Genomic DNA, 40,547 nt, shown 5'->3' on the forward strand with positions numbered 1-40,547 from the left:
AAGGACAAACTCTTACATTTAATTTATCCAGCAGTGCCTTTGACCATATTCTTCCAGTAAAGTTTAAATATAATCTTTCAAAAGGATCATCCTTTTTTTTAGGAATTTTACCCACGGCATCTATAATTTTAATTATTTCCTCTTTATTACCAATTAACAATGTTTGAAGTTTATTTTCTATAAGATTTCCTGATTGATCATATAAATAGTTCATTAACTTTTTATATTCTTTCTCACCTTTTACCTTTTCAATTTCCGCCCTTACTTGCTTATTAGTGTCTTTATAGTGTGCAGTTTCAATTATTTTCTTTATATTGTCATTAATATTAATTTTTATCATTATGTTTTACCTCCAATTCACTAATATTTTTCTGGAGGTTTTCTATCTGTTTTTTTAACATATCAATGGTTACTGTTATCTTTGTAGAGTCTTCATACCTTTTTAACTTATCTTTTAGTTTTAAGTTTTCATTAAATATACCAGTAAAATCTAACCTAAATTTGTCATTAAACATTTTTATAATTCTATTTTTTATTAGTGGCTCGCCGATAGAATTAATAATAAACAGCCACTCGTTTTTTTCTTCCTCAGTCACGTCTTCAATCTTTCTATCATTTATTAAGTTAATTACATCTTTTATTTTACTGGTTGCAAATTCTCCCATTGTAGAAGACATAAAAAATCCATCTTTTAAAAGAGAGTGAATATTGGCACCAAAAGTATTGATGGTTCTTTTGGTCGGTATACAATTACCGTTATTATCTTTTTCTAAAAATATAATATTATTTGATTGAATGTCAGATAAGATAAATGGAGAGTGTGTCGAAACAATAACCTGAAAATTCTTTTTACCCCCACTTAAATCTTCTAAGAAAAGAATCAAATCATTAATAAAATTTCTTGTCAGTTCTGGATGCATTCTTACCTCTGGTTCGTCTAACAAAATAATGTACTTTTCTTTATTAGAAGCAAATGAAGAAATCTGTTCATATAATGAGGCAAAAAAGCCTAAATATGCACTTTCACCGTCACTAAGATTTTCAATTGAATATCCAAAGAAATCATTAAAAGTTGAAATCTTCTCTTCGAAGTCACTATTTAAATATTCATCAACAGACACGCTAATCAATTTCAAGAGTTTTTGAATATCTACTTCTCTTGCAATATCTAAGCCCATGTATTCCTTGTTAAATTTTATATTTTTGTTGGTTAATAATTCATCAACCAAAGCTTTATAGTTTTTTAGAATATGCTGCTTTGTTTTTTGTTCATGGAAATGTTCATGTTGAAAGCGAATATCTGAAATTTTTTCTACAATATCATAATAGTAATTTAAGAATCCTTTCAATGACTTTGATTCAACCTTTATTCCGTAAAATAAATCCTTTATGTATTCTCTCACCTCATTACCTGAAAGATAGAAGAGAGCATAGTAGTAGTAATGTACAAAAGATTCAAGAACTTTACAAATCGCTTTATCTTTCCCGTTAAGTTCATTATATGAATGTTGTAATTTTATTTTTGATTCATTATCACCCTTTAGATAAATGCTCTTATAATTTATTTTCAATGTATATAATTCGTCTTGAAACAAATGCCTTTGTGTTTTTTGTAATAATTCATAGAGCATTTTAACTTTTATACCCAAAAATTTGGATTCAAATTGGGAAACCCTCCTGGGTACTGAAATTTTGTTATCATCTTTTGGTGCTACGGAATTGACATCATAATATTTGTGGCTTAGATTTTCACGAAGTGATATTATTGCAAGTTTTCCTTTTGCATTCTTAAAATCTAAGTCATATTTATAATTCAATATTCCAGAACTATAATTACATATCACCGCAAACCAATATTTCTCTCTCCAATAATTAAAGTCACCTTCCGATAATGGCTTTATAAGGTCTTGAAAACTCTCAATGTCATTCCCTTCAATGCAGAATAAATCTTCACCATTATCATCTTTACCCATATAGTAGATGAAAAAGTAAATCGAGTGTTTAATTACTTCTTTGATATCCTCTGGTAAACGATAAGGACCTTTCTCTTTTTTATAAATTACTTCGATTTCTGAGTGACTTTTATTTCTATCATCTATTCTTAGTCCTAATACATCCAATAAATTTGTTTTACCTACACTATTTTTACCTACTATGGCATTAATATTGGTTATATGTTTAGGATATATTGAAATCAAATTATTATTTGGTGTTATTTTGATGCATTTGTTTGCATTATCAAAGTTTATTATAAATTTCTCACTAAAATTTAGTTCAACTTCTTTAAAGTTCCTAAACTTATCTATCCAAGCATATATTAGCTCCATCAATTTCTCCCCCTAAACTCTGTCTTCGACATCATTCATGTCTTTTCTATCCCCAAAATGAAGGATTTGAGCACTCTTGTTGGATAGGAATTATTTTCTTGAAAATACCCATCATGTTTATACCTTATTGTTTTTCTCAAATATAGGCTCTTTTGAGACGGTAATAATAATAGGTAGGTTCTTTACTCCAAATCCCATTTTTTCTTTTAACCACTTGATAAATCTATTCATTATTTTGCCTAGAAACTTAATTGTTTCACCAATACCAAAAACAGAAACATAAAAAGTGTCGCTATCTCTCTTTCTATTTTTAAGTATCCTTTCGGTGACTTTATCAACAAACCACTCATTTTTTTTCATAAATGGATGAGAAGTAAGTTCGTCTGTTACTATCTGATCTAAAACATAAGCAGGTAGTTGGTTGTGCCGGTAATCAATATCTTTAAATCCAGGATTCCTATCTAAAAACTCATTTATAATTCTTTTTGGTTCTTTCTCAGCTATACTTGCCAAATCATGCATTGGATCTGCAAACTCATCCAAGGTTTTATAGTCGTCATTTATTTTCCTGTTAACATCGCGTGTGGAGTCAATATCTTCTGCATGAGCATATTTCCACGCCTTATCTTCAATATCTTTTTGGGTTTTACCCTCAAAATATCTATTATAAAAGCAGTATAGCGGAATAGCTTTTTCATCTTTTGCTGCACTAATTAGAAGGTCAATTTGGAACCCATCCTCATTATAATGATTAATATCAGTATATTTTGCAGGTGTTCTCTTTCCTGGTGGATCTTGTTTTTTTGCTTGAATCCGCAAATGTATTGCCTGCATTTCTTCCCCTTTTTCACCTTGATAGAGTATCCACCATTCTAAGTCAGCACCTTTTTTTGGTTCATTATGCCCTGGGATAACAAATAGGTTTTCGTTGCGATTATCCCTTAGTTCCAGAATAATGTAATCCGTAATCGATGGTTCGCTTGTACTAGGGGATCTGTACAAAGCTCTATAGATTGTATTGACCGTAATATTTTTGAACAATGCAGTTATTTCAGTAGTTGGAATGTGCATAGATATACCTCCTGGAACTTTACACTTCATCTATGTAAATACTAGTATTGCAATTTATAGATGTAAAGGTAAATTTTGTATTATTCAACTTATTAGGATTACAACTATTTTATTTAACTAATTTCTACCAATTTTCCAGTAATGCATGAAATATCTTAATATAAATTAATCGGGGAGGTATTAAATATGAACAATAACCTTTAACAGACCTTTAAATTATAAAGGCCGGAACATACAAAGCTGAAATAGTCGGTGAATAAATTTGTAAATTTGAACCCCAATCAATCAACAACAGACAAATCTATAACATCCCCAAAATCAACCCTTCGAAAATCCCCTCTTTGAAGTTCAATCCTTAGTTGGTGTGTTATTGGATCTAAGTAATGGATTTGACCAGTTATTTCGGATAAAAAACCGTCAGTCCATATTGTTACTTTTACTGGTAGGTTATACTCCATCGCATAACAGATACGTAGGTCAAACTCCTCCTTCACATATTCATCAATGATCGGCCTTTTCATACGTTTCTGGTCGATCCAAAGATTTCGTTGTGACTTAATCAATTCCGGCATTCCAAACGCAAACTGCCATTTCTTTTTACCGCGATCTTGTATCGCCATATTACTCACCTCCACACCATTATACACGAACAGATGTTCTGTTTTAAACAAAAATAAAAAGGACCATTTTAGGTCCATCAATTAACCCTCTTTAAGATAGTAGTTTTTCTGAGTAATAATTCAAAATGATTAATTTTTGCAATACCCCTTATATAGATTATAAATACTCTGCAATGCAATATATGGATTAACTTATGTATTATATAAATATCTTTGCATGCTTTAAATTGCCTAGATTGTAGAGTAGAACAGGATATTTATTTTCTCTCCTCAATACATTGTGAAGTAATCTGTTGGAAAAGTTCAATCCTTTTATTTCCTAAGTATTTCACATAAGTCAAATATGCTATAAACATAGTCGTCAAAAATAAGAAATCATAGAAGCCAAATCTACTAACTAAAACGTTTAAACTATTAGGGATGTGATTTGAAAGTAATATCTCTCTTCCTATTAACAATCCCACACTTACCATAATCCCAAAGATGGAAGTATAATAGTAATCTCTCTCCTTATCCTGCTTAATTACTTTAAAATATGCTTCTAAAAGACGTAATTTTTTTAAGTCATGATTGCAGCTAATTAATATTTCACTTTTTATAATTTGTAAATTCACTAAGATGTCCTCATCTACACTTCGCTTTCCAATTAATTTGTTTACAAAATAATGACCACCATCTAATGAATTAGTCCATTCATATAGATTAGAAAACGATTCACGATCAAATTTTAAAATGTCACTATTCTCTCTTGTTGCTAAAAATCTAAGGAATATTATCATTAAGCAATATATTATTACTCTTATAAATATTTCTCTTAGTAATTCAATATGGACCCAAATGGATAAAATAATCGAGATTATAAAAACAACATACAAAATTCTAGTTTGATTTTTTTTCTTCATTTATTTTTACCTTCATAAAAAAATTTGACTTATGTTCTGTACATTATTGGGTTAAATCGGGCTAGTTGATTAAGTAGCTTTTTTTCAGTAACAGCGGTAATTGCTCCAGAAAGTGCTATTTTTCTAATAATATCGTTTCTCCATATAAATGGGATATTTTCAATTTCACATTCTCTTCTTAAGGGATTACAATTGGTAACACAGGTCCAACCATTTTCCTTAGCCAAAATTAAGCATAAATGATCTTGAAATGAAAGAGTTCCCCTTCTTGTCATAGCATCAAATAAATGCTTAACATTTGGCTCAATAATATGGATACCTAATGAATAACAGTCACTCTTATTAATGAATTTTATCTGTTCTAAACCTGACGAAGCTAAATGGATTTGTCCCACACTACTAGAAATTAAAGGAATAAGAGCCTTATCGGATTTATATAAATCATAGAGCATATTTACATCTAAAATAAGATATGTTTCTTCCTTACCCTCCATTAAATTACTCCCATTCAAACTCGAACCATTGATCTATTCTTTTCTGTATCGAGTCTATGTCAATTCTTAATATCTCTGCCGCTCTACTTTTTGAAATTAAATCCTTCTTGTAAGCCTCATGTACAAGTCTAGATAAGCGATCCTCTATAAAAGCAGAAGATGATAATGAATCCGGTTCTTGAGCTCTAAGTACCTCGGAAAAACTACTTGAGTCTAAAGCTTCGGGCTCTTCTTTCATAGAAAGAGTCTTTCCTGACCTTGATCTATATGCACTCTGAAATTGACCCCAGACTCTTTTCCCAAATCTTTCAGATAATCTGTATAGTACAGTTTTGTAGCTAACCTGAAAAATACGTTTAACTTTTAATACCCTATCGACAAAATCTAAGCCTGCTGTCTCCTTCCATTCTCTATTGAATGCTTCTATAGGCATTTGAAAATAAGATGCAAATGTATTTGCTTCATTTTCCTCTACTGGATCTTCATCTATTTTTTCCAAATCAAGGTCATTGAAATGAAGCAATAAATGACCCAACTCATGAATTGCACTGAAAATCCATCTTTCAACGGAAATACGATCCCAAACGTTTACTACTACTGCTGGCCCTCCTTCCTCCTTACCTACCGATAAACCAAAAAAGCCTTCCGTTGCCATACTAATTTGATATACTTTTATTCCATTATCTTCGAGCAAACCTGCAATATCTCTTATTGGCTCAGTTTCCTGCAAATCTAAGAACATCCTAGCCTGATTAGCTGCATAGATGGCCCTTTCTGTTCCAGGTTTCATTTTAGCCAGTTGTTTAACTAGATGCTCAAATTTGAAACTTTCATTTATATCCAAAATTTCTTCTAACTGTTTATAATCCTCTAACCATCGTGCAACCTCAGTTATGATATGATCTCTATTATTCATTTTCTTTAGTGCCCTAAATCTTACCTTTTCAAGCCTTTTTACAGGTGCAAATAATTCCTGCAACTGGATACCAAATCCTGTAGCAATAGATTGAAGAGTAGAAATCTTCGGGGTTGAATCTCCGTTTTCGATATTTCTATATGCAATCCTCGATAGATTTGACAAACTAGCTGCCTGTGTTTGATTTAAACCATTGGATTCTCTTATTCGTCTTAGATTTGCACTAATTGTTTTTTGATCCATATTACCACCCTTAAAAAAAAAGTAACTTATCATTAGTATATACAAAAATACAAAAAAAGGATATAAATCAAATATACTTTACAAAAAATATTTTACTGTTTTTTTGTAAATAATACTTGTCTTTTTTGTCACCATATTCTAATATGTAAATATAGGTACATCCTTCCAACTGAAAGGAGTGTTTAATCTTCAAAAAGTAAAAGATGACAAAAAAAACACAGCATTTGCGAGATGCTGTGCGGCGGCCATTGGATAGCCAGAGTTTGTTATAAAAATATCGTCTTTCATTATAACACATCCTCTGGCAGATTTAAAACATCACAAGGAGGAATTCTTATGAATTCAAATCAAAATCAGAAACATGAAGATAACGGTAAAGGTAAAGATATTGTAAATATCTTTATTAACGAATCAACCTACCAAGTACACCAAGGTCGGCTTAACGTTTCAGAAATTCGTGCTCTAAATGATATCCCGATTACGGATGTTATTTATCAATTACCAGCTTATCTGTTACTCGACAACGAAGGATTTGTAACCGTCCATGGCGGCGAGCAATTTAAGTCCGGTGGATCATCTGGTCATTCGTCTTAAAGGAGGCGTAAACTGATGTATCCTACAAATCAAATTCAATTACTTCGCCACATATATGGTCCAAACGTCGAAGAACGAAGAGATGGCCAAAATCTTTACTTATTTATTCCGGGGCTAACCATGCCCCAGAATTGTACACCAAATAAAACAGATGCTTTATTCTGTACTCAGAGCTTTGCTCCAACAACTGGCGGTTACACATCCCGATTGTTTTTGAAGGATAATGTGGAATCCCCTCACAAACCAAATAATTATCAATCATATTTAATAGCTGGTGAAACCTGGTATGCTTTTTCTCACAATAATGTAGTAGCTGGCCCATTTCCTGAGATGATTTTAAATCATTTAAGGGGGTTCTTGATTCCTTGTTAATCAGCATATCCAAACAAAACTTTAATAAGATTAGGGACGATTTAGCTCGTCCCCACCCTTTTGCTTTTGAACGAGTAGGGTTTGTTTTCATTAAGCCAGACAGCAAGAATACTATTAATATTATTGATTATTTATCTGTTCCTGATGAATTTTACATCAATAATCCAAAAGTGGGTGCGGAAGTAGACCATCGTGCGATTGTTATGGCGATGAAAAGGGCTGATCACAATAACGAAGGTGTTTTACAGGTTCACGAGCATGGCGGCAAAGGAATACCGAAGTTTAGCCGTGTAGATATTGATTCTCATCCTGTATACCTAAGATCCTTCCGTAACGCGAATCCTCGTGCAACACATGGATTCCTACTCTTAAGCGAAGATTCCATGGTAGCAAGAGTCTGGAAACCAGGAAGCAAAGTTTCCCTTGATACAAAAAAATTCGCGATTTCAAAAGGTTCCTTCTTTAGTTGGTTAACTGACTTATTTACAAAACGGGGGAATTTATAATGAAAAATAATAGACAATCTTTTCTTGGTGACAGCCTAGACTATATTCTCGAAAACACTAAGGTTGGGGTAATCGGTTTAGGCGGTGGTGGATCTCAAATAGTTCAGCAGCTTGCCCACATTGGTTTTAAAAACTACATTCTTTGTGACTATGATGTATTTGAGGACACTAATATTAACCGTACCGTCGGCTCAAAATTGGAGGATATAGCAAAAAGCTCCACAAAATTAAGCATCGCAGTTCGCCTTATTCGGGGGATTATTCCTGATGCTAATATCATCGAAATAAACGATAAATTTCAAACAGCTCCGGCCGAAATAGTAAAGGCAGACATTTTATTCGGCTGCTTAGATGGTCTTAGAAATCGAGAACAGTTAGAAAACTTGGCTAGAAGGAACAAAATTCCTTATATTGATATTGGTATGGACGTTACTCACCCATCTAATATACCAGTAATTAGAGGGCAAGTAATTGCCAGTTTACCCGAAATGCCATGTATGTGGTGCATGGGGTTCATAAATAAAGAACACCTAACGAGGGAAGATGCAGCATATGGAGAAGCCGGTATTCGCCCTCAAGTAATATGGCCAAATGGAACTTTAGCTTCAACAGCTATCCATATAGCAATGAATCTTCTTACAAATTGGACAAAAAAATCCGATAAACAAGTTCTTTATTATGAGTACGATGGAAACAAGGGAACTGTGAGACCACATATCCACTTCGAAATGAACAAATTCAAAATATGTGATCATCACAATTATTAATGTTGGAATTAATGTTCATCAAGAAATATAACAATTATTGTTATTAAACTATTAAATTTAATACGATAAAATGAAAAAACTGACTTGGATTAGCAAAGTTAGTTTTTTCTAATTTAATAACCCTAAATAAAGGGATACTTTTCACAAAGTATATATATCAGCTTGCGGTGGCATTATACAAAACATTTGAAGCTTTATTAAAGTAAGACTTATCTAATTCAAAACCTATAAATTTTCTTTTTAGATTTATTGCTGCCTGTCCGGTTGATCCTGAACCCATAAAACAATCCAATACTGTGTCACCTTCATTGGTATGAGTTTTAATGATTTTTTCTAGAACCATTACAGGCTTTTGACAAGGATGAAATCTCACTTTACCACTAACTATTGGAGCTTCGTATGCTGCTTTATCATAATAGGAATTAAAAGTTCTTTTTGTCCCCTTGGTATAAGAGATGAAATATTCCCTTGAATTTGACAAATAATTTACTTTTGCATTTATTGGTACTGGATTAGTTTTTTCCCAAAAACCGATTCTTGGTTGTTTTAAATTTATTTTTTCCGCAGATATTGAAATATCACTCATTTTGAAGATATAGTAAAAAATTACCATTGTTCCACCTGGAACTAGTACTCTTTTAAATTCTTTTAATAGGGAATACCAGTTTATACTCTTCTCTTCATAGTCCCAATCACCAAATTCCATCGAAATAGAACCATATTTCTTTTGATCGCCGCCACCATTTTTAAAATTTGTCTTCCTAGATATAAAGTATGGCGGATCTGTACAAATTAAATGGATTGAATTACTAGGAATTCTTTTAATTTCATTAAAAACATCACCATTTATTAGCTTCAAATCTTTTGTAAATTTACAAACAGTCATTTTTATTATCCCCAATGCTTAAATTCTCTTAGTTAACTAAGGCGTATGCATTAAATTCTTTTTCACTAATCAGAAACAAGGGGATAACTAGATTAATTTATTAATAGATTAAAGTTTTCTCAGAAACCTACGGTTCAAACTAAACGCTGTTTCTTCTCTCCGGATACCGTCTCTATAAAATAATTCTTTTTTTTAACTTCCGCCATTTCCACTTGAAAACATAAAAAAAGACCAAAACTAAGACCGGTAAAGACCCGATTTCGCTTCAGTCTTGGAATAAATCCTCTTCTTAAGGAAAGCGATTTTCCATCTTTTACAAATAAAAATGAGATAAATGCAGAAATTGAAAGGATATCTAATTTCTTCGACAGAGAATCCTGGATATCATTCCTTAACCCCACTTTACCATTTTCTATTTTATTGATTGCGTTAATCCGAAACAAATGGTACTCTTTTTAGGAATTTTATATGTGCTGAACTACTCTTTGTTTTAAGATTTTTTACAAATTTCTACCAGTTCTTGTGTTGATATGTCCTGCTGTCTCAAGCCACATAGGTACTGGAAAATGGCAAGGAGGTTAAAATAAAGACATTGGATATATCCGCTATAATTGATAGAAAACCCCTAGATGAGCTACATAAGCATGTCCGTAAAATTTATAGAATTAATAAAAAAAATGGGAATAAAAAAAAAGCAAAGTTATAATTATTAATAGCTCCAAAGAACAGACGTAAGTACCTCAACATTACATTGAGTTTATACATAAAATCCAAGAAAAGTACGACAATGAATCAAGGTATTTGGATTCGTTCAAAAAAGAATACACAAAAATATGACTTGGAGTTTTGTCTCCAAGCCATAGCATCAATATATCCTTCTCATTTGAGACTTAGAAAACAGGAGGAATATATATCAGCTGTTTATAAAGTGGTAATAAGTTTTTTATTTCATCTTTAATTAAAAACACCATTTGGTCCTCAGTTGAAATTGAAATATCGTCTATAGGTACGACTCTGGTTAAATGTGATTCAAATCCCTCATTATCAAATTTGTAAAATTTGAAGAACTCGTTTAAATCCCTGTTATCTAATGAAAAAGGTTTTACTGGTTCTAATCTTTCGATAGGATCATTTATGTACCATGTGTAACCTTTCCCTTTAATCTTTTGTAATTCCATTAACATTTCATTCTTAAAATCAGGGTTCTGAAAAAGTTTTTCCTGTACGAACCCCCGATCAATAGCTCCATCCCTCACAGCATGGAATAATGAAACGGTAAATCCGCCAGGGTATAAACCGATTTGTATTGATCCATGTTTTGTAAACGAAGCATAACTCTCTCCACCGTATTTTACATGTTTTCGGTGTTTTCCGTACCTAATACCAACCCAAGCAATAGTGTAATTGTTATAGGTAGTAGGATTTATTATTGTTGTTATATGTTCTGGATTCCAATGAACATGCAAATCAGCCTTTTGAGCAAAATTTTTTATTTTTGAATGGATATTTAATAACTTTTTTTGTATGGATTTTCTTTTCTTCGCAATAACTGTATCGTTCCTTTTTTGATTAGCAGGAAAGAGTGTCTCGTAATCCTCGTATGTAAAAACATAATCTTTTATTCTTACGGGATCAATATGCTTAATAATAAACCTCTCGTCATTCAAGTTGATTCCCCTTCTCCCTTTAGAAAGTCAATACGCTAGTTGTTACATTTCTATCGAGTAAGCCTCTCCTACCAACATTGATTACCTCTAGATTGAGTCGCCCTCTATACCATTCAATAGAGGAAGTGTTGTAAGGAGGTCTATGCCAGTGAATCAAAAGCGACTCCATATCGTTTAACTTTTTAACAGAATGAATCCCACCATGTGGGTATTCCAATATCCCAAAACGTATCTTTATTTCTCCTCTAACGTTCCAAAGCCATTCCCTATAATGTTCATTTATTCTTCTATTAAAGCTGCGACTAGTTTTACCAATGTAAAGCAATGATTCTTTTCCCCCGAAAACACTATAAATAGCATAGACACCCATATAGGAAGCAATATCTCTGGTATTAATGTTTTCAAGGCCATATGGACCGTACCATCTAACTTGAACAACAGTCATTTCTCCCCTCCCCGATTTTATGAACGGGATTCAATCAGTAGTCTTTAATATATTTATTAACCAATTAACTATTCCGTCATTTTCCCTTCGGTCATAATTAGACAATAATGACCTACTTTTACTCTTTTTAAAACCTTAACTCTTTCTGGAAGAGTAGATGTTTTATTTCCTCCTAGACTAATAGGAACCATATCGGCAATTGTTGTATTGAAGTCCTTCCATCGATTTAATCCATATTTGTTATCTACCCAATTTTTAATTTCAAAAATTCTTCTTGTTCCTCCAAGAGCCTTAAATGCTTCTATTATAGCTTCGGCCTGAGTCATCCTCTTCATCACTTCCTATTTTTGTAATAAGTATTCTATTCAGCTGTAACTTATTCCTTCTGTTAGCCAAACTTTATAGATGTTAATCTACACTTTCAGTTTAATTATCCACAGTTTATTAACAGTATTATCAACAGGTCTTATTAAAAATTGTTGATAACCTATCAGTTAGATTTAACCTAAAAATAACTCATTTGGATATTCAAATTTAGTATTATATCAGATATATGATGTGTGAAAACTAAAATTCATTCAACCTAATTGAAAAAACAGTAAAAAGTTTACCAATGAAAGATATAATTTATTTGAAGTAATGAATCATTAGTTGCTTTAAGTAAAATAATACCTCTAAAAGATAACCTTTAGAGGTGATTTATTGCGATTTATTATACTTTTATTTTCATTAATGCTGTTTAATAACAATCCCGCAATAGCAGCCCCAAAACAACTCAATCTTTTAGAAAGCCAGTTGCTGTCTTTTATGACTGGGTTGCACGTAGGCGAACCGAAACAAGCTGTTGATTTATGGATATTAGGTGTAAATAATCGAAGCGGTGCTGTTCAATATGCGATGTTGTCCCCTTCGCTTCAAAAACAATCAAGGAGAACATTTGAGCAAACTCATTGGGTAACAGGTCAGTCAAGCCCGTGGGTTAGTAACTTCCGTCTTACCAAAGTAGAAAAGCTTAGCGAATCCCGAATGCGGTATAACGTTAAATACGATTTAGGAACATCATATGCTAATTTTGGTAGTGGGCAGAAGACCATAACCGTGGAAAAGAATCTAGAACCATTTAGAGAGTATTGGTTTATTTCTTCGATAACAACGAAATATAATCAATGGGAAGCATTTACCCCAGCCGAGACAGTTTTAAAATAAAGCATTGCAGTTACCAATCCAACAAAAAACGCTGTTGATAATTTTACAACAGCGTTTTTTCCTGTGATTTTACTGTGATATATAATTTTTCTTATGCTTGCACATCAAAACTGAACCCGTTACTGCTAACTACTGGCTTTTTATATCTACAATTATGTAAAAAGAAAAATGGCTCAGCTATTTGAACTGAGCCATTTTTAGTGAATCTTATTTTAACATGTTACTAAATTCTTCTTCATCAATTATTGTTATTCCTAAATCCTGGGCCTTTGTTAGTTTGCTTCCTGCCTCTTCACCTGCAAGAACGTATGATGTTTTTTTAGATACACTACCAGAAACCTTGCCACCATACATTTGGACTAATTTAGTTGCTTCATCCCTTTTTAGGGTTGGAAGTGTTCCTGTAATGACAAATGTTTTACCCGAAAATCTATCGTCACCACTAACTCCATCTGACGTTTTGGATTTAACATTTACTCCTGCTCTTTTTAATTCAAAGATTAGTTTTTGATTCTTTATTTGATTGAAATAGTTTATAACGCTGTTAACGACAATATCTCCGAAGTCAGGCAATGCCACCAGTTGCTCATAAGTTGCATTTGCTATTGCATCAATTTCAGGAAAGTTCATGGCCAACACTCTAGCAGTTTGTTTCCCTACATTTTTAATTCCTAGCCCTGTTAGTAGCTTTTCTAAATCATTATCTTTAGACTTCTCAATAGCTTTTAAAAGATTATCAACTGATTTCTTTCTTCCCACTATACCTTTCTCGATCAACTCGTCACGATATTGTTCGAGAGAATATATATCAGCAATATTATTTATATACCCTTCTAACATAAGAGTTTCAACAGATTTCTCCCCAAGTCCCTCAATGTCCATTGCATCTTTTGAAGCGAAATATATTACTCCTCTTATTTGTTGTGCACCACATACCTCACTAGTACAACGTATATCCGCACCATTTTCTTCTCGGATTGTCGGTGAATTGCATATAGGACAAGACATTGGAATGGTATATTTAACTGCATTCGCTGGCCTTTTCTCAGGTATACTCCTTATTACCTCTGGAATTATATCGCCAGCTTTTTGAATAACCACTGTATCACCAATTTGAATATCCCTTGAATCAATAAAATCTTGATTGTGTAAAGTTGCTTTTGAAACCTCTGTTCCTGCTAATATAACTGGCTCTAAAAGAGCTAAAGGAGTTAGCCTACCTGTACGCCCAACTTGTATCTTTATATCCTTTATAACGGTTTCTTTTTGTTCTGGTGGGTATTTATAAGCGATTGCCCATCTAGGAACTTTACTTGTACTTCCTAATTCTATTCTGTCATTTAAGTTATCAACTTTAACAACCGCCCCATCTATCCCATAAGGTAAGCTGTTTCTTTCCTCACCTATTTTAGTAATAGCTTCCCATACTTCATCAGCTGTAGTGCAAACTTTATAATTAGGAGTAATGGTAAAACCCTGTTCTTTCAACCATTCTAAAGTTTCACTATGTGAAGAAAAATTTTTACCTTCTGCTATTTCAAGATTAAAAACAAAAATATCTAGATTACGTTCTCTTACGATGCTTGGATCTAACTGTCTTAATGTTCCAACTGCTAAATTCCTTGGATTTTTATACTTCTTACCACCCTTATTTTTTTCCCTTTCCAATACCTTTTCGAAAGATTCGTTGGACATGTAAACTTCCCCACGGACCTCTAAATACGGTAACTCTGTTGGAATACTTTTGGGTATATTTTTGATCTCTAAGACGTTCTCATAAACGGACTCCCCGATTTCACCTTTGCCCCTGGTTATTCCTTCTGTTAATTTTCCATTGTGGTATCGTAGCATTACTGTTAAGCCATCAATTTTCTTTTCCACTACAAATTTATGATTAGTGAATTGAGATCTTATTTTATTTACAAAATCATATATTTCCTCTTTTGAAAATGCATCTTGAAGACTTATTACTGGTACGTCATGTTGCACTTTTCTTAGTTCACGTTTTAATGTTCCACCTACTTTTTGAGTAGGCGACTTTAGACTAAAATACTGTGGGTATTGGTGTTCTAAAGCTTCTAACTCTCGAATTAGTTCATCATATTCATAATCAGATATTTCTGGTTGTCCATTGTAGTACAATATATTATGGTGTTCAATTAGGTTACGTAGCTCTTCTATCCGTTCTCTCACATTCATGCTGCTACACCCCCATCTTGTTTAAGCCCTATGAAATTAACTCCTTTTCTCTTGAAAGCTAATCCATAGTTCCTGCTACCCACCACGGGACTACATCCCCCTGCTTGTCTAATTATTATAGTTTTTCTTCTTATCCTTTTATTCATTTTATTGAATACTGTATTCATATATTTATACACATTAGATTTTACCGATAAGGTTCCATCCCCACGGGTTGCCCCTTGAATGAACAAACCGTCTTCATAGCGTAACGACACAGCAAGGCCGTCAATTTTCAATTCACAGACATAGGAAAAATTGTCTCCTACCGCCTGACGGATCCTGCGGTCAAAATCCTTTAAGTCTTGCTCATTAAAGGCATTACCTAAGCTTAACATCGGTGTACGGTGCTCCACCTTCTCAAATACATCAAGAACCGTACCACCTATACGCACCGAAGGAGAGTCTGGTGTCTTTAACTCTGGGAACTTTTCCTCTAGCTCTAAAAGCTCCTGCATAAGCCTGTCATATTCAGTATCAGGCACAGATGGTTGATCTAGCACATAGTATTCATAGCCATATTGGTTTAATACGCTTCTTAATTCCGTGATTTTCTGTTCAGCCATTAGAAGGTCCATATATCCAGCCCTTTCATAAAGGTATTTCACTCATATCCACTTGGATTATAGCATGAAGGCTTATGCTTTTTTAATTGGTGCAAATTTAGCTAATAGACGTTTGATACCTACTGGGCTTGGAAACGCAATATCAAGCTCTGTTCCTTCTCCCTGTCCTTTCACACTTACAACCGTTCCAATTCCCCATTTACCATGTTCCGCCTTATCGCCAACCTTCCAGCCGACTTCCTCTCCACCAGACGCAGCTGAAACAGGACGCATCACTGGTTTTCTTGGAGTAGTTGGTGTACTAAATGTACTTTTCGCTTGTCCAAAGGAAGACCCTGAACCTCCAAAACTTCTTCCTCCACCAGAATTAAATGGCGTATTCATACGTCTCTCGGGCTCTACTCCTTCAATTAAATCCTCCGGAATTTCAGCGATAAACCTTGATGCGGGGTTCATATTCGTTCTACCAAATAATGTTCTCATTTGGGCATTTGTGATAAATAAGCTTTGCTCTGCTCTTGTAATCCCTACATAGGCAAGTCGGCGTTCTTCTTCCATCTCCGCTTCTTCCATAAGGGAACGGCTATGCGGGAATACTCCTTCTTCCAAGCCGATTAAGAAAACGACAGGGAACTCCAAGCCTTTTGCAGAGTGCAAGGTCATTAATGTGATAGAATCAACCTTTTCACCATCATCATCTAGGGAATCAATATCTGCAACGAGTGCCAAGTCCGTTAAGAAAGCAACTAAGCTCTTATCCTCACTAGAATCCTCAAAGTTTTTCGTTACAGATAATAATTCCTCAAGGTTTTCAAGTCGGCTTTGAGCTTCTAGTGACTTTTCCGCTTTCAGCATTTCGCGGTAACCTGTCTTTTCAAGAACCTCTTCTACTAATTCCGTTACAGAAAGGAATTCCTGCATATTCGTGTAATTTCTAATTAAATCACGGAACTCTCTTGCAGCCTTTGTAGTTTTCGGGCTTAAACCGATTAATTCAATCGAGTCTAAAGCTTGGTACAAAGAAAGGTCATGCATAGCGGCAAAGTCTGCAATTTTATCAAGTGAGGTCGAACCTATTCCGCGTTTTGGCACATTAATCACACGCTGTAAGCTAATGTCATCGTCCGGGTTTGAAATCAAACGTAAATAAGCAAGCATGTCCTTGATTTCTTTTCTGTCATAGAACTTAATGCCGCCGACAATGCTATATTCAATAGTTGATTTAAGCAGCACTTCCTCCATTACACGGGATTGTGCGTTGGTTCGATAGAGAACCGCAATATCTGATAACTTATATTTCTGATCTCGGGTTAATTCTTTAATTTTCCCTGCAACAAACTGCGCTTCTCCCTGCTCACTATCGGCCCGGTAATACACGAGTTTATTTCCTTCGGGGTTTTCTGTCCATAGATTTTTAGCCCTACGGTTCATATTGTTTTCAATCACCTTATTGGCTGCTAATAGAATTCTCTTGGTTGATCGATAGTTTTGCTCTAGTAAAATGACGGTTGCGTTCGGGTAGTCTTTTTCAAAGGAAAGAATATTGGCAATATCCGCTCCCCTCCACTTATAGATCGACTGGTCTGAATCCCCAACGACACACAGGTTTTTAAAACGATTGGCCAATAGTTTTACGAGCATATACTGCGCTCTATTCGTATCTTGGTACTCATCCACGTGAATATATTGGAACTTCCGCTGATAAAACTCAAGCACTTCCGGTACACGTGTGAACAATTGAATGGTCATCATAATTAAGTCATCAAAATCAAGAGCTTGATTTTTTCGTAACCGTTTTTGATATTCTTCATACACATCGCTAACCACTTGTTCAAAATACCCGCCAGCTGTCTTTTTAAACTCTTCTGGGTCAATTAGTTCATTCTTTGCAGAGCTAATTGAACCTAGAATCGCACGTGGGTCAAATTTCTTCGGGTCTATATTTTTTTCTTTTAAGATCCCTTTTACTACGGATTGCTGGTCTGTTGTATCAAGAATAGTAAAATTACGGTTAAAGCCCATGCGGTCAATATCTCTGCGCAGAATTCTTACACACATGGAGTGAAAGGTAGAAATCCATATTTCATCGGCGGCACCGCCCATCATTTTGCCGATACGCTCTTTCATTTCTCTTGCTGCTTTATTCGTGAAGGTAATTGCTAAGATATTATAAGGATTGACGCGCTTTTCTACTATTAAGTAAGCGATTCGATGCGTTAGTACTCTTGTTTTACCACTTCCGGCACCTGCCATTAAAAGAAGTGGTCCGTCTGTTGCTTTCACGGCATTTTGTTGTTCTGGGTTCAGGCCGTTTAATAGCTTATCTGTTAAAAATTGCATTCTATCCACCACCATTTACAAACATTTGTTCTTATTTTTATCATATCGTTAATTTTTCTCTGATGCAAATATCTATTTAACACTTTTTACGGTTTCCAACGCTTGATTAAAATCATCATAAATGACATTTCCCACAACAATGACATCGGCATGCTTAGCCATTTCTACTGCCTGTTCGGCGGTAGTTATTCCCCCACCATAAAATAACGTAGTTTGTTCAAGAACCTTTTTGACCTCTGCCACTAAAGCAGGGTCCCCATATTTGCCGCTATATTCTAAATAGAAGATTGGAAGCTGAAACATTTTTTCTGCCATCATTGCATATGCCTTAACATCCTCTGTTGTTAATTGAGCGTTGGCTGATGTCAGTTTAGCCGCTTTACATTCTTCGTTTAAAATACAGTACCCTTCCATGGCGAATTCTTCCCAATCTATGATTTCACCATATTCCTTAACTGCTTGATGATGCAACCCAGTAATCCAGTTTGGGTCACTACTGTTTAATATGGTTGGTACAAAATAAAGATCAAAACCTGGTGTAACCGTATCGATACTTGAAACTTCAAGGACACATGGAACCGTATAACGGCGAATTCTTGCCATTAGATCAAGAACGTTCTCGAGTGTTACTCCATCCGTTCCTCCTACAATCACTGCATCTGTACCAGACTCACAAATTCTTTCCAATTGCTCGTCTGTTATTTCTTTATTTGGATCGAGTTTAAACACATGCCGCCACTCGCGAAAATCATACATCCCAAAGATCCTCCCATTCAGTAATCCATTACACCATTATAGCATTTGCCCTTTCGATAAAAAAACAAAACAGTGATTCTAATTATAGAAATCATATCCAGTTTGTTATGGGCATTAACATGCCTGTTGATTTCAGCTCCAGGCGCGAGCGGTTCGTGGGTGTTTCGGCGAGCCTCCTCGGCGCTCACGCCTGCGGGGTCTCCCCTGAACCATACTCCCACAGGAGTCTTCGCGCCTTCCGCTCCAATCAACAGTGTGTCTGAAACAGCAGTATGCTTTTTCAACACGTTGAATAAAAGAAAAAAACCGAAGATTAGCCTCTTCGGTTTTTTATTCGTTGCTATTTTTACTATTTTCGTCTTTAATGCGTTCTAGAACCATTTCGTACGTATCGTTTCCAAAGTTTAAGCAGCGCTTCACACGTGAAATCGTTGCTGTGCTTGCACCTGTTTCTGTTTCAATTTTATGATACGTATTACCTTCTCTTAACATTCTTGCCACATCCAGGCGTTGTGCTAATGATTGAATTTCGTTGATCGTGCACAAATCATCGAAAAAGCGATAGCATTCTTCCAAATCCTTTAATGAAAGGACCGATTGGAACAACTGGTCAAGCTCTTTTCCACGTAATTTATTAATTTGCATATTCTTTACCCCTTTAAGATCAAATGTTTATTTAACGTTAAAAGAAACACTTGTTTCAATTCCAGGACTAGTTGGAACCACATTCACCCAAGTCCTTCCTTGAACCAAAGGAATCTCTTGCCCATTTTTCATGGGAACAATTAGGCCATTCCGATTAGCCCATTCTACTTCGTTCACCTTCCCCATCTGGATGAGGTAGGCTCTTCCTCCTGACTGCAGGTCAATATCCCTTCGGCCATAGGTATCAATGATTTTATGAACGGCTTCAATAATAAATACATTATCCAGTAAAACTGGTTCATTAGTGTCTAAATCAGCGGTCTGCTCCCCACCTGAGAAGCGCTTATATTTGCCAAGCGTAGAATCGAATTCAAGAACAGAATCCGAAATCCCACCCTTTGAATAAGTAATCTTCACCGATGCGGCTTCATTCCCGGTTACATTTGTTCTCTCTTTCTCAGACAAAAACGTAAAACTCGGGGGACTTTTTTCCATTGAATACTTTTTTTGCTGAGCGCCTTTTAGAATATTATCATACGTAATATAGGAGTTGTGTGGTGCTTTTCGGGTTTTGGATCGCTTAAACAGGGTACCATCATAAACCATTCCGTTTAAATTATCCACAACATTTCCTTCCAGCATCTTCTTTGCCTCTTCACTCCAACCATGAGCAACATAAAGGGCATTCAATCCTTTGGCAAGATTAACATAATAATCACGTGCACTGCGGACCGGTCCAATATTTTCTGGCCTTTCACTTTGAAAGACGGCAAGGAAGCGAGTAATATCACCCTCTGCAAGCACCTCATACACCACATCAGCCTTATTTAAACCTGATTGTGGTCGGGCTTTCGGATGATTATTAACCATAACAGCAACGGCTCTTCCATCCGTTTCGGTTGTAGAACCTATGCCTGTTAATGGATAAGAATAAGGGTATTCTTGCTTCTCTTGCTCTTTTTCTTCAACCTTTTCAACCACTTTTTCTTTTTTTACTGGTTCCTGTACTTTTTCTTTTTCCTTATTACTGCAGCCTGAAAACAGTAACAGAACAGCTGCCATGGCAACAGCCCATTTTTTCATTTATTGAACACCCCTATTTATACTTTCACACTTTAACTCTTTACTTATTTACAGTTTAACGCATTATCGAAGGAAAGAGTACTGTTTTGTTCATAACATCATACATTCCCTGCTGCGTTATGCGAATATATGGCAGATGAGTCGAAGAAAAGAACAGTAGACTATAAATTGGATCTGAAAAAGAATAGCCCCGCTCCTTTAATTCTTCAAATAATCTCTTTTCCTGCTGCATTAACTCTTCCACAGGAAGATCTGACATAACTCCATTTAAATAAAGCGGCAGTTCGCAAACAACCTTTTCTTCCTCTACCATGACAATGCCTCCGCCTAATTCTTTCATTCTATTAAATGCACGGAGCATATCTTGTTTATTTTTCCCAATTAAAATAATATCTCCTGTATTAGAAAACGAGCTTGCTAAGGCGGACACCTTCGTTGCAAAGCCTTTTAACACGGTATTAATTCTCCATTTCCCTTTACGGTCTATTAAGGTAAAGAAGCATTCATCATGGTCTGGAGGCAGTTCATCCCCTGAGACATCGATGGAGATGGAATAAGGCTTTGTAATAACTGAGTTTTCCATTTTAATTCCGAACGGCATAGAATACTGTAAATCATCCATGGAGAGTTCCCAATCTAACTCCATTGGCTTTAAGCCGTAGTCCTTCCAATCCACCCCAGGATACGCCTCTTCCACCTTTACGCCATCCCGTTTTACCCATTTTCCTTTTGCTAGGACAGATACAGGAGTTGGATTTTCAATACTAGATAGGAAGTTAATATTAGCTACGCGACCTGTTGCGATATTCCCATGTAAATGGTCGATATTATAGTATCTTGCTATATTCACAGTTGCCATATTATAGGCATCAATAATTGGCACGCCTTTTTCAATAGCAATTCGAATCATGTGATCCGTAATTCCTTGTTCATAAAAGGCAGAAGATGAGCCATCTGTATTGAATAGTAATCTATCATATGCCTCAATGCCTAAACGCTTCATATCATCCAATAGCTGCGGAAGATCCGGGCGAATGGAAGAGTGCCTTAAAGAGACCATATACCCTTGCATCAAACGGTTATAAACCTCTTCCCCCGTCATGGCTTCATGATCACAATCGGCGCCAAGCAACATCATTTTCGCCAACGTTTTTTCAGAAGCACCTGGAAAATGACCTTCAATTTGCTTTCGCATCCGTTTCGCTTCCTGAATCCAATGAAGCATCATATCATCGCCATCAAGCAGTTTTGGCCATCCGGTGAGTTCTCCGCCTTGTAGCACGGCATCATGCTCAAGCCACGTTTTAATATTACTATGCGAAAATTTTTCCTCTTCATTCAAAATTTCCGTTTGTGAATCAAACCGACACCACCAAAACATGGTGGAAGGGATCGAGCGGAGATCCCGCAATAATGAAAACGCTTCCCTTTTTTTCAAATGTAAAATGAGTGCCATATTGTCATTAATTAATGTTGTCGTCCCGAACTGGGATGCATATGCCGCCAATGTTAGGGGATTATATAGTTGAAACGGATGTGCATGTGGTTCAATATAACCCGGAACTAAAATTTCATTTGTGCAATCCATGATTTCACAATTTTCATCAATTTGTGCAGGCAGGTTCTCACCCACATACACAATGCGGTCGTCGTAAATCCAAATATTCGCTCTCATCCATTGACGAAACGTCTGGTTTAAATATAAGGCGTTTTTCAATAGGATTGTTGGAGAAGTTTTCCCATCTAAAACGGATACATGCATGCGTAAGTTTTTGTTTTTCCAGCGGTAGCGTTGTTCTAGCATACCATATCCCTCCCTTTTCAAACAAACTATATCTATGTTAAAAACTTGATTTAATCATAAAGAAAGCCCTTACAAAATTTCTTTAGATACTATATTATCATATTTTATCATTTAACGCATTAAAGAATTGATAAATATTGTAAAAATATTGTGAAGGAGTGAACAACTTGAATATCCGTCCAAATATCGGGATTTTAAATGCGCTAATTCGGATTACCTTTGGGTTAACTATTCTTGCCTGGAGCACCTCAAAGCTTGTGAAGCGTCCTTGGAGAGATTCTTATTTATTGGCTGCGTTTATGGGTGCAATGAAGGTAGCAGAAGGTATTGTTCGTTATTGTCCGCTAACCGCATTATATGAGCAATATCAAAATAGAATGCAGGATGATGACCCTACCAACGAGTCAAGGAATAGTATGGAAGGGCTAGAGGATTTTGATGGAGAAGAGGTACTTCCTTATAATCCGTCTTAGTTGTTGGACAAGGTGTAAAGGCTTCTACAATTCGTTTACGTGACGATTCTCGTCGTTCGAAAGGAAATTCGGGCGCATTGAACCTCTCTACGTGACCTTTCTCGTCATCCCGGGAAGGAAACGGGTTCATTGAACCTCTCTATGCGACCTTTCTCGTCATCCTGAGAGGGAAACGGGTTCATAGACCTTCTCTACGCGACCTTTCTCGTCATCCCGGGAAGAAAACGGGTTCATAGAACCTCTCTATGCGACCTTTCTCGTCATCCCGTGAAGAAAACGGGTTCATAGAACCTCTCTACGTGACCTTTCTCGTCATCCCAGGAAGGAAACGGGTTCATAGACCTTCTCTACGCGACCTTTCTCGTCATCCCGGGAAGAAAACGGGTTCATAGAACCTCTCTATGCGACCTTTCTCGTCATCCCGGGAAGAAAACGGGTTCATAGAACCTCTCTACGCGACCTTTCTCGTCATCCCGGGAAGAAAACGGGTTCATAGAACCTCTCTATGCGACCTTTCTCATCATCCCAGGAAGGAAACGGGTTCATAGACCTTCTCTACGTGACCTTTCTCGTCATCCCAGGAAGGAAACGGGTTCATAGAACCTCTTTACGTGACCTTTCTCGTTGTTCGAGAGGGAAATTAGGCCCATATAAGCAGTTTTTTAACAGAGAACTTAATTAGGAATGAGTCACACAAAAAAGATTATTAAAAAGAGAGGCTTACTCAAAGCTAGGGGCAAGTGAATAAGCCCCTAACCTGAGTCAGCCTCCCTGATAGGAGTCGATGTTGATGTTTTGGGAATACGTTAGTCATATGTCGTTTGTGTTAATTGTGATAATCGGGAGCATTGTCGCCCTGCTCTATGCATACATGCGCCGATCAAGTAGAAGACGAGCCCGTTAGCCAATAACGGGTTGAATTGCTTTTGCCCCAATATCTTTTCGATAAAAAATCCCATCACACTGAAGCTTTTCCATCTCGTGATAAACCTTTTCTTGTGCTGCTTGCAGCGTTTCCGCCTTTGCACCGACAAGTAAGACCCTTCCACCATTAGTGATGAATTCACCGGATGCATTTTTCAAAGATCCCGCATGAAAAGTAACCACTTCATCAGTAAAATCTTGCAATCCTGTCAGTACAGCACCCTTTTCATATTCATCAGGATATCCCTTTGCTGCAACAACAACCCCCACCATCGCTTCTTCGGACCATTCGAGCTGAGGACGGCCGCCTTCTAACAGCAGCTTAACCATCACTTGCACCAAATCCGATTGTAATCTAGGTAAAATAACTTGAGTTTCCGGATCCCCAAAACGGGCATTAAATTCAATAACCTTTGGGCCCTCTGCAGTTGCAATTAACCCGGCATATAAAACACCGCAAAAACTTCTACCTTCCTGTACCATAGCCTTGGCTGCCGGAATTAGGACGGTCTCAATAGCCGTTTCTACCGTATCTCTGCCAATCTGAGGAACTGGTGAATAAGCGCCCATTCCACCTGTATTTGGCCCCTGGTCCCCATCAAACGCCCGCTTATGGTCTTGAGCGATTTCCAGTGGAACGACCACTTCACCATTCACCAAGGCCATGAGTGAAAATTCCTCGCCGAATAGGCATTCCTCAATGACCACTCGAGAAGAGGCCGCGCCAAACCTCGCACCAACAAGCATTTCCTCTAGACTTGCCAACGCTTCCTCTTTTGTGAGGGCAACTGTTACACCTTTTCCAGCTGCTAAACCATCGGCTTTTATAACAATAGGCGCCCCTTTTTCTTCGATATAGGCACGAGCTTCTTCAATGGAAGTAAATACAGCATAATCAGCCGTCGGAATCTGATATTTTTTCATCAGTTCCTTAGCAAAAGCTTTACTTCCCTCAATTTCCGCCGCTACTTGACGGGGACCGAAGACAAGTAAGCCTGCTGCTTCAAACTTGTCTGCCAGACCTGCTAAGAGAGGTACTTCCGGTCCAATAATAGTGAGGCCCACTTCCTGCTCTTGGGCAAATCTAATCAATTGCTCATGCTGTGATTCCTCAAGAGAAACAAGCTCAGCTACATCCACCATTCCGTCATTTCCAGGTGCGACAAAGACTTTTTCAACCAACGTGCTTTCACTTACTTTTCGGCATAAAGCATGCTCTCTACCACCGCGGCCAATGATTAGGACCTTCATCATACACACCTCCACTTAGTGTTTAAAATGTCTTACTCCGGTAAACACCATGGCAATTCCGTATTCGTCTGCTTTCTTAATTGAATCCTCATCACGGATCGAACCGCCCGGCTGAATAATTGCGGTAATGCCTGCTTTTGCTGCCGCCTCAACGGTATCATCCATTGGGAAAAATGCATCTGATGCTAGAGCTGCACCTTCCGCTTTTTCTCCTGCCTGTTTCAATGCAATTTCTGCCGCTCCCACACGGTTCATTTGTCCAGCTCCAATCCCGATGGTCATATCCTCATTTGCCACAACGATCGCATTGGACTTTACATGCTTCACAACTTTCCAGCCAAGCTTTAATGCTTCCCATTCTACCTCTGTCGGCTGTCTCTTCGTTGCTACTTTGACAACAGCATCCTCTAGGGTAAAGCGATCCTGGTCTTGAACTAGTAATCCCCCTTCGATTGTTGTCATTTTCTGTTCCGGCTTCTTTACACCATCAGACGAAATCGTTAACAAGCGAAGGTTCTTTTTACCTGTAAGAATAGACAATGCCTCCTCCGAGAAGGATGGGGCAATAATAATTTCTAAAAAGATTTCGTGAAGTTTTCTAGCTGTTTCTGCATCTACTTCACGATTGAAAGCAATAATTCCACCAAAAATAGACACAGGATCTGCTGCAAATGCTTTATTAAACGCATCCAAGCTTGTTGTTCCTGTACCGACTCCGCATGGATTCATATGCTTCACTGCAACAGCCGCTGGCTCAGTGAATTCTTTTACAATTTGCAGTGCTGCATCGGCATCGTTGATATTGTTGTAGGAAAGCTCTTTGCCATGAAGCTGCTCTGCATAAGCAATCGAAAACACGGAGCCAAGTGGCTTTTTATAAAAAGCAGCTTGTTGATGTGGGTTCTCTCCGTATCGTAAGGTCTGGTTTAATTCATATGTAACGGTTAACTTTTCGGGTGTCTCTTCTTGAGCTAAATCAGTCATGTAGCCTGCAATGAGTGCATCGTAGGCTGCAGTGTGACGGAACACTTTCGCCGCTAGCTTTCTTCTTGTTTCTATTGTTGTTTTTTCATTCGTCTGCAACTCAGCAATCACTGTCGCGTAGTCAGCGGGATCCACTACAACCGTGACATATTGATGGTTTTTCGCTGAAGCACGAAGCATCGTTGGACCGCCGATATCAATATTTTCAATCGCGTCCTCCACTGTTACATTTGGTTTTTCAATGGTTTGCTGAAATGGATACAGATTGACGCAAACAAGCTGGATTGCCTCAATTCCATGTTCATCCAGCTGTTTTTGATGTTCCGCATCATCTTGCTTTGCAAGCAGACCACCATGAATAAACGGATTTAACGTCTTAACGCGTCCTTCTAAAATTTCCGGAAATCCAGTGACATCACTCACGCCCAATACAGGAATGCCCTGTTCGTGAAGCATCTTTTTCGTCCCGCCGGTTGAAATGATTTCATAGCCAAGAGCAACCAATTCCTTAGCAAATTCTCCTACTCCGGTTTTGTCAGAAACACTAATAAGTGCGCGTTTTTTCTTCATTAATGACCTCTCCTCTGGTTAACAACATTTGTAGAATGGATGGATAGAGCTTATGTTCAATCGATTGGATTTTCTCCTGCAGGCTTTCTCGTGTGTCACTTTCTTCTACACGAACTCGCTCCTGAACAATGATGGGTCCCGTGTCCATGCCTTCATCCACATAGTGGATCGTAACCCCACTCCATTTTGCTTTGGCGGCCAGCGCCTGACCAATGGCATCTTTACCAGGAAAATTGGGAAGCAGGGAAGGATGGATATTCACAATTCGTCCCTCAAACTCTTTAAGCAAGATTGGGCCAATCAAACGCATATATCCAGCAAGGACGATAAAATCGATGTTTCTTTCCTTTAAAAGAAAGGAAATTTCCTTTTCATAATCCGCCTTACTAGGATACTCCTTTGCGTGAAAAACAAAAGAGGGAATGCGCGCCTTCCTTGCTCTTTCGATTGCAAACGCACCGGGTTGATCACATATTAACATTGATAATTCGGCAGACAACTCTCCTGATTGCACCTTATCGACGATGGCTTGAAAATTACTCCCGCTCCCTGAGGCAAACACTGCAAAGCGTTTCATTCCCACTCACCCAATCCTTTAATGCGAATTCCTTCTTGATTGGTGACTACACCTATTTCATACGCCGTCTCTCCAGCTTGCTCGAAATGCTGAATTAAGTCTGGTGCCTCTTCCTTATCAATAGCGACCACCATTCCGATGCCCATGTTAAACACATTATACATCTCTTTGTAACCAATTTGTCCAACCTCAGATATCAGCTTAAACACAGCTGGGATCTGCCAGCTTTTTTCAATCAACTCTGCACCAAGACCAGCGGGAAGCATCCGCGGAATATTCTCAATAAAGCCTCCGCCTGTAATATGAGCCATTCCTTTTATCTTGAATGTTTTTAGTGCGGACAAAATAGGCTTCACATAAATTTTAGTCGGCTTGAGTAATTCTTCCCCTAATGTACACTCTAGTTCATTCACGTATTCGATCAATGACCAGTTGTTAAATACTTTTCTGACAAGGGAGTAGCCATTACTATGAATGCCGCTTGACGCTAATCCGACTAACACATCCCCTGGCTTTATATCCTCACCCGAAATTAGCGTTTGCTTTTCACACGCCCCAACAGTAAAACCGGCTAGATCATACTCGTCTTCACGATAGAGTCCCGGCATTTCTGCTGTTTCGCCGCCAATCAACGCACATCCAGCCTGCTCACAGCCCTCTGCAATGCCTTTTACAATAGCCTCAATTTTTTCCGGTTCTGCTTTACCACATGCAATATAATCTAAAAAGTAAAGAGGTTCTGCTCCTTGGACAACAACATCATTCACACACATCGCAACCGCATCTATCCCAATGGTATCGTGCTGGTCCATCATAAAAGCAATCTTTAATTTTGTCCCAACCCCATCGGTGCCTGACACCAGAACTGGCTCTTTCAAGTTGAGAGCGGACAGATCAAACATGCCCCCGAATCCGCCTAAGCTGCCGATGACACCGGCTCTTGCTGTTTTTTGGACATGTTTTTTCATACGTTCTACCGCTTCGTATCCTGCTTCGATATTTACGCCTGCTTGTTTATACGCGTTTGTCATGCCAGTGCTCCCTTCCTATTTTTGATAATAATATTGGAGTGTATCGGGATAAATTTCTGTTGGATAATTTCCGGTAAAGCAGCCAAGACAATAGCCGTTCGTGCCTTCTTGACCTAGCGCATGCATCATGCCATCTACTGTTAAAAAGGTTAAGGAATCAGCCCCAATCAACTGGCGAATGTCCTCTACCGATTTATCTGAGGCAATTAATTCTTCCTTCGTTGAGGTATCAATGCCATAAAAACAAGGGTTTTTAATCGGAGGTGAGCTAATCACCACATGTACTTCGGTTGCTCCTGCTTCCTTAAGAAGCGAAACAATCCGTCTGCTCGTCGTTCCACGGACAATGGAGTCATCGACCATGACTACCCGCTTGCCTTCGACTACCCCACGAACCGCTGATAACTTCATTTTTACCCCTTGTTCCCTCAGTGATTGTGAAGGCTGGATAAACGTTCTTCCCACATAGCGATTCTTAATTAACCCCATTTCATAGGGGATTCCCGCCTCTTCTGCATAGCCAATGGCGGCAGAAATACTCGAATCTGGGACCCCTGTCACGACATCCGCATCAATAGGGGCTTCAAGAGCTAATCTTTTTCCAAGGTTTTTTCGAGCCGTATGCACATTGATTCCATGAATATTGCTATCCGGTCTGGAAAAATACACATATTCCATCATACAAATGGCTTTCGTGGTACTGACAGCAAATCTCTCAGAGGTTAATCCGTTTTCATTGATAATCAACAGTTCACCCGGCATAATTTCACGGATATATTCCGCTCCGACCACATCAAATGCACATGTCTCAGATGCTACTACATAGGCATCACCTAACAAGCCCAGTGAAAGAGGTCTCAAGCCATGCGGATCAAGTGCAACCATTAACTCCGTTTCCGTCATGATTAAATACGCATATGCTCCTTTTAACATGGAAAGGGCATTTTTCACGCGATCATTAAGATGCGGATAGCCACTTCTTCTAATGAGATGGGCTAATACTTCCGTATCAGAGCTTGTTTGAAAAATACTTCCCTGCGTTTCAAGCTGGTGTTTCAAGGAATTGGCATTGACTAGGTTTCCATTATGAGCAAGGGCAAGACTGCCGCTTTGTGAATGGAACAAGAGTGGCTGAACATTTTCGTAGCCGCCTCCCCCTGCTGTCGCATACCGAACATGACCGATGGCAGCCGAACCTGTTAACTCTGCCATCGCCTCCGTTGTAAAAATTTCCGCTACCAATCCCTCACCTTTTACTCCTTTGAGAGTTTTCCCATCAGAGACAACGATGCCGGTTCCTTCTTGACCGCGATGCTGTAAGCTGTGAAGTCCGTAATAAGTTAATTGAGCTGCATCCGGGTGTCCCCAGACGCCAAAAATTCCGCACTCTTCATTTAATCCCTTGATTTCAGCAAGCATGGGATGGCTCCTTTCCAAGCAGCTTTCAGTTCGTTAACTGAAGCTTCGAGAACAGATTCATTATCATTCTTCACACGTAATGTTCCAGAAGCATTTACCTGACCGATTAGCTTGGCTTCTACAAATCGTTCAAACTCTATTTGATTCTCTTCTTTTACCGTTAATAGAAAACGAGATTGGGTTTCACTAAATAAGGCAGTGACAGGGTCTCCTTCGATGGTTACCTCAGCCCCCAGCTGTTCATTAGCGAAAAGACATTCCGAGAGAGCCACACCTAAGCCGCCTTCTGACAAGTCATGTGCAGATTGAACCAAACTTGCACGAATCGCCGCTAGGATTGTATCCTGTCTTTCTTTTTCTGTAATTACATTTAATTCAGGTGCTTGACCAAAGATTCTGCCATGAATCAGTTTTTGTAATTCACTACCGCCAAACTCAGGGTTTGTCTCGCCAACAAGGTAAATTAAATCCCCACTGTTTTTAAAATGTTGTGTAGTAATATGGTCAATATCGGTTACTAAGCCTACCATACCAATGACTGGTGTCGGATAAACTGCAGTACCGCTTGTTTCGTTATATAATGACACGTTTCCGCCGATAACAGGGGTTTGAAGTACGCGACATGCCTCGCTGATTCCGTCCGCTGCTTTTTCAATTTGCCAGAAAACCTCTGGCTTTTCTGGATTTCCAAAATTCAGGTTATCGGTAATTGCTAACGGCTCTGCACCGGAACAAATAATGTTTCGGGCAGCTTCTGACACGGCAATTTTCCCGCCTGTTTCCGGATCCAAATAGACATAGCGTGAGTTGCAATCAACTGTCATGGCTAAAGCCTTTCTTGTTCCGCGAATCCGAAGAACCGATGCATCTGATCCAGGAGAAACAACCGTGTTGGTACGAACCATATAGTCGTATTGCTCATACACCCATTCCTTGCTGGCCACAGTTGGCTGACTCAGGATTTTTACTAGCGTGTCTTTTAAATCGTCGATTTGAGGAATCTCTTGTTCAGTTGCTTGGAACTCCTTAAAATAAGCCGGCTCTTGGGATGGTTTATGATAAACAGGTGCATCCTCTGCTAGAGCATCCACTGGTAGATCCGCAACTATCTCGCCCCTGTGAATTAAGCGCAGCTTCTTGTCATCGGTTACCGTTCCAATCGCCACTGCTTCTAAATCATATTTTTCAAAAAGAGACGTAATCTCCTGCTCTCTTCCCTTTTTAACAACAATCAACATGCGTTCCTGTGACTCAGACAGCATCATTTCATAGGCAGTCATCCCTGTTTCCCGCTGTGGTACAAGGTCTAAATTCATTTCAATGCCCATTCCCGCTTTACTTGCCATTTCAGCCGAAGAACTGGTAAGGCCAGCTGCCCCCATATCCTGAATCCCTACAAGTGCATCGGATTGAATGAGCTCGAGGCAAGCTTCTAAAAGGAGCTTCTCCATAAATGGATCGCCTACTTGAACTGCAGGACGTTTTTCATCGGATTGTTCGTTTAATTCCTCGGAAGCAAACGTAGCACCGTGGATTCCGTCGCGGCCTGTTTTTGCGCCTACATACATCACCGTATTCCCCACACCATGGGCCAGACCCTTTTTAATATCTTTATGATCAATAAGGCCGACACACATCGCATTCACCAGTGGATTGCCTTCATAGCAAGGCTCGAACTGAATTTCTCCGCCAACCGTTGGAATGCCTATACAGTTGCCATAACCCGCAATCCCGGCAACTACTTCTTTAAATAAATAACGAACACGAGCTGAATCCAGCTCACCAAAGCGTAGTGAGTTTAATAGAGCAATAGGACGTGCTCCCATTGAAAAAACATCACGGATAATACCACCAACACCAGTAGCCGCCCCTTGATACGGCTCAATCGCTGAAGGATGGTTGTGGCTTTCGATTTTAAACACAACGGCCTGGCCGTCGCCGATATCAACGATCCCCGCTCCTTCACCAGGACCCTGGAGAACGCGTTCACCTGTCACCGGGAATTTTCTCAGCACCGGCTTTGAGTTTTTATAGCTGCAATGCTCTGACCACATGACCGAAAAAAGACCTGTTTCCGTGTAATTAGGTGTACGGCCTAAGAGCGACTCAATCATTGCAAATTCTTCATCGGATAAACCCATTTGCTGATAGATTTTCTCTGTTTTGATTTGGGTAGGATTTGGTTCAAGCGTTAACAACATGTGCTTCCCTCCATGCCTTTACAATTGATTGAAACATCTTAAGTCCATCTGCCCCGCCTAACAGCTCATCTACTGCTCGTTCAGGGTGCGGCATCATTCCAAGAACATTGCCTTTTTCATTCACGATACCCGCGATGTTTTCGAGACTTCCATTCGGATTTTCCTGATAAGTAAATACAATCTGGTTATTTGCTTTTAGTTCCGCAAGCGTTGCTTCATCACAGTAGTAATTTCCTTCTCCGTGGGCAACAGGGATGGTGATTGTTTCGCTTTGTTGGTAGCCAGCGGTAAACATCGTTTGGTTGTTTTCCACTCTTAGTTGGACCGGCTTGCAAATAAAGGAAAGACTCTCATTCCTGCGCATCGCTCCAGGTAACAGCCCGGCCTCAAGGAGAATTTGGAATCCGTTGCATACACCCAGGACTGGCTTGCCTGCTTCGGCCGCTTTCACGACCTCTTTCATGACCTTGCTAAAACGAGCGAGTGCACCTGAGCGAAGGTAATCTCCGTAAGAGAAACCGCCCGGCAACAGAATTCCGTCAAACTCATCTAAGCTCTCAGTATCGTGCCAAACATATTCCACTTGCTCACCAAGTTCATCTTTTATCGCATGGTACATATCGATATCACAGTTGGAGCCTGGAAAAACGATTACCGCAAACTTCACTGGGCGACACACTCCTCTACCTCATATCGATAGTCTTCGATCACTGGATTGACGAGTAGGCTCCTGCACATTTCATTTACTATTTCATCAATGTCCCGCTCTGATTTTTCTACGGTTAGTTCCATATATTTACCAATTCGAACATCAGCCACCTGTTTGTAATTGAGTGAATGCAAGGAGTGTGTGACTGCTTTTCCTTGAGGATCTAATACACTTTCTCTAAGAGTGACATATACCTTAACCTTATACATGCTGACGACCTCCAAGTCTCTCTAAAATAGTTTCATAGGCTTTGGTTAAACTCCCTAAATCACGACGGAAAACATCCTTATCGAGCTTTTCGTTTGTTTGCTGATCCCACAGTCGGCATGTGTCAGGGGAAATTTCATCGGCAAGAAGAATGCTGCCCTTTTCGTCTTTACCAAACTCTAGTTTAAAATCAATCAGACGGATTCCTAGTTCTGAAAAGAAGCTGGATAAAATAGCATTTATCTCGAGTGCTTTTCCTCGTAAAATATAGATTTCTTCTGTTGTGGCGATATTCAGTTCAAGAATATGGTCAACCGTTAAGAGTGGATCACCCAGCTCATCATCTTTTAGATAAAATTCTACGATCGGGGTGGTTAGTTTTTTGCCTTCTTCGATTCCCAATCTTTTTGAAAGACTTCCTGCTGCGACATTGCGAACGACTACTTCCAGCGGGATAATGCTTACTCTTTTCACAAGCTGCTCCATTTCTGATACACGCTCGATAAAGTGAGACTCGATCCCTTGTTCTTTAAGCTTTAAAAATAACAAACTAGTAATCTCGTTATTTAAGCGGCCTTTGCCGGCAATTTCAGCTTTCTTCTGCCCGTTATAAGCGGTGGCTGAATCCTTGTACTCGACCAAAACAGTGTTGTCGTTGTCTGTTGTGTAAATTCGTTTCGCTTTTCCTTCGTATAGCAGTTCTTTCATGTGTGGTCCACTCCTTATTCGCAATATTGGGAATCTTCAGACTGCAGATAGGCTGGTTGTGCCCTGTCCCTTGGTTTATTTTTTGTTGGGGTCGCGTTGTGATGCTTCTCTACGCGACCGCCAACCCTTTATTTTCTTTGTTTGGGTCTCGTAGAATCCTCCTACGGGACCGGCTGCTCTCTTTTTTCTCTGTTTAGGTCTCGTAGATCCTCTCTACGTTACCGACAGCTCTCTTTTTCCTCTGCTTGGGGCACGTAGATCCTCTCTACGTTACCGTTAACCCCTTTTTCAAGAAAGTTCGGGCTCATAGAAGCCCTTAGCTGCTAAACCCTTACCCATTCAACCCCAACCGGTCAAAGATCGTATCTACATGCTGTAGATGGTAGTTATAATCAAAGCAATCGGCAATTTCAGCCGGTGAGAGCATCGAAGTAATTTTACGATCCTCTTCAATCAAGCCACGGAATGGAACCTGGTTCTCCCACGCTTCCATCGCCTTCGGCTGTACCGTATCATACGCCTCTTCGCGTGATAACCCTTTATCAATCAACGCAAGCAGCACACGTTGTGAGTAAATCAAGCCTAGCGTACGGTCCATGTTACGCTTCATATTTTCCGGATACACAGTAAGATTTTTAATAATATTACCGAAACGATTTAGCATATAATTCAAGCCAATTGTCGCATCAGGCAATATAATCCGTTCGGCAGACGAATGAGAAATATCACGCTCATGCCAAAGCGGCACATTTTCATAAGCCGTCAGCATGTACCCACGTAAAACACGGGCAATTCCCGTCATATTCTCGGAACCAATTGGATTCCGTTTATGCGGCATTGCTGAGGAACCCTTTTGACCTTTTGCAAAAAATTCTTCTACTTCACGCGTCTCACTCTTTTGCAATCCGCGAACCTCTACTGCAAACTTCTCAATGGACGTCGCAATCAAAGCAATCGTTGACATATAGTGAGCATGGCGGTCACGCTGCAACGTTTGCGTTGAAATCGGTGCTCGTTGTAGCCCTAATTTTTCACAAACATATTGCTCAACAAATGGGTTAATATTCGCGTACGTCCCAACCGCACCAGAAATCTTCCCAAACTCGATTCCTTCTGCCGCCTGCTTAAAGCGCTCTAGATTCCGTTTCATTTCTTCGTACCATAGCGCAAGCTTCAGTCCAAATGTTGTTGGTTCCGCATGAACACCGTGAGTCCTGCCCATCATAACCGTCATTTTGTGTTCGATGGATTTGTTTTTTAATATCTCAATAAAGTTTTCCAGATCTTTTTGTAAAATCACATTGGCTTGCTTTAATACATAAGAAAGTGCTGTATCCACTACATCTGTGGACGTTAACCCGTAATGAACCCATTTCCGTTCTTCTCCTAATGTTTCCGATACGGCCCGTGTAAAGGCCACCACATCGTGCCGGGTTTCTTCTTCAATTTCCTTGATGCGCTCAATATTGAAAGACGCGTTTTGGCGTAATTTTTCAACATCGGCTTTTGGAATTTCACCTAACTCCGCCCATGCTTCACAGGCTAGAATTTCTACCTCTAGCCAGGCATTAAAGCGGTTCTCATCTGTCCAAATGGCACCCATTTCAGGTCTTGTGTAACGATCAATCATGTTTTATCCCCCGATCTTTTCTTTTGCTGTGTTCCAAATACTGCTCATTTCGAGCTCCTTAAGAGCGTCCGCAGTCGTTTCTCGTAAAAGTGTAACATGTCCCATTTTCCGCTTCCATTTAGGCTCTTCTTTTCCGTACAGATGAACCTTCCAATCTTTTTGGGTAGGAATCTCTCTATACAAGGTTTCAAGGTGCTCTCCTAATAGATTGACCATAACAGCAGGTTTTAATAGCTCCGTGCTTCCTAAAGGCCAATTACAAATGGCACGAATATGCTGCTCAAACTGTGAGGTCTCGCAAGCTTCTATCGAAAAATGCCCGGAATTATGCGGTCTTGGTGCCAGTTCATTGACATAAATGCTTCCATCATTCGTTAGAAACATTTCTACTGCCAGTGTGCCTACTAATTCAAGAGAATCTGCTAATTCCTCCGCCTTTTGAATGGCTGCTTCTGCAACAGTCTCTGAAATCCTCGCTGGGACAATCGTTTGATGTAAAATATTATCGACGTGAATATTTTCAGCTACAGGGAAAATGGCTGTTTCACCATTTTGCTTGCGTGTCACAATGACAGATAGTTCTTTTTCAAATGGAATCCATTTCTCCAACACACATGGGCCTATTTCACAGAGAGCCTTGCCCTCTAACACGTCTTCGGGATGGTGAATGACAAGCTGCCCCTTCCCATCATATCCGCCTCTTGCTGTTTTTAAGACCGCCGGGTACCCAACTGCATCTATTTTTAACAATAAATCATCTAAGCTCAGTATCACCTCATAGGGTGCAACCTCGATACCCGCCTTTTGAATCGCTCGTTTTTCCTTTATCCGATCCTGCGTAATCGTAAGTAAGGTAGGACCTTGCGGCACATAGGCATGTTTACATAACCAGCCTAACGTATCTGCATCTATGTTTTCAAATTCGTATGTAATGACATCGCTCATCTCTGCTAACTTACTGATGGCCTCTCGGCTATTGTATTCACCAATCACTTGAACATCAGCGACTTGACCGCAGGGAGAGTCTGGTGTCGGCTCTAAAACGGCAATTCGAAAGCCCTGTGCCTTTGCTGCTAGGGCCATCATTCTTCCCAACTGACCTCCACCAATTATGCCAATTGTTGCATCTGGTAAAATGACTTTAGACAAGCTGATCACTACTTTCTAAGACTTCTAGTTTAATAGCTTCTCTTCTCGCTTCTAATTGATTGGCGAGGTTTAGGTCTTCTGTTGCTAAAATTTGTGCTGCCAAAAGACCCGCATTTATGGCACCTGCTTTTCCAATGGCCACCGTTGCCACTGGCACACCGCCTGGCATTTGCACAATGGAAAGCAGGGAATCTAATCCCTTTAAGGCTTGTGACTGAATGGGAACTCCGATAACCGGAAGAGTTGTCTTTGCCGCAACCATGCCAGGAAGGTGGGCAGCACCGCCTGCTCCCGCTATGATTACCTTTAACCCTCTGTTTCTAGCTTCTTCAGCATAGGTAAACATCACATCAGGTGTTCGGTGCGCTGAAACAACTTTTTTCTCATAAACGATTTCAAGCTGATCAAGAATATCACATGCATGTTTCATTGTATCCCAGTCCGACTTGCTCCCCATGATGATGCCAACTTTCATTCCTACTCACCCTTTTCTCTTAACTTGCCACACGAGTGGACATCAAGGTAAAATACAAACAAAACAGAAAATACCCGTAACAAATAGCTCCTCGATAAGAGAAAGCCATTTGCCCGGGCATTAGAAAGACTTCATAAATAAACGTAAGGGGATATCCCCTTATTGCCGAACATATTGACTTTCCCTCATAGTCCAATAATTTACGGTTATTGGGTAGAAACTTATGGGCCATATTCCCATGGATATATGAGGGTAAAGATTAATTGTTACATCCGATAGCTTTATCTTACCAACCAACCCAATCGGATGTCAACAATAATATCGAACATTATTTTTAAATAACACTTTAATGTTCGTGTTTTACTCCAACAACTGAGCTTCAAACACGATTTGACGGCCGACTGGTTCGTAAATGGTTTCGTTTCCCTTTTTCACTTCTTGAAAAATGGGTTTCTCTGTACGACGGACAGGAACATAACCTTGCTGTTTCATTCTATTCAAGCATGCCTCAATACTTTCATTTTCCTGGACCTCAAATTTCTGCTTCTTACTCATGAAAATAATTTCCCTCTTTTCACTGATTTGACCCAGAAACCACCATGTATGGATTTCGGTTCATAGGTGATGATGAATGCCTTCGGATCCAAACTTTTTATCGCATCATATAGTTTTAATTCAAATTTTCTTGGGGTAAGTATTTGCATCGCCATCCGATCGCCTTCAAGTCCATTTGCTTCCCAATTGGTGACGCCATACCCTTTTTCTCTTAAAATTTTAGGAAGGTTTTTATCATATTCCTTTGTTATTACATTAACAGTAATATAGCCGAGAGCCAGCTTTTCTTCAATCTTCATACCGACAATGACACCGATGCCATATCCAACCGCGTAGGCTATAAGGTTTTGAATTTCATTGAGATTATTTAATACAAGACCTAGTCCGAGCACATAAATAACCACTTCAATCGTACTAAGAAATGCTGCGAGATAGCGCTGCCCTTTTAAAGTTAGTATCATCCTTATGGTAAAAAAAGAAACATAGACAATATTGATGAGCAGAATAATCACTACCATAATAAAACTGTTTTCTAACACAAGATGTCCTCCTCCACGATTGCTTGCTACCACTTTAACATATAATTCTCGATGGGTCAGTCCTTAAGTGTTGTAATTAGGCTCGAATTTTCCATAGGATGTGAAGTATTTAGGTCTTCTGCTTGCTTGAGCAGCATCGTATCCTCAGCTAGCCGTATCTCGTGATTGTATAGTGTTTGAGCTATTATTCTCCTAGTTTGTTTGGCGGCATCCCAGTAAAACGTATCATCAACCAATCCGGTAATCGTGTATTCGATTCCTCTGAAGGAAGCATTTAAGGATGTCATCCCGTACACTTTGAATGGCTCAACGATACATTCTGTCGCATCTAATTTCATGCATGGTTTGTTAATTTCATTTATTTCTTCACAAGCCAGTTCCAGAACCTTCATTACCTTGTCTGGATTTTCTCGATAGCTGATGACAATCCTCTCGATGACACGCATTTGATTGATATTGTAATTATGTATTTGCTTTATTTCGCCATTACTTATGGTTAATAGCTTGCCACTCCACTCCCGCAGTTTAATAAATCTTAGTCCGATCTCCTCAACTGTCCCATTGAAGGTATTGTTAATCGTAATGAAATCACCTTTATGCAGTTGCTTCTCATAAATTAAGAAAATTCCAGAAAGGATATCTCTAATCAGGCTTTGTGCTCCAAATCCGACGACCACTCCGACCACTCCAGCTCCCGCCAGAACTCTGCCAAAATTAGTGACGTATTGAGAGATGGCAAAAAAGATAAAGCTTAAAGTGGCCGTGTACCTTGTTAATGATCGGATCATACTCTCGATTGTTTGTTCTTTTCGTTCCTCAATAAAATGAGTCCGCTTAAAAAAATCGTGGACGAGTTTATTGATAATATAAACACAAATCCATGCAATCACAGCAGCCAAAATAATACTCGTCAATTTATATTTATGGAGCCAATCCAACCAATCCATCATTTCACCTTCTTATTTTCAGCACATCCATAGTGTTTGCAATTAGTATCTGCTATAACAATTGAATTTTAAAATAATTTTTAAAAACTAATGCACTCTAAATAATAGTTAGACACTTTCTATTGATAGAGGAGATCCTATGATTAAGCGAACACTTATAATCGTTCTTTTTTTAACAGCTTTTCAACCAAGTGTATTTGCGAATGCCTCCTTAGCAGCCCTCCAGGCGGCTTTTATTAGGGACAATGATTTGTGGGTAAAAGAAGGTGATAAGGAAGAGCCGATTACTTATGGAGATATAATAAGATATCCAAAATGGTCACAGGATGGCTATTGGATTGCCTATTTAAAGGGGACAAAAGATGGTGATGAAACCTTCAGCAGTGGCGATTTATGGCTTTATAATAGTAGAATGAAAAAGCATTTTAAAGTAAAAATATATGTATCTAAAAATTTCGCTTGGTCACCAAAAAGCAATCAACTCACTTTTCTTGTCAAAAATGATTTATTCCTCTTCAATCCAGATCCTTCTAGTCTTTATCTAGCGACTCCTATTACTAAAAATGTAGAGAATGTTTCGTGGTTCCCTGATGGTAGGAGATTATTGGTTTCATCTAAGAAAAGCCCTGAACTTCATTCGGACATTATCCTTTCAGAAGTGGTTTTCGATAAGCACAAGCCAAAGATTAAACATATTTACACCATACCTATAGGAGAAGATGAGTACTATGTGAGTACAAGCGCATTTAAATGGTCTTCAGACAAAAAGTGGATTAGCTTTTTATTAATCCCAACCGCTTCTTTATCTGCTGATAGTAATACTTTGTGTTTGTTTTCTTTTAATGGGCAGATTTTTAAGAAAGTTGATGAAATGTTAAATGATGAAAACTGGTTTCGATGGTCACCATGGAAAAATCAGCTCGGTTATATAAGCGGCTCAGGTAGAGAGGCTCAGAAAAATAAACAATTAAAGACAGTCTTTGTTCCGGGATTACACAAAGACATGCTTACATCTAAAGGTTATGTGGATCGTGATTTTTTTTGGCAAAACAACCACACTCTCATCGTCTCTCGCTCTAAGGAAAGTGAACTAGTGGACATTGATAAGCGCCCATTACCAAGTTTAAATAAGATTAACGATACACAGGTGTCCCAGATTACCTTTCCTTTAAAAAATGAAGGGGATTTCGCACCACAAATCGTTCACAATCAACTGGTTTGGGTAAGGACAAATAGGCGGAACGCCAAAATATTTGTTTCTCAAGTAGATAAAGTGAAGCCAAAGGTTTGGATTAATCATGTTACTGTCGCAAGCTGGTATTATGAGAAATGGCATTGGGATGAGGTATTGGATTTATACCAGGAGTGGGGAGAGAGACGGGATTGAAGACTGTTTTATTAGGTATTTGTGCCGTTTCCGTATGGTTTTGTGCCATTTTCAGGAGGTTTTGTGCCGTTTTTAGATGGTTTTGTGCCATTTCCAAAGACTTTTGTGCCGTTTTAGAGGTGTTTTGTACTTTTAACCATATAACGGAAAAAATACCTGTCAATTTATAACAAAGATAAAAAAAGACAACCCACTAGGATTGTCTTTTTTTATTTGCCTGGCAACGTCCTACTCTCACAGGGACTTTCGTCCCAACTACCATCGGCGCTGAGAAGCTTAACTTCCGTGTTCGGGATGGGAACGGGTGTGACCTTCTCGCCATAATTACCAGACTATTTTATTAGAGAGATCGTTCTCTCAAAA

General features: G+C 38.7%; 41 protein-coding genes, 1 rRNA gene, 1 pseudogene and 1 riboswitch (1 of these 44 only partly in view). Of the genes and pseudogenes, 8 read left to right on the forward strand and 35 right to left on the reverse strand.

What is annotated here, in order from left to right:
• The 7 genes from ABES03_RS10240 to ABES03_RS10270 form a co-directional block, all read right to left on the reverse strand.
• Window positions 1-340 carry the start of an HNH nuclease gene (locus ABES03_RS10240; RefSeq protein WP_430117190.1) on the reverse strand. The gene continues 611 nt to the left of window position 1, outside the view, so 340 of the gene's 951 nt are visible here — the first part of the coding sequence; the start codon lies at window positions 338-340; its stop codon lies off the left edge, out of view.
• Window positions 327-2,327 (reverse strand): AAA family ATPase, encoded by a 2,001-nt coding sequence (locus ABES03_RS10245; protein WP_430117191.1) that lies wholly within the window; start codon window positions 2,325-2,327, stop codon window positions 327-329. Before ABES03_RS10245 ends, ABES03_RS10240 begins: the two co-directional genes overlap by 14 nt.
• A 117-nt stretch (window positions 2,328-2,444) precedes the next feature.
• Complete coding sequence (locus tag ABES03_RS10250; protein WP_430117192.1) at window positions 2,445-3,398, reverse strand: DUF6615 family protein; 954 nt, start codon at window positions 3,396-3,398, stop codon at window positions 2,445-2,447.
• A 281-nt stretch (window positions 3,399-3,679) separates the two neighbouring features.
• A complete protein-coding gene (locus ABES03_RS10255; RefSeq protein ID WP_430117193.1) occupies window positions 3,680-4,018 on the reverse strand; it encodes a YolD-like family protein in 339 nt (112 codons plus the stop codon).
• A 257-nt stretch (window positions 4,019-4,275) separates the two neighbouring features.
• Window positions 4,276-4,920, reverse strand: a complete 645-nt coding sequence (locus tag ABES03_RS10260; RefSeq protein ID WP_430117194.1) for a hypothetical protein — start codon at window positions 4,918-4,920, stop codon at window positions 4,276-4,278.
• Window positions 4,921-4,949: 29 nt separating this feature from the next.
• Window positions 4,950-5,414 carry a hypothetical protein gene (locus ABES03_RS10265; protein WP_430117195.1) on the reverse strand — a complete coding sequence of 155 codons (465 nt, stop codon included), beginning with the start codon at window positions 5,412-5,414 and terminating at the stop codon, window positions 4,950-4,952.
• A 4-nt stretch (window positions 5,415-5,418) separates the two neighbouring features.
• Window positions 5,419-6,573 carry a helix-turn-helix domain-containing protein gene (locus ABES03_RS10270; protein ID WP_430117196.1) on the reverse strand — a complete coding sequence of 385 codons (1,155 nt, stop codon included), beginning with the start codon at window positions 6,571-6,573 and terminating at the stop codon, window positions 5,419-5,421.
• 336 nt (window positions 6,574-6,909) lie between these two features.
• Between ABES03_RS10270 and ABES03_RS10275 the strand changes: the two genes are divergently transcribed.
• The 4 genes from ABES03_RS10275 to ABES03_RS10290 are packed head-to-tail and all read left to right on the forward strand — an operon-like array spanning window position 6,910 to window position 8,812.
• Complete coding sequence (locus ABES03_RS10275; RefSeq protein ID WP_430117197.1) at window positions 6,910-7,167, forward strand: hypothetical protein; 258 nt, start codon at window positions 6,910-6,912, stop codon at window positions 7,165-7,167.
• Between the two features lie 15 nt (window positions 7,168-7,182).
• Window positions 7,183-7,539 (forward strand): hypothetical protein, encoded by a 357-nt coding sequence (locus ABES03_RS10280; RefSeq protein ID WP_430117198.1) that lies wholly within the window; start codon window positions 7,183-7,185, stop codon window positions 7,537-7,539.
• Complete coding sequence (locus ABES03_RS10285) at window positions 7,533-8,045, forward strand: hypothetical protein (RefSeq protein ID WP_430117199.1); 513 nt, start codon at window positions 7,533-7,535, stop codon at window positions 8,043-8,045. Before ABES03_RS10280 ends, ABES03_RS10285 begins: the two co-directional genes overlap by 7 nt.
• Window positions 8,045-8,812: a ThiF family adenylyltransferase gene (locus ABES03_RS10290; protein ID WP_430117200.1), complete on the forward strand. Its 768-nt coding sequence runs from the start codon at window positions 8,045-8,047 to the stop codon at window positions 8,810-8,812. The genes ABES03_RS10285 and ABES03_RS10290 overlap by 1 nt, the downstream gene beginning before the upstream one ends.
• Before the next feature lie 157 nt (window positions 8,813-8,969).
• Here the strand turns inward: ABES03_RS10290 and ABES03_RS10295 are convergent, their stop codons facing one another.
• The 5 genes from ABES03_RS10295 to ABES03_RS10315 form a co-directional block, all read right to left on the reverse strand.
• Window positions 8,970-9,698 (reverse strand): DNA-methyltransferase, encoded by a 729-nt coding sequence (locus ABES03_RS10295; protein WP_430117201.1) that lies wholly within the window; start codon window positions 9,696-9,698, stop codon window positions 8,970-8,972.
• Between the two features lie 134 nt (window positions 9,699-9,832).
• Window positions 9,833-10,141: a hypothetical protein gene (locus ABES03_RS10300; protein WP_430117202.1), complete on the reverse strand. Its 309-nt coding sequence runs from the start codon at window positions 10,139-10,141 to the stop codon at window positions 9,833-9,835.
• Window positions 10,142-10,588: 447 nt separating this feature from the next.
• The gene (locus ABES03_RS10305; RefSeq protein ID WP_430117203.1) at window positions 10,589-11,365 is read right to left on the reverse strand and encodes a hypothetical protein; all 777 of its coding nucleotides are present in this window, start codon (window positions 11,363-11,365) and stop codon (window positions 10,589-10,591) included.
• A gap of 19 nt (window positions 11,366-11,384) precedes the next feature.
• Window positions 11,385-11,810 (reverse strand): GIY-YIG nuclease family protein, encoded by a 426-nt coding sequence (locus tag ABES03_RS10310; RefSeq protein WP_430117204.1) that lies wholly within the window; start codon window positions 11,808-11,810, stop codon window positions 11,385-11,387.
• 68 nt (window positions 11,811-11,878) lie between these two features.
• Entirely contained in the window at window positions 11,879-12,145 is a 267-nt protein-coding gene (locus ABES03_RS10315) for a hypothetical protein (RefSeq protein ID WP_430117205.1), read from the reverse strand.
• Window positions 12,146-12,512: 367 nt separating this feature from the next.
• On the opposite strand from ABES03_RS10315, the gene ABES03_RS10320 reads away from it, so the two are divergent.
• Window positions 12,513-13,016 carry a hypothetical protein gene (locus ABES03_RS10320; protein ID WP_430117206.1) on the forward strand — a complete coding sequence of 168 codons (504 nt, stop codon included), beginning with the start codon at window positions 12,513-12,515 and terminating at the stop codon, window positions 13,014-13,016.
• A gap of 207 nt (window positions 13,017-13,223) precedes the next feature.
• On the opposite strand, the gene ligA is transcribed toward ABES03_RS10320, so the two are convergent.
• The 7 genes and pseudogenes from ligA to ABES03_RS10355 form a co-directional block, all read right to left on the reverse strand.
• The gene (gene ligA / locus ABES03_RS10325; protein ID WP_430117207.1) at window positions 13,224-15,215 is read right to left on the reverse strand and encodes an NAD-dependent DNA ligase LigA; all 1,992 of its coding nucleotides are present in this window, start codon (window positions 15,213-15,215) and stop codon (window positions 13,224-13,226) included.
• 155 nt (window positions 15,216-15,370) lie between these two features.
• Window positions 15,371-15,832, reverse strand: a pseudogene (locus tag ABES03_RS10330) (DNA ligase LigA-related protein); the annotation flags it as partial.
• A gap of 60 nt (window positions 15,833-15,892) precedes the next feature.
• The gene (gene pcrA, locus ABES03_RS10335) at window positions 15,893-18,160 is read right to left on the reverse strand and encodes a DNA helicase PcrA (protein ID WP_430117208.1); all 2,268 of its coding nucleotides are present in this window, start codon (window positions 18,158-18,160) and stop codon (window positions 15,893-15,895) included.
• Between the two features lie 72 nt (window positions 18,161-18,232).
• Window positions 18,233-18,916: a heptaprenylglyceryl phosphate synthase gene (locus ABES03_RS10340; RefSeq protein ID WP_430117209.1), complete on the reverse strand. Its 684-nt coding sequence runs from the start codon at window positions 18,914-18,916 to the stop codon at window positions 18,233-18,235.
• A gap of 330 nt (window positions 18,917-19,246) precedes the next feature.
• Window positions 19,247-19,561, reverse strand: a complete 315-nt coding sequence (locus ABES03_RS10345) for a YerC/YecD family TrpR-related protein (RefSeq protein WP_430117210.1) — start codon at window positions 19,559-19,561, stop codon at window positions 19,247-19,249.
• A 27-nt stretch (window positions 19,562-19,588) separates the two neighbouring features.
• On the reverse strand, window positions 19,589-20,644 hold the full coding sequence (locus ABES03_RS10350; protein ID WP_430117211.1) for a DUF3048 domain-containing protein: 1,056 nt from the start codon (window positions 20,642-20,644) through the stop codon (window positions 19,589-19,591).
• Window positions 20,645-20,699: 55 nt separating this feature from the next.
• Window positions 20,700-22,448, reverse strand: a complete 1,749-nt coding sequence (locus ABES03_RS10355) for an adenine deaminase C-terminal domain-containing protein (protein ID WP_430117212.1) — start codon at window positions 22,446-22,448, stop codon at window positions 20,700-20,702.
• Between the two features lie 167 nt (window positions 22,449-22,615).
• On the opposite strand from ABES03_RS10355, the gene ABES03_RS10360 reads away from it, so the two are divergent.
• Together ABES03_RS10360 and ABES03_RS10365 are read left to right on the forward strand one after the other, a co-directional pair.
• On the forward strand, window positions 22,616-22,921 hold the full coding sequence (locus ABES03_RS10360) for a YgaP family membrane protein (protein ID WP_430117213.1): 306 nt from the start codon (window positions 22,616-22,618) through the stop codon (window positions 22,919-22,921).
• 790 nt (window positions 22,922-23,711) lie between these two features.
• Complete coding sequence (locus ABES03_RS10365) at window positions 23,712-23,825, forward strand: EYxxD motif small membrane protein (protein ID WP_430117214.1); 114 nt, start codon at window positions 23,712-23,714, stop codon at window positions 23,823-23,825.
• On the opposite strand, the gene purD is transcribed toward ABES03_RS10365, so the two are convergent.
• The 15 genes from purD to ABES03_RS10440 form a co-directional block, all read right to left on the reverse strand.
• Window positions 23,822-25,096: a phosphoribosylamine--glycine ligase gene (gene purD, locus ABES03_RS10370; protein ID WP_430117234.1), complete on the reverse strand. Its 1,275-nt coding sequence runs from the start codon at window positions 25,094-25,096 to the stop codon at window positions 23,822-23,824. The genes ABES03_RS10365 and purD overlap by 4 nt on opposite strands.
• A gap of 15 nt (window positions 25,097-25,111) precedes the next feature.
• Entirely contained in the window at window positions 25,112-26,650 is a 1,539-nt protein-coding gene (gene purH, locus ABES03_RS10375) for a bifunctional phosphoribosylaminoimidazolecarboxamide formyltransferase/IMP cyclohydrolase (RefSeq protein ID WP_430117215.1), read from the reverse strand.
• Window positions 26,625-27,227 (reverse strand): phosphoribosylglycinamide formyltransferase, encoded by a 603-nt coding sequence (gene purN / locus ABES03_RS10380; RefSeq protein ID WP_430117216.1) that lies wholly within the window; start codon window positions 27,225-27,227, stop codon window positions 26,625-26,627. The genes purH and purN overlap by 26 nt, the downstream gene beginning before the upstream one ends.
• Window positions 27,224-28,258 (reverse strand): phosphoribosylformylglycinamidine cyclo-ligase, encoded by a 1,035-nt coding sequence (purM, locus tag ABES03_RS10385; RefSeq protein WP_430117217.1) that lies wholly within the window; start codon window positions 28,256-28,258, stop codon window positions 27,224-27,226. Before purM ends, purN begins: the two co-directional genes overlap by 4 nt.
• Before the next feature lie 15 nt (window positions 28,259-28,273).
• On the reverse strand, window positions 28,274-29,677 hold the full coding sequence (gene purF, locus ABES03_RS10390; protein WP_430117218.1) for an amidophosphoribosyltransferase: 1,404 nt from the start codon (window positions 29,675-29,677) through the stop codon (window positions 28,274-28,276).
• Window positions 29,653-31,878, reverse strand: a complete 2,226-nt coding sequence (purL, locus tag ABES03_RS10395; RefSeq protein WP_430117219.1) for a phosphoribosylformylglycinamidine synthase subunit PurL — start codon at window positions 31,876-31,878, stop codon at window positions 29,653-29,655. The genes purF and purL overlap by 25 nt, the downstream gene beginning before the upstream one ends.
• Entirely contained in the window at window positions 31,862-32,545 is a 684-nt protein-coding gene (gene purQ, locus ABES03_RS10400) for a phosphoribosylformylglycinamidine synthase subunit PurQ (RefSeq protein WP_430117220.1), read from the reverse strand. The genes purL and purQ overlap by 17 nt, the downstream gene beginning before the upstream one ends.
• Window positions 32,542-32,796, reverse strand: coding sequence for a phosphoribosylformylglycinamidine synthase subunit PurS (purS, locus tag ABES03_RS10405; protein ID WP_430117221.1), 255 nt, complete (start codon window positions 32,794-32,796; stop codon window positions 32,542-32,544). Before purS ends, purQ begins: the two co-directional genes overlap by 4 nt.
• On the reverse strand, window positions 32,789-33,502 hold the full coding sequence (purC, locus tag ABES03_RS10410; RefSeq protein ID WP_430117222.1) for a phosphoribosylaminoimidazolesuccinocarboxamide synthase: 714 nt from the start codon (window positions 33,500-33,502) through the stop codon (window positions 32,789-32,791). The genes purS and purC overlap by 8 nt, the downstream gene beginning before the upstream one ends.
• A gap of 331 nt (window positions 33,503-33,833) precedes the next feature.
• The gene (purB, locus tag ABES03_RS10415; RefSeq protein ID WP_430117223.1) at window positions 33,834-35,132 is read right to left on the reverse strand and encodes an adenylosuccinate lyase; all 1,299 of its coding nucleotides are present in this window, start codon (window positions 35,130-35,132) and stop codon (window positions 33,834-33,836) included.
• Window positions 35,133-35,135: 3 nt separating this feature from the next.
• Window positions 35,136-36,290, reverse strand: a complete 1,155-nt coding sequence (purK, locus tag ABES03_RS10420; protein ID WP_430117224.1) for a 5-(carboxyamino)imidazole ribonucleotide synthase — start codon at window positions 36,288-36,290, stop codon at window positions 35,136-35,138.
• Window positions 36,274-36,756 (reverse strand): 5-(carboxyamino)imidazole ribonucleotide mutase, encoded by a 483-nt coding sequence (gene purE, locus ABES03_RS10425; protein ID WP_430117225.1) that lies wholly within the window; start codon window positions 36,754-36,756, stop codon window positions 36,274-36,276. Before purE ends, purK begins: the two co-directional genes overlap by 17 nt.
• Window positions 36,757-36,924: 168 nt before the next feature.
• A riboswitch (purine riboswitch) is annotated at window positions 36,925-37,026 on the reverse strand.
• A 90-nt stretch (window positions 37,027-37,116) separates the two neighbouring features.
• Window positions 37,117-37,311, reverse strand: a complete 195-nt coding sequence (locus ABES03_RS10430) for an NETI motif-containing protein (protein WP_430117226.1) — start codon at window positions 37,309-37,311, stop codon at window positions 37,117-37,119.
• On the reverse strand, window positions 37,308-37,850 hold the full coding sequence (locus tag ABES03_RS10435; protein WP_430117227.1) for a DUF2179 domain-containing protein: 543 nt from the start codon (window positions 37,848-37,850) through the stop codon (window positions 37,308-37,310). The genes ABES03_RS10430 and ABES03_RS10435 overlap by 4 nt, the downstream gene beginning before the upstream one ends.
• A 56-nt stretch (window positions 37,851-37,906) precedes the next feature.
• Entirely contained in the window at window positions 37,907-38,800 is an 894-nt protein-coding gene (locus tag ABES03_RS10440; protein ID WP_430117228.1) for a mechanosensitive ion channel family protein, read from the reverse strand.
• 136 nt (window positions 38,801-38,936) lie between these two features.
• Between ABES03_RS10440 and ABES03_RS10445 the strand changes: the two genes are divergently transcribed.
• The gene (locus ABES03_RS10445) at window positions 38,937-40,184 is read left to right on the forward strand and encodes a TolB family protein (protein ID WP_430117229.1); all 1,248 of its coding nucleotides are present in this window, start codon (window positions 38,937-38,939) and stop codon (window positions 40,182-40,184) included.
• A gap of 215 nt (window positions 40,185-40,399) precedes the next feature.
• On the opposite strand, the gene rrf is transcribed toward ABES03_RS10445, so the two are convergent.
• Window positions 40,400-40,516 (reverse strand): 5S ribosomal RNA (rrf, locus tag ABES03_RS10450).
• Between the last annotated feature and the right edge of the window lie 31 nt (window positions 40,517-40,547).

This window comes from Neobacillus rhizosphaerae (assembly GCF_050477885.1).
Lineage (GTDB): Bacteria > Bacillota > Bacilli > Bacillales > Cytobacillaceae > Neobacillus > Neobacillus rhizosphaerae_A.

Bases quoted from the DNA above. Each gene is read 5' to 3' on its own strand.
- ABES03_RS10440 (WP_430117228.1), bottom strand. From the start codon at position 38,800: ATGATGGATTGGTTGGATTGGCTCCATAAATATAAATTGACGAGTATT.
- ABES03_RS10250 (WP_430117192.1), bottom strand. From the start codon at position 3,398: ATGCACATTCCAACTACTGAAATAACTGCATTGTTCAAAAATATTACG.
- purN (WP_430117216.1), bottom strand. From the start codon at position 27,227: ATGAAACGCTTTGCAGTGTTTGCCTCAGGGAGCGGGAGTAATTTTCAA.
- ABES03_RS10430 (WP_430117226.1), bottom strand. From the start codon at position 37,311: ATGAGTAAGAAGCAGAAATTTGAGGTCCAGGAAAATGAAAGTATTGAG.
- ABES03_RS10270 (WP_430117196.1), bottom strand. From the start codon at position 6,573: ATGGATCAAAAAACAATTAGTGCAAATCTAAGACGAATAAGAGAATCC.
- ABES03_RS10295 (WP_430117201.1), bottom strand. From the start codon at position 9,698: ATGACTGTTTGTAAATTTACAAAAGATTTGAAGCTAATAAATGGTGAT.
- purB (WP_430117223.1), bottom strand. From the start codon at position 35,132: ATGATTGATCGTTACACAAGACCTGAAATGGGTGCCATTTGGACAGAT.
- pcrA (WP_430117208.1), bottom strand. From the start codon at position 18,160: ATGCAATTTTTAACAGATAAGCTATTAAACGGCCTGAACCCAGAACAA.
- ABES03_RS10245 (WP_430117191.1), bottom strand. From the start codon at position 2,327: ATGGAGCTAATATATGCTTGGATAGATAAGTTTAGGAACTTTAAAGAA.
- ABES03_RS10445 (WP_430117229.1), top strand. From the start codon at position 38,937: ATGATTAAGCGAACACTTATAATCGTTCTTTTTTTAACAGCTTTTCAA.
- ABES03_RS10280 (WP_430117198.1), top strand. From the start codon at position 7,183: ATGTATCCTACAAATCAAATTCAATTACTTCGCCACATATATGGTCCA.
- ABES03_RS10255 (WP_430117193.1), bottom strand. From the start codon at position 4,018: ATGGCGATACAAGATCGCGGTAAAAAGAAATGGCAGTTTGCGTTTGGA.
- purM (WP_430117217.1), bottom strand. From the start codon at position 28,258: ATGACAAACGCGTATAAACAAGCAGGCGTAAATATCGAAGCAGGATAC.
- ABES03_RS10275 (WP_430117197.1), top strand. From the start codon at position 6,910: ATGAATTCAAATCAAAATCAGAAACATGAAGATAACGGTAAAGGTAAA.
- ABES03_RS10290 (WP_430117200.1), top strand. From the start codon at position 8,045: ATGAAAAATAATAGACAATCTTTTCTTGGTGACAGCCTAGACTATATT.
- purE (WP_430117225.1), bottom strand. From the start codon at position 36,756: ATGAAAGTTGGCATCATCATGGGGAGCAAGTCGGACTGGGATACAATG.
- purS (WP_430117221.1), bottom strand. From the start codon at position 32,796: ATGTATAAGGTTAAGGTATATGTCACTCTTAGAGAAAGTGTATTAGAT.
- ABES03_RS10265 (WP_430117195.1), bottom strand. From the start codon at position 5,414: ATGGAGGGTAAGGAAGAAACATATCTTATTTTAGATGTAAATATGCTC.
- purD (WP_430117234.1), bottom strand. From the start codon at position 25,096: ATGAAGGTCCTAATCATTGGCCGCGGTGGTAGAGAGCATGCTTTATGC.
- ABES03_RS10310 (WP_430117204.1), bottom strand. From the start codon at position 11,810: ATGACTGTTGTTCAAGTTAGATGGTACGGTCCATATGGCCTTGAAAAC.
- purF (WP_430117218.1), bottom strand. From the start codon at position 29,677: ATGCTTGCTGAAATCAAGGGATTAAATGAAGAGTGCGGAATTTTTGGC.
- purC (WP_430117222.1), bottom strand. From the start codon at position 33,502: ATGAAAGAACTGCTATACGAAGGAAAAGCGAAACGAATTTACACAACA.
- ABES03_RS10355 (WP_430117212.1), bottom strand. From the start codon at position 22,448: ATGCTAGAACAACGCTACCGCTGGAAAAACAAAAACTTACGCATGCAT.
- purH (WP_430117215.1), bottom strand. From the start codon at position 26,650: ATGAAGAAAAAACGCGCACTTATTAGTGTTTCTGACAAAACCGGAGTA.
- ligA (WP_430117207.1), bottom strand. From the start codon at position 15,215: ATGAATGTGAGAGAACGGATAGAAGAGCTACGTAACCTAATTGAACAC.
- ABES03_RS10315 (WP_430117205.1), bottom strand. From the start codon at position 12,145: ATGAAGAGGATGACTCAGGCCGAAGCTATAATAGAAGCATTTAAGGCT.
- ABES03_RS10345 (WP_430117210.1), bottom strand. From the start codon at position 19,561: ATGCAAATTAATAAATTACGTGGAAAAGAGCTTGACCAGTTGTTCCAA.
- ABES03_RS10350 (WP_430117211.1), bottom strand. From the start codon at position 20,644: ATGAAAAAATGGGCTGTTGCCATGGCAGCTGTTCTGTTACTGTTTTCA.
- ABES03_RS10260 (WP_430117194.1), bottom strand. From the start codon at position 4,920: ATGAAGAAAAAAAATCAAACTAGAATTTTGTATGTTGTTTTTATAATC.
- purL (WP_430117219.1), bottom strand. From the start codon at position 31,878: ATGTTGTTAACGCTTGAACCAAATCCTACCCAAATCAAAACAGAGAAA.
- ABES03_RS10340 (WP_430117209.1), bottom strand. From the start codon at position 18,916: ATGTATGATTTTCGCGAGTGGCGGCATGTGTTTAAACTCGATCCAAAT.
- ABES03_RS10365 (WP_430117214.1), top strand. From the start codon at position 23,712: ATGTTTTGGGAATACGTTAGTCATATGTCGTTTGTGTTAATTGTGATA.